The sequence below is a fragment of the Intestinibacter sp. genome (assembly GCF_022780145.1).
GTDB lineage: Bacteria > Bacillota > Clostridia > Peptostreptococcales > Peptostreptococcaceae > Intestinibacter.
Window position 1 is genome coordinate 1 of record NZ_JALEXO010000340.1, and the last position, 44,070, is coordinate 44,070.

44 protein-coding genes, 1 tRNA gene, 1 pseudogene and 1 other annotated feature are annotated in these 44,070 nt (G+C 30.6%); of the genes and pseudogenes, 43 read left to right on the top strand and 3 right to left on the bottom strand.

The annotated features are described in order from the left end of the window. Positions 1-520: pseudogene (locus tag MR593_RS12930) on the top strand (cell division protein FtsH); the annotation flags it as partial. Positions 521-609: 89 nt separating this feature from the next. On the opposite strand, the gene MR593_RS12935 reads toward MR593_RS12930, so the two are convergent. Then, positions 610-692 (bottom strand) — tRNA-Leu (locus tag MR593_RS12935). A gap of 276 nt (positions 693-968) precedes the next feature. Here MR593_RS12935 and polA point away from each other — a divergent pair. The 34 genes from polA (at position 969) to MR593_RS13105 (ending at position 34,053) form a co-directional block, all read left to right on the top strand. Next, positions 969-3,617, top strand: coding sequence for a DNA polymerase I (gene polA / locus MR593_RS12940; protein WP_290693733.1), 2,649 nt, complete (start codon positions 969-971; stop codon positions 3,615-3,617). 8 nt (positions 3,618-3,625) lie between these two features. Further along, entirely contained in the window at positions 3,626-4,219 is a 594-nt protein-coding gene (gene coaE / locus MR593_RS12945; RefSeq protein ID WP_290693736.1) for a dephospho-CoA kinase, read from the top strand. Positions 4,220-4,221: 2 nt separating this feature from the next. After that, positions 4,222-4,761 carry a lytic transglycosylase domain-containing protein gene (locus MR593_RS12950; RefSeq protein WP_290693739.1) on the top strand — a complete coding sequence of 180 codons (540 nt, stop codon included), beginning with the start codon at positions 4,222-4,224 and terminating at the stop codon, positions 4,759-4,761. Positions 4,762-4,775: 14 nt separating this feature from the next. Further along, on the top strand, positions 4,776-6,506 hold the full coding sequence (locus MR593_RS12955) for an ABC transporter substrate-binding protein (protein ID WP_290693742.1): 1,731 nt from the start codon (positions 4,776-4,778) through the stop codon (positions 6,504-6,506). A gap of 87 nt (positions 6,507-6,593) precedes the next feature. Further along, positions 6,594-6,806 carry a heavy-metal-associated domain-containing protein gene (locus MR593_RS12960; protein WP_290693745.1) on the top strand — a complete coding sequence of 71 codons (213 nt, stop codon included), beginning with the start codon at positions 6,594-6,596 and terminating at the stop codon, positions 6,804-6,806. Between the two features lie 276 nt (positions 6,807-7,082). Further along, positions 7,083-7,691 (top strand): hypothetical protein, encoded by a 609-nt coding sequence (locus MR593_RS12965; protein WP_290693748.1) that lies wholly within the window; start codon positions 7,083-7,085, stop codon positions 7,689-7,691. A gap of 50 nt (positions 7,692-7,741) precedes the next feature. Continuing rightward, positions 7,742-8,503 carry an endonuclease/exonuclease/phosphatase family protein gene (locus tag MR593_RS12970; protein WP_290693751.1) on the top strand — a complete coding sequence of 254 codons (762 nt, stop codon included), beginning with the start codon at positions 7,742-7,744 and terminating at the stop codon, positions 8,501-8,503. Positions 8,504-8,551: 48 nt separating this feature from the next. Further along, positions 8,552-8,929 (top strand): VOC family protein, encoded by a 378-nt coding sequence (locus tag MR593_RS12975; RefSeq protein ID WP_290693754.1) that lies wholly within the window; start codon positions 8,552-8,554, stop codon positions 8,927-8,929. Between the two features lie 41 nt (positions 8,930-8,970). Beyond that, entirely contained in the window at positions 8,971-10,101 is a 1,131-nt protein-coding gene (locus MR593_RS12980) for a C40 family peptidase (RefSeq protein WP_290693757.1), read from the top strand. Positions 10,102-10,170: 69 nt separating this feature from the next. Further along, complete coding sequence (locus MR593_RS12985) at positions 10,171-11,106, top strand: SPOR domain-containing protein (protein ID WP_290693760.1); 936 nt, start codon at positions 10,171-10,173, stop codon at positions 11,104-11,106. 235 nt (positions 11,107-11,341) lie between these two features. Beyond that, positions 11,342-12,694, top strand: coding sequence for an electron transport complex subunit RsxC (rsxC, locus tag MR593_RS12990; RefSeq protein ID WP_290693762.1), 1,353 nt, complete (start codon positions 11,342-11,344; stop codon positions 12,692-12,694). A 19-nt stretch (positions 12,695-12,713) separates the two neighbouring features. Continuing rightward, on the top strand, positions 12,714-13,697 hold the full coding sequence (locus MR593_RS12995; RefSeq protein WP_290693765.1) for an RnfABCDGE type electron transport complex subunit D: 984 nt from the start codon (positions 12,714-12,716) through the stop codon (positions 13,695-13,697). After that, the gene (locus MR593_RS13000; RefSeq protein ID WP_290693768.1) at positions 13,697-14,272 is read left to right on the top strand and encodes an RnfABCDGE type electron transport complex subunit G; all 576 of its coding nucleotides are present in this window, start codon (positions 13,697-13,699) and stop codon (positions 14,270-14,272) included. The genes MR593_RS12995 and MR593_RS13000 overlap by 1 nt, the downstream gene beginning before the upstream one ends. Positions 14,273-14,293: 21 nt before the next feature. Continuing rightward, positions 14,294-14,890 carry an electron transport complex subunit RsxE gene (gene rsxE / locus MR593_RS13005; RefSeq protein WP_290693771.1) on the top strand — a complete coding sequence of 199 codons (597 nt, stop codon included), beginning with the start codon at positions 14,294-14,296 and terminating at the stop codon, positions 14,888-14,890. A gap of 19 nt (positions 14,891-14,909) precedes the next feature. Beyond that, positions 14,910-15,485: an electron transport complex subunit RsxA gene (gene rsxA / locus MR593_RS13010; protein ID WP_290693774.1), complete on the top strand. Its 576-nt coding sequence runs from the start codon at positions 14,910-14,912 to the stop codon at positions 15,483-15,485. A 19-nt stretch (positions 15,486-15,504) separates the two neighbouring features. Further along, complete coding sequence (locus tag MR593_RS13015; protein ID WP_290693777.1) at positions 15,505-16,485, top strand: RnfABCDGE type electron transport complex subunit B; 981 nt, start codon at positions 15,505-15,507, stop codon at positions 16,483-16,485. 283 nt (positions 16,486-16,768) lie between these two features. Continuing rightward, entirely contained in the window at positions 16,769-17,353 is a 585-nt protein-coding gene (locus MR593_RS13020) for a Maf family protein (protein WP_290693780.1), read from the top strand. Beyond that, complete coding sequence (gene radC, locus MR593_RS13025) at positions 17,350-18,057, top strand: RadC family protein (RefSeq protein WP_290693783.1); 708 nt, start codon at positions 17,350-17,352, stop codon at positions 18,055-18,057. Before MR593_RS13020 ends, radC begins: the two co-directional genes overlap by 4 nt. Positions 18,058-18,088: 31 nt before the next feature. Continuing rightward, positions 18,089-19,159, top strand: a complete 1,071-nt coding sequence (locus tag MR593_RS13030) for a rod shape-determining protein (RefSeq protein ID WP_290693786.1) — start codon at positions 18,089-18,091, stop codon at positions 19,157-19,159. A 9-nt stretch (positions 19,160-19,168) separates the two neighbouring features. Further along, positions 19,169-20,053: a rod shape-determining protein MreC gene (mreC, locus tag MR593_RS13035; protein ID WP_290693788.1), complete on the top strand. Its 885-nt coding sequence runs from the start codon at positions 19,169-19,171 to the stop codon at positions 20,051-20,053. A 13-nt stretch (positions 20,054-20,066) separates the two neighbouring features. Next, complete coding sequence (gene mreD / locus MR593_RS13040) at positions 20,067-20,549, top strand: rod shape-determining protein MreD (protein WP_290693790.1); 483 nt, start codon at positions 20,067-20,069, stop codon at positions 20,547-20,549. A 10-nt stretch (positions 20,550-20,559) separates the two neighbouring features. Further along, a complete protein-coding gene (locus tag MR593_RS13045; protein ID WP_442908415.1) occupies positions 20,560-23,604 on the top strand; it encodes a penicillin-binding transpeptidase domain-containing protein in 3,045 nt (1,014 codons plus the stop codon). A gap of 63 nt (positions 23,605-23,667) precedes the next feature. After that, the gene (locus tag MR593_RS13050; RefSeq protein WP_290693795.1) at positions 23,668-24,372 is read left to right on the top strand and encodes a septum site-determining protein MinC; all 705 of its coding nucleotides are present in this window, start codon (positions 23,668-23,670) and stop codon (positions 24,370-24,372) included. A gap of 4 nt (positions 24,373-24,376) precedes the next feature. Then, positions 24,377-25,174 (top strand): septum site-determining protein MinD, encoded by a 798-nt coding sequence (gene minD, locus MR593_RS13055; RefSeq protein WP_290693797.1) that lies wholly within the window; start codon positions 24,377-24,379, stop codon positions 25,172-25,174. 14 nt (positions 25,175-25,188) lie between these two features. Further along, on the top strand, positions 25,189-25,473 hold the full coding sequence (gene minE, locus MR593_RS13060; protein ID WP_290693800.1) for a cell division topological specificity factor MinE: 285 nt from the start codon (positions 25,189-25,191) through the stop codon (positions 25,471-25,473). Between the two features lie 110 nt (positions 25,474-25,583). Further along, positions 25,584-26,696 carry a rod shape-determining protein RodA gene (gene rodA, locus MR593_RS13065; RefSeq protein WP_290693803.1) on the top strand — a complete coding sequence of 371 codons (1,113 nt, stop codon included), beginning with the start codon at positions 25,584-25,586 and terminating at the stop codon, positions 26,694-26,696. A 360-nt stretch (positions 26,697-27,056) separates the two neighbouring features. Next, positions 27,057-28,901, top strand: coding sequence for a TIGR03960 family B12-binding radical SAM protein (locus tag MR593_RS13070; RefSeq protein ID WP_290693806.1), 1,845 nt, complete (start codon positions 27,057-27,059; stop codon positions 28,899-28,901). Between the two features lie 2 nt (positions 28,902-28,903). Next, a complete protein-coding gene (locus MR593_RS13075; protein ID WP_290693809.1) occupies positions 28,904-29,602 on the top strand; it encodes a TIGR03936 family radical SAM-associated protein in 699 nt (232 codons plus the stop codon). Positions 29,603-29,631: 29 nt separating this feature from the next. Continuing rightward, on the top strand, positions 29,632-31,032 hold the full coding sequence (locus tag MR593_RS13080) for an Rne/Rng family ribonuclease (protein ID WP_290693811.1): 1,401 nt from the start codon (positions 29,632-29,634) through the stop codon (positions 31,030-31,032). A 120-nt stretch (positions 31,033-31,152) separates the two neighbouring features. Then, positions 31,153-31,467 (top strand): 50S ribosomal protein L21, encoded by a 315-nt coding sequence (rplU, locus tag MR593_RS13085; RefSeq protein ID WP_290693814.1) that lies wholly within the window; start codon positions 31,153-31,155, stop codon positions 31,465-31,467. Positions 31,468-31,482: 15 nt separating this feature from the next. Next, positions 31,483-31,803 carry a ribosomal-processing cysteine protease Prp gene (locus MR593_RS13090; RefSeq protein WP_290693817.1) on the top strand — a complete coding sequence of 107 codons (321 nt, stop codon included), beginning with the start codon at positions 31,483-31,485 and terminating at the stop codon, positions 31,801-31,803. A 13-nt stretch (positions 31,804-31,816) separates the two neighbouring features. Then, a complete protein-coding gene (gene rpmA, locus MR593_RS13095) occupies positions 31,817-32,107 on the top strand; it encodes a 50S ribosomal protein L27 (RefSeq protein ID WP_290693821.1) in 291 nt (96 codons plus the stop codon). 270 nt (positions 32,108-32,377) lie between these two features. Next, positions 32,378-33,658 (top strand): GTPase ObgE, encoded by a 1,281-nt coding sequence (gene obgE, locus MR593_RS13100; RefSeq protein ID WP_290693824.1) that lies wholly within the window; start codon positions 32,378-32,380, stop codon positions 33,656-33,658. 29 nt (positions 33,659-33,687) lie between these two features. Further along, positions 33,688-34,053: a YhbY family RNA-binding protein gene (locus MR593_RS13105; protein ID WP_290693826.1), complete on the top strand. Its 366-nt coding sequence runs from the start codon at positions 33,688-33,690 to the stop codon at positions 34,051-34,053. Positions 34,054-34,231: 178 nt separating this feature from the next. On the opposite strand, the gene MR593_RS13110 is transcribed toward MR593_RS13105, so the two are convergent. After that, positions 34,232-35,149 (bottom strand): ribonuclease Z, encoded by a 918-nt coding sequence (locus MR593_RS13110; RefSeq protein WP_290693829.1) that lies wholly within the window; start codon positions 35,147-35,149, stop codon positions 34,232-34,234. Between the two features lie 104 nt (positions 35,150-35,253). Here MR593_RS13110 and MR593_RS13115 point away from each other — a divergent pair, with 104 nt between their 5' ends. The 3 genes from MR593_RS13115 (at position 35,254) to MR593_RS13125 (ending at position 38,107) form a co-directional block, all read left to right on the top strand. After that, positions 35,254-36,147, top strand: a complete 894-nt coding sequence (locus MR593_RS13115) for a DUF4846 domain-containing protein (protein ID WP_290693831.1) — start codon at positions 35,254-35,256, stop codon at positions 36,145-36,147. Positions 36,148-36,333: 186 nt separating this feature from the next. After that, positions 36,334-37,479 carry a pyridoxal-phosphate-dependent aminotransferase family protein gene (locus MR593_RS13120; RefSeq protein WP_290693845.1) on the top strand — a complete coding sequence of 382 codons (1,146 nt, stop codon included), beginning with the start codon at positions 36,334-36,336 and terminating at the stop codon, positions 37,477-37,479. 100 nt (positions 37,480-37,579) lie between these two features. Continuing rightward, the gene (locus tag MR593_RS13125; protein WP_290693833.1) at positions 37,580-38,107 is read left to right on the top strand and encodes an ECF transporter S component; all 528 of its coding nucleotides are present in this window, start codon (positions 37,580-37,582) and stop codon (positions 38,105-38,107) included. Between the two features lie 152 nt (positions 38,108-38,259). On the opposite strand, the gene recX is transcribed toward MR593_RS13125, so the two are convergent. Then, positions 38,260-38,901 (bottom strand): recombination regulator RecX, encoded by a 642-nt coding sequence (gene recX, locus MR593_RS13130; protein ID WP_290693835.1) that lies wholly within the window; start codon positions 38,899-38,901, stop codon positions 38,260-38,262. Positions 38,902-39,038: 137 nt separating this feature from the next. Here recX and nadD point away from each other — a divergent pair, with 137 nt between their 5' ends. The 5 genes from nadD to MR593_RS13155 form a co-directional block, all read left to right on the top strand. Then, complete coding sequence (nadD, locus tag MR593_RS13135) at positions 39,039-39,728, top strand: nicotinate-nucleotide adenylyltransferase (RefSeq protein WP_290693837.1); 690 nt, start codon at positions 39,039-39,041, stop codon at positions 39,726-39,728. Further along, entirely contained in the window at positions 39,721-40,299 is a 579-nt protein-coding gene (gene yqeK, locus MR593_RS13140; protein WP_331474863.1) for a bis(5'-nucleosyl)-tetraphosphatase (symmetrical) YqeK, read from the top strand. The genes nadD and yqeK overlap by 8 nt, the downstream gene beginning before the upstream one ends. 73 nt (positions 40,300-40,372) lie before the next feature. Further along, positions 40,373-40,723 (top strand): ribosome silencing factor, encoded by a 351-nt coding sequence (gene rsfS / locus MR593_RS13145; RefSeq protein ID WP_290693838.1) that lies wholly within the window; start codon positions 40,373-40,375, stop codon positions 40,721-40,723. A 45-nt stretch (positions 40,724-40,768) separates the two neighbouring features. Further along, positions 40,769-40,960: a binding site (T-box leader), on the top strand. A gap of 143 nt (positions 40,961-41,103) precedes the next feature. Further along, positions 41,104-43,524 (top strand): leucine--tRNA ligase, encoded by a 2,421-nt coding sequence (gene leuS / locus MR593_RS13150; RefSeq protein WP_290693840.1) that lies wholly within the window; start codon positions 41,104-41,106, stop codon positions 43,522-43,524. Positions 43,525-43,705: 181 nt separating this feature from the next. Further along, on the top strand, positions 43,706-44,070 hold a 365-nt coding region (locus MR593_RS13155; RefSeq protein ID WP_290693842.1), incomplete at its 3' end, for a polysaccharide deacetylase family protein.

Sequence of the window (44,070 nt, forward strand, 5' to 3'; positions counted from 1 at the left end):
AACAGCAATACACGAAACAGGACATTTATTAGCAAATATTTTACTAGACAATAATAGTGAGGTTAAAAGTATTTCGATATTGCCAAGAGGTAGTGTTTTAGGATTTGTACATTCTGAGGACAAAAACATCGACAAATATTTAGATACGAAGACAGGTCTTTATAATCAAATAAAAGAGCTTCTAGCAGGTAGGGCCGCTGAAGAACTAATACTTGGTGAAATTACGACAGGTGCAGCTAACGATTTAGAAAAGGCAAATAACATAGCTAGAAACATGGTAATCAAATACGGTATGAGTGATGAGTTTGGATTTGTAACTGATAGCAAATACGATATCATTTCTAAAGAAAAAGCTACTAATGTTATTAGAAAAATGTTAGAGGATTGTTATAAAGAAGTAAAAAGCTTATTAGAACAAAATAAAGAGATGCTAGTTAAAATAAGCCGAGAATTAGAAGATAAAGAAGAATTAAACGAGGATGAGATAAAAGTATTTATAAATCAAATAAAAGCATGTTAATTATTGATATAATTGAATAATTTTTATAATAAAAAAACCTAGGCTATAAAACCTAGGTTTTTCAATGCGTTTAATATGATTTAAAAAAATGGTGCCGCTGATGGGACTCGAACCCATATGGTTTCCCGCACGATTTTGAGTCGTGTGCGTATGCCAGTTCCGCCACAGCGGCTAATTTTTGCTACCTTTATATTATAGCAACATAGTTTAAATTAATCAAGTATATTTTTGAGTAAATTATATTATTTTTAAATAAAAATAAAATATAAATTTAAAAAACTTATGAAAAAATTAAAAAAAGTGAATAATAAAATGTGTATAATATACTATGAAAATTGAGAATTTTTACATTTAAATATTTAATCTTAATAGATTATAATAAGTGTGGTATGATTAAATGATAGGGTAATATACCAATTAATAAGATTAATAATAGGAGTGATAAATTTTGGAAAATACATTGATAATTATAGATGGAAACTCGATAATAAACAGAGCCTTTTACGCGCTACCGAATATGAGTAACGAAGCTGGGCTTAATACGAATGCTATATTTGGATTTACTCGTATGATGTTTAAAATAATAGAAGAATACAAACCGACTCATATGAGTGTTGCTTTCGACAAAAAAGCACCTACCTTTAGACATAGGGAGTACGCTGATTATAAGGCTGGCAGAAAAAAAATGCCTGATGAACTAGCTGAGCAGCTTCAACCTCTAAAGGATCTTTTAGACAAGTTCAATATAAATAGATTAGAGCTTGAAGGATACGAAGCCGATGATATAATCGGTACTATTTCGAAGTTAGGTGAAGAAAATGACTTTAAAGTTTACATAGTTACAGGAGATAAGGATGCTATACAGCTTGCATCACATAAGACTACTACATTGATAACTAAAAAGGGTGTAGCAGATGTAGAAGAATACGACTACGATTCAGTGCTTGAGAGATACGAGATGACACCGACTCAATTTATAGATTTAAAGGGGCTTATGGGAGATAAGTCAGATAATATCCCAGGGGTTCCAGGAGTAGGTGAAAAGACAGGTATAAAGCTTTTAAAACAATATTCAAGTATAGAAAATCTTATAGAGCATACAGATGAATTAAAAGGAAGTATAAAGAAAAAAATCGAAGAAAATAAAGACCTAGCGATAATGAGTAAGAGATTAGCTACAATTATAAGAGATGTACCTATAGATGTGAAGCTGGATGATTTAAAATACGGCGATTACAACAAAGACGAAGTATTAGATAAATTTAAAGAATTTGGATTTACTAGCTTAATATCTAAATTACTAGATTTAGACGGTGGAGAAAGCACTGTAAAACAAGAAATAGATATAAATATAGAACACTTAGATAATGTAGAGGAATTTGCAAAAAAAGCTGAAGAAAACAACAAAGTAATAATAGATGTAATAGGAAGAGAAGGAAACATTTTAGACAAGAGAATATTATATGTATTCTTAAGCTTAGACGGCGAAAACATCTACTATGTAAACGAAGATGAGCTAGATAAAATCTCAAATATTCTTTCGAACTTCGAGATTAAAAAACACGGCTACGATTTAAAGGAAGACTATATACTACTAAAGCCTTATGGTATAGAGTTAAATTCTATGGATTTCGATATAACTATAGCTGAGTATTTAATAGACTCAAAATCATCGACTTCGTACGAATGCAGTGCAATAGCTATGAAATACTTGACTAGACAGATAAAATCAAAAGAGGACTTACTTGGAAAAGGAGCTAAGGCTAAGAAGTTTGAGCAAATAGGCTTTAAAGAGCTTTCAACATATGTAGGAGATATTTTAAATACAGTAGCGTATGTATATCCTAAAATGGAAGAGAGGCTAAAAGAAACCGAAATGGACGGTCTTTTCTACCATGTTGAAATGCCACTTGTAGAGGTTCTAGGTTCTATGGAATACATAGGTATGAAGGTAGACAAGGATCAATTAAACGAATTAAAAGATAAATTTACAAAAATAATATCAGAATTAGAATCTGAAATATACGAAATGGCAGGAGAATCGTTCAACATAAATTCACCAAAGCAATTAGGTGTGATTTTATTTGAAAAATTAGGACTTCCAGTTATTAAAAAGACAAAGACAGGGTACTCTACAAACGCCGAGGTGCTAGAAAAATTAAGAGATAAACACGAAATAATCGATAAAATAACAGAGTATAGACAAATAGTTAAACTTAATTCAACTTATGTAGAGGGATTATTAAATATAATTAATCCAAAAACAGGAAGAATACACTCTTCATTCAACCAAACTATAACTACTACAGGAAGAATTTCGTCTACAGAACCTAATATGCAAAATATTCCAGTTAAAACTGAGATGGGTAGAGACATAAGAAAGGTATTTGTAGCAGCAGAAGGATGTAAGCTAGTAGACGCCGACTATTCTCAAGTAGAGCTTAGAGTTTTAGCGCATATGAGTGGCGATGAAAACATGATAGATGCATTTAAACACGGAGAAGATATCCATGCAAAGACAGCATCGCAAATATTCGACGTAGATATAAACGACGTCACAAGTAAACAGAGAATAGAAGCCAAAGCTATAAACTTCGGTATAATCTATGGAAAAACAGATTTTGGTCTTTCTCAGGACTTAAATATTCCGGTTGCAAAAGCCAAAGCATATATAGAAAGTTATTTTTACAAATATCCTAAAATAAAAGAATTTATGGATGACGCAGTAGAAAAAGCGACTCAAACAGGATATGCAACTACTATATTAAATAGAAGAAGATATATACCAGAGATAAACGCGAGCAATTTCATAGTTAGAAACCAAGGCAAGAGATTCGCGATGAACGCACCTATACAAGGTAGTGCCGCCGATATAATAAAAGTAGCTATGGTAAATGTATACAACAAATTAAAAGAAAACAACATGAAATCAAAGCTTATACTTCAAGTACACGATGAACTTATAGTAGAAGCTACTGAAGATGAATTAGAATTAGCTGAGAAAATAGTAAAAGAAGAAATGGAAAATGCACAAGTGATGGATGTACATTTAGATGTAGATTTGAATACAGGAAATTCTTGGTATGAAACAAAGTAGGTGAAAAAATGATAGTATTGGGACTTACAGGAAATATTGGATGTGGAAAGAGCAGTGTATCTAATATATTTATCCAAAATGGAATAGATGTAGTAGATGCAGATATAGAAGCTAGAAGGATATTTGACGATAAGGATTTACTTAATAAAGTATTTTCGACTTTTGGAGATAGTATAAAAAACGAGGATGGAAGCTTAAATAGAAAGGCTCTAGGAAATATTGTATTCAACGACGATGAAAAGCTAATAGAGTTAAATAATTTAACACATCCTCAAATAAAGAAAAATATACTATCACAAGTTTCAAAATATAAAGAGCAAGGTAAAAAAATAGTTGTAATAGACGCAGCGCTATTGATAGAAGACGACTATCTACCTTATATAGATAAATTGGTTTTGATAACTTGTAGAGAAGATATACAAATCGAGAGAATAAAAAATAGAGATAACTGCACAGAGAAAGAGGCAGTTAGCAGAATAAATTCTCAAATGAGTCAAAGTGAAAAATCGAAGTTTGCAGATTACATTATCGATAATTCAAACTCATTTGAAGAATTACAAAAGAGAGTTTTAGAATTTATAGAGATTTTACAAGGAGAATAAGCGTGAAAAAAAAATTAATCTTAATTCTATTTATCGTAATAGTTTTGGGACTTGCTTTATATATAGAAAGGGACGAAATATATAAATATATATATCCTAAAAAATATTCAGAATACGTTGAGTTTTACGCCGAGGAATACAATTTAGATGAAAATTTAGTTTACAGTGTAATTAAGGCAGAAAGTAAATTTGATAAGGATGCAGTTTCAAGAAAAGGGGCAAAGGGATTGATGCAGATTGGAGATTCCACGAGAGATTGGGCAATTGAAGAGCTTGAGATGACTGAAGCCGATATTTTTGAGCCTGAGGATAATATAAGGATAGGATGCTGGTATTTAAGCAAGCTATATAGAGAATTTGGAAACCTAGATTTAGTTATCACCGCATATAATGGAGGCTCTGGCAATGTCAAAAAATGGTTAGCTAATCAAAAGTACAGCAAAGATGGGGAAAATTTGCATACTATTCCTTTTAAAGAGACATCTAGCTATGTTGATAAAGTAAAGCATAATTACGAGATGTATAAGAAAATTTATAATTAGAAAGGTACAACAAAATGAAAAAAATAGTAAAATTAGTAAGTATAATTTTAGCGTTGATGTTATTTGTTGTGGGATGTAGTGCAAAAACAGAACAGGAAAGTAAATCAGAAAAAACAGTAAAAAATGATTCAGAATATATAAATTTAACTATGATAAGACCAGATACAATTAATCCAGTTTTAAATACTGATAAATCTGTAAGTCATGTTTTAAATTTAGTATATGATAGTTTGTTTGAATTTGATGAAAATTATGATCTTCAACCTAAATTAGTAGATTCTTACAATATTTCATCAGACAATAAAAGTGTCAGTATAAATTTAAAATCTGGGGTAAAATGGCATAATGGAAAGAGCTTAACGTCTAGCGACGTTAAATACACATATGATTTAATAAAATCAAAAAAAGAGAGTGCGTATTATGATTTAGTATCAAATATAAGCAGTATAACTGTAAATGGAAGCAGAAGTCTTACTATCAACTTTAAAGATAATTATGCATTTTCATTGGAAACATTGATTTTTCCTATAGTGTCAAAGGATAAATTGAGTGGGTTAAAAAGCGATGATTTAACACTTCCAAACAAGAATTTAGTGGGATGTGGAGAATATAAAATTAAAACTTATGAAGATAGAGATTTTATGATTTTAGAGCCAAATAAGGATTATTATGATTTTAATGAAAAAGGCAACAATAAAGAAATCTATGTAAAAATGGTGCCAGACAATGAATCACAAGTACAGATGGTACTATCTCTAGATAGTGATATAAGTAATGTTTCACTTGCTAATATAAGTAAGTTTACAGATAACGATAATTTTAAGATAGAAAAATATCAAGGAAGAAAATACGACTATGTTATTTTCAACTATGAAAATGAATACCTACAAAATTTAGATATAAGAAAGGCTATTTCGTTTTCAATAGATAGAAGTTCAATTATAAAGGATGCTTATTCAAATAGAGCTAAATTGACTAATTTTCCTTTGAATTCTGTATCAAAATATTATGATAGTGATTTAAAGCCTCTTTCATATAATACAGATAATGCACAAAACTATCTTAAAAAAGCAGTTTTATCATTAGAAGAAGAAAAAAATGCTAAGAAAACAGACGGAGAGAATTCTCAAACTCCTGACGAAAATGTAGTAGATAATTCTCAAGCCGATAATGTAGATAATAAAACTATTGATGATAAGCAAAATACCAAAGATTCAAACAAATCAACTAAGGAAAAAACTAAATCATTTAAGGACGTGACAACTGCTGAAGTGAAGGCTTTATTAAAAGACATGAAATTTAAAATAATAGTAAATAAAGATAATAGTGAAAGGGTAAAGGCTGCAAATATAATAAGTAATAACTTAGAGGCTATAGGTATAAAAACAGAAATAGAAGATTTAACAGATGATGAAATGACAAAAGCTCTAGATAGTAAGAAATATGATTTAGCTTTAATAGGATGTGAATTACCTGCTGTATCTGATGCAACATATATACTTGAAGAATTGGGATATAAAGACAAGCAATTAGATAAATATTTGAAAAATTTACAAGAAGCCAACTCAGAAGCTCAGATAAAAAATATCTACAAAGAGATACAAAAATATGTTAAAGAAAATGCAGTATTTATAAGCTTTGGCATGTTAGATGATTATGTTGTATTAAACGAAAGACTTGAAGGAGATTTGTATTCTAATGATCTCAATATATACAGGGGAATTGATTCTCTAAAAGTAAAATAATATTTGAGTCAGAATAAGTTTGTAAGTAGAGTTTTTTGAGATAATATGGTATAATATACCCATATAGGGTATATGGAGGTGTAATTAATGCAAAAGAAATTATTAATCGAAGGTATGAGCTGTAATCACTGTGTAAACCATGTAAAAACAGCCTTAACAGAAGATATTGAAGGTGTAGAAGTAAAGGAAGTCAGTTTAGATGGCAAATATGCTTTAGTCGATATAGCTGATGGAGTTACTGAAGATGCTATAAAAGCTGTAATAGAAGATTTAGGATTTGAATTAAAAGGAATCGAATAATATAAAAATGCCTACAGGAATATCGTTCTTGTAGGTTTTTTTATGCCAAATTTTATATAAAAAAAGATCTCTAAATAAATAGAGATCTCTTAAATGGGGGAGATTGAGTATATTTGATTTTACATTTATATTATTAACATTCTTAATAAAAATATACATACTATTTAATATTTTTTTAAAATAATCATATATATTAAAGTAAATATTTTTAAAAATACCGGCAAGCACACATTTTATATTTATATGAATATAATAAAATAAACGAGGTGGGGTATCATGGAGGAGTATAGAACATATAAAGATAATTTTAGAAATTTGATACTTGATATGATACAGGAGGATTTAGCAAATTATGTATCGCAGAGAGGTGCCAAGAAATTTTTTGAAGCAAATGTGGATAAAGCAATAAATGAAAATATACAAAAAATTAAAAGCAGAGATAAAAGAGAGAATATATATTTAAAGGTTTTAACTTATGGTGCATATAAAGAAAACATAGTATCAGTGGGAAGGTTAATAAAAAAAGAGGAAATTTTTAAATCAAAAAAAGAACTTTATAATTTTGCAAGATACCTTAATTTAAATGTAAATAAAAAGTTTTCATATAATCAAATTTTAAGAATAATATCAAAACATATTTATGACAATAGGGATTTATATTCATCTAGACATGTAATCTATAAAAGAACAGGCAAAGAATATATAATAGACCCTCAGAGTGTTAAAAATGAATTAATACAGAGCTATAGGTCAAAAACAAGAGAAGAAATGAAGGCTATAGCTAAGCTTTTAGAAGTAGATATAGACGAGGAAGAAGGGGCAGAAGATATAAGAAAAAAAATAATAAATAGCATAATAAAAGAGAAACTGAGAAAAAATAAATAGACAGATAAATAAAGACGCTAAAAGCGTCTTTAATTTTTAATCAAAAGGGTGTGATTTATATAAATATTAAAAAAGTTACATTTTTAGTAGTCATCATATTAGCTGCGAGTTATTTTATATCTATTCAAGATAACAATTTAAATAAAATAGAAATTAAAATAATAAGTTATAATATACATAGTGGGACTGATAGAAATATGATTCCTACATTATTCGACACAATAAATTTTTTAAAAAAGAGTAAAGCAGATATTATATGCTTACAAGAAGTAAATGAATCCTCAAAGGTGGGATTTCAAGTGAGCAGTCTAAAAGAAGAATTAAATATGTATTCACATTTTGGGGCAAATGTTGTAGAAAATGATGAAAACTACGGATTAGCTACATATTCAAAATATAAAATAATCGATAAAAAGCACGTTTATCTAACTAGCTCAAAGGAACAACGAGGTTTTTTACATACTATTATAAAAGTAAAAAACAAAAAGGTGCATGTAATAAATGTCCATCTTGGATTGGATTATGAGGAGAGAAAAAAGCAAATAGAAGAGCTAAGAGTCTATATAAAGAACTTAAAAAGCGAGTATTTTATAATTTTAGGAGATTTTAATGAAGGAAATATATCGTTAAATGACGAAATTATAGTTGATGTGGCCGAAGAGTTAAATAAATCTAATATACTGACTTTTTCAATGGGAATCGATAGAATAGACTACATGTTTGTCTCTAATAATATAAAAATAGAATCTTATGAAGTATTAATAAAAAATATGTCAGATCATTATCCAATAGTTGCTAAATTTTCTATATAATTATATTATAATAAAGGAGAAAAATAAATAAAGTTTAGGAGGTAATTTATGAATTTTACATTTTGTCACAATAATTTTAATGTAATAAATTTAGAAAAAAGTATAGAGTTTTACGAAAAGGCTTTAGGTCTTAAAGAATCTAGAAGAATAGCTCCAGAGGATGGAAGCTTTATAATAGTTTATTTATCTGATGGGACAACAAGACACAGCCTAGAGCTTACTTGGTTGAGAGATTGGGATAAACCATCATATAATTTAGGAGATAATGAATTCCATCTAGCTCTTGAAGTAGACGATTTCGAAAAAGCTCATGAGCTACATAAAGAAATGGGATGCATTTGCTTTGAAAATAAAGAAATGGGAATATATTTTATCAACGATCCAGATAATTATTGGATAGAAATATTACCAGCTGGTAGAGGCTGATTTAAATAATATTAGGAATATTAATTTGGGGGAATAACGTTATGAAAAAAGTAGTCTTAGCATTAGGGGTAGGTGCTTTAGCTGTATCTTTAAATGCTGGTAAATCATATGCTGATTCTACTGCTATAGTAGATGTAAGCGCATTGAACGTTAGAAGTGGACCTAGTTTAAATTATTCAAAAGTAGGGGTAGTTTATAAAGGAAGCTATTTAAATGTAATAGAAACTCAAGACGAATGGTCTCATGTAAAATCAAATAATGGATTAAATGGATGGGTTTACTCTAGCTATATAAAAAAACAAGCTTCTACATCTAGTGAGGTTGGATATAATACAGGAACTGTTAATGTAAGCTATGTAAACGTAAGAAGTGGCGCAGGCAATCAATATTCTGTAAAAACTGTAGCTTCATATGGTACAAAAGTTACTTTGTTTAACAAGTCAAACGGATGGTATAATGTTCAATTGAGTAATGGAACAACTGGTTGGATTTATAAAAGATATATAGATTTTGGAAATAGTGGAGAAAATGCGAATAATACATCGAATGAATTTACTCCATGTAACGGAAAGGTAACATGCTATGCTAATTTAAATGTCAGAAGTGGACCATCTACTAGTTACAGCATCAAGTCTAAATTAACTCATGGACAAGTAGTAAAATTAATCGACAAATCAAATGGTTGGTATAAAGTAAGCTTGAGCAATAAAACAACTGGATGGGTAAAAGACGATTATATAAAAATAACTACAGAAGATGTAACAAATACAGGTGGAAATTCAAATAATTCAAATAGCTATAGATCATCTGTAGTTAACTTAGCGTATTCGCTTCTTGGAACTCCATATGCTTGGGGTGGAAATGGACCGAATTATTTTGACTGTTCTGGATTTACTAGATATGTATATTTACATGCAGAAAATAAAACTATTCCGAGAGTCTCTTATGAACAGGCTAAAATAGGCACATTTATATCAAGGGGAAATTACTTGCCAGGAGATTTATTGTATTTTGCAACAACTGGTACAGGACAAACAAGCCACGTGGGAATTTACGTCGGTAATAATATGTTTATACATGCTAGTGGAAGTGCATCAAATCCAGATAAAGTCAAATTATCTAGCTTAGAAGGATATTACGGTAGAGTATTACTTGGCGCTAGAAGATTTTAAAAATAAATATTCATAAAATTAAGCCCTCTTAAATATAATATACAAATAATATTTAAGGGGGCTTAACTAATGAGTAATAAAAAGATATACAAAGGATTAAATAAAAGGCGAAGATTTAATTTTAGAAAATTTATAACTGTTGTACTTTGTATGGCTTTAATAGTAGGGTATAGCTATAAAAAAATTGGCGTAGATGGAGTGTTAAAAAATTTTAATTTGCTTGAAAAAATGTCTTTTGTAGTTGATAAGGTATGCTTTTGGAAGGATTTAGATTTTGATGTTTTTAAATTAAACTCTACAGATGCTAAAAAGTCGGACAACTTATATGAACAATCACAAAAAGATACAGAATCTAAAAACTCATCAAACAATAATGCAAAAGTAGCAGTAGTTGATGGTATAGATGTTTATTTAATACAGGTGGGATCTTTTGATAATAATGAAGATTTAAATAAAATCGAAGTTAAATTAGAACAAAATAAAATGCCAAGTTCGACTTTGAAAATGGATGGTGTGAGTAAAACTCAGACTTATATTTCTTTCAATGAGGAGGATATGAGGAAGCAGTTGCCTACTGTAAAAAATTTATTTAATGATGCATTTATCACTAAATTAGAAATTCCAGTATTATCATTAGAATATACTGATGAGTATTCTTATATAAAAAATATATCTGATTATTTAAATTTACTATTAAAAAGCTATGAAGAGGAATCAAATTATTTAAATGAAAATAGAAATAGTTTTGATACTATAAAATATCAAAATATGATGAAAGAAAGAAAAGAAATTTTAAATAAATTAGATAATGAAGTCAAAAAAATAGATTATAAGGGGCTAGATTACTTTAAAAATAATTTATTGTCTTATACTTCACAAATTGAGGACAATATTTTAAACTTAGATAAAATAATTTCTAGTGAGGATATTTATAAATATGAAAGTATTTTAATGTATTCAGTACAAATGTATTATGAATTCATAAACCAAATAAAAACAGCTTAAAGGGTTGAATTATTCAACCTTTTTTGTATTTTTTGAAAAAATAAAAAAATTTAAAACTTAAATAAATATATAAAAAAAATATTATTTGTGTTATATATTTTTTTTATATTCATTTAAAAAAAGCTAATAATTGAGATAAATAATTAACAATTGTTAAATTTTTGTAGTAAATATAGTATACTATATATATAATATCTATGAGTATTAATATAACAAGACAGGGGGTAAATATAAAATGAGACTCTTAACATTCAAAGGAGGTATACATCCTCCATACAATAAAGAGTATACAAACAAAATAGCTCTAGCGAAAGCTGAAGCTCCAAAAACTGTTTACATTCCTCTTCAACAACATATAGGTGCTCCAGCAAAACCTATAGTAGAAGTTGGCGATCTAGTTAAAAAAGGTCAAATGATAGGACAAGCAGGTGGGTTTGTATCAGCAAATGTTCATTCATCAGTTTCAGGGAAAGTCATTGGAATACAAATGCATGAAGTTCCTGGTGGAGTAGGACAATGCATAGTCATTGAAAACGACTTCAAAGAAGAACTTGATGAAAGCGTTAAACCAAAAGGAGATTTAGATAGTCTAGCTCCAAAAGAAATTATTAAAATTATACAAGATGCAGGTATAGTTGGTATGGGTGGTGCAACATTCCCAACTCATGTAAAATTATCACCTCCACCAGATGCAAATATCGATGTAGTCATTTTAAATGGTGCTGAATGTGAACCATATTTAACTGCTGACCATAGATTAATGGTTGAAATGCCAGAACAAATAGTATTTGGTATAAGAGCCGTTATGAAAGCATTAGAAGTTAAACAAGGATATATAGCTATAGAAGTAAATAAACCAGATGCTATAGAAGCTGTTACTAAAGCAGCTGAACCATATCCAGAAATAGAAGTTGTTGGACTTCAAATAAAATACCCACAAGGGGCAGAAAAACAACTTATATATGCATGTACAGGCGGAAGAGAAGTTCCATCAGGTGCATTACCAGCAGCTGCAGGTGCCGTAGTTACAAATGTTAGTACAGCAGCTCAAATATCTAAATCAATACAAACAGGATTACCTCTAATAGAAAGAATCACAACTATTACAGGCGATGCTATAAAAAATCCTAGAAACTTAATAACTAAAGTCGGAACACCAATCTGTGAAATAATAGATCAATGTGGTGGATTTAAAGACGACGTAAAAGTAGGTAAAGTTATATTAGGTGGACCTATGATGGGTAATACTCAATATACTACTCAAGCAGCAAGTACAAAAGGTACTTCAGGTATATTATGCTTATCAGAAGAAAAAGCTAGACTTCCTGAACCTACAGCTTGTTTAAGATGTGGTAGATGTACTCAAGTATGTCCAGCATTCTTACAACCTTTATACATAAGTGCTAATTCACTTAAAGGTGACTTTGATAAAGCTGAAGAACATAGAGCTCTTGACTGTATAGAATGTGGATCATGTTCATTTATATGTCCAGCTAGAAGACCTTTAGTAGAATCTATAAGAAATGCTAAACGTCAAATTCAAGCAAAACGTAGAAAAGCACAAGCTCAAGCAAAGGCAGCAAAATAAATATTGGGGGGAAATAAACATGGAAAATAAGTTTATAGTGTCATCATCACCTCACATTAGAAGTAATGAAGATACTTCTTATATAATGAAACAAGTAGTATTAGCTCTTTTACCAGCAGCAATCGCAGGTTTATGGTATTTTAGAGCAAGCGCATTATATGTTATGTTCTTCTGTATATTAGGAACAGTTGGTTCTGAATTTATATGGGAAAAAATAACTAAACAAAAAAGTACTATTGGAGACTTTTCAGCAGTAGTTACAGGTTTATTATTATCATTTAACGTTCCTGCATCACTTCCATGGTGGATGTGTCTATTAGGTGGCGTATTTGCAATAGTAGTTGTAAAAATGATGTTTGGTGGATTAGGTAATAACTTTGTTAACCCTGCTTTGGCAGCGAGAGCATTCTTATTAGCATCATTCCCAGTTGCAATGACTAAATGGACTCAAACAGGTGTTAATTGGGTTAGTTCTTCAGCAGCTGCTGATGTAGTAACAACTGCAACTCCACTTAGCTTCTTAAAATCAGGAGCAGCAGGACTTCAAGGACTAACTGACAGTGGTATATCTATGACTGATATGTTAATCGGTAATATAGGCGGTTGTGTTGGTGAAACATGTGCTGTATTAATATTACTAGGTGGTATTTACTTAATATATAAAGGAATTATAAGTTATATTATGCCAGTTTGTTATTTAGGAACAATATTTGTATTAACATTCTTACTAGGTGGATTTAATATACAATTTGCTGTAAGTGAAATATTAGCAGGTGGTGTTATGTTAGGTGGTTTCTTCATGTTAACTGACTATACAACATCTCCTATGACTAAGAAGGGACAAATTATATACGCTGTTTTAGCAGGTGTAATATGTTCAGTAATTAGATTATACGGTGGATATCCAGAAGGATGTTCTTATTCAATATTATTAGCTAACGTTATGACTCCACTTATAGACAAATACGTTAACAACAGAGTATTTGGGGAGGTGGCTAAATAATGGGCAAAGATATGTTTAAATTAGGATTAAATTTATTAATAATAAGTGCAGTAGCTGCATTATTGTTAGCACTTACTAACAGTGTAACTGCTGATACTATTGCTCAAAGAAGTGAACAAGCAAATGCAGAAGCTAGAAAATTAGTTTTAGATTCTGCCGAAACTTTCGAAGAAGTAAAAAATATAAAAACTGATAACTCTAAAGGTATAGAAGTTGCAGAAGTATATGAAGCAAAAGATGCATCAGGAAATACAGTTGGATATACTCTTAAAGTTTTACCATCAGGTTATGGTGGAAAAATTGAATTAATGGTAGGTATAGATTCAGCTAATAGTCAAGTATCAGGAATAAATGTTGTAAGTAACTCAGAAACAGCAGGTCTTGGTGCTAGATCAACAGAACCAGAATTCAGTGACCAATATAAAGGAAAACCACTTGAAGAGCTTTCAGTTCTTAAAAATGGTACTCCTGGCGACACAGAAATCAAAGCAATATCTGGGGCTACTATAACTTCTACAGCAGTAACTAATGGTGTCGATGCAGCAATAGAAGTTTATAATAACTCTTTAAAATAATTGATAGGGGGATTTTAAGATATGAGTAGTTTAGGAAAAACATTTAAAAATGGTATTATCGATGAAAATCCAACCTTTGTACAAGTAATAGGTATGTGTCCTACTCTAGCTGTTACAAGTGCAGCTATGAATGGTTTAGGAATGGGTCTTTCAACTACAGTAGTTTTAGCTTGTTCAAATATAGCTATATCACTACTTAGAAAAGTAATACCAGACAAAATAAGAATACCAGCATTTATCGTTGTTATAGCTACTTTCGTTACAATCGTACAAATGCTTTTAAAAGCTTATATACCAGCACTTGATAAAGCGCTTGGATTATATATTCCATTAATAGTTGTTAACTGTATAATACTTGCCCGTGCAGAAAGTTTTGCATCTAAAAATGGACCAGTTGCTTCAGCAGTAGATGGTTTAGGTATGGGTCTTGGATTTACTATAGCTCTTACAATATTAGGAGCAGTTAGAGAATTATTAGGTGCAGGAAGCATATTCGGATTTAGTCTATTTGGAGCTTCTTACCAACCAGCTTTATTATTCATATTACCTCCAGGAGCATTCTTAACATTAGGAATCTTGATGGCGATATTTAATAAAGTTTCAAAGAAAAGCGCTTAATTATTAGGAGGGAAATATTATGAATTATATTCTTTTATTACTAAGTATTGTCCTTGTTAACAATGTTATAACATCACAATTCTTAGGTATATGTCCATTCTTAGGTGTTTCTAAGAAGGTGGATACAGCAGCAGGTATGGGAGCTGCGGTTACATTCGTTTTAGGCCTAGCTTCTTTAATAACATACTTTATACAAATGATCTTAGTAAAAACAGGAACTGAATATTTACAAACTATAGCATTTATACTTGTTATAGCTTCAATAGTTCAATTTGTTGAAATGGCACTTAAGAAAATGAGTCCAGCTTTATATCAAGCATTAGGTGTTTACTTACCTCTTATAACTACAAACTGTGCAGTTTTAGGTATAGCACTTGTTAATGTTCAAAAAAATTACAATATATTAGAAACATTAATAAATGGTGTTGGTGCAGGTTTAGGTTTCACATTAGCAATAGTTTTATTCGCAGGAATCAGAGAAAGATTAGAACTTGCAGATATTCCAGATGCATTTAAGGGATTCCCTATAACATTAGTATCTGCAGCATTAATGTCAATAGCTTTCTTAGGATTTACAGGATTAATAAGACTATAAAACAGGGGGGTGAAGTATTGTGGAAATATTAAAAGCAGTAATATTATTAGGAGCCATGGGGTTAATATTTGGTGCTGTCTTAGCTTTTGCTGCACAAAAATTCGCAGTTGAAGTTGATGAAAGAGAAACTAAAATACTTGAAGTACTTCCTGGAGCAAACTGTGGTGGTTGTGGATTCCCAGGTTGTGGAGGTGTGGCAGCCGCTATAGTAAAAGGTGAAGCACCTGTAAATGCTTGTCCAGTTGGTGGACCTGCAGTAGCAGCAAAAATTGGAGAAATCATGGGTGTTGCAGCTGAATCAGGAGAAAAAATGGTTGCACATGTTATGTGTAAAGGTACTTGTTCAAGTGCAGCAAATAAATATGAATATAATGGTATTCAAGATTGTAGAGCAGCAGTATCTCTAATAGGTGGACCAAAGGATTGTAGCTTTGGTTGTTTAGGACTTGGAACTTGTGCATCTGTTTGTAAATTCGATGCAATAAAAGTAGTCGATGGAGTAGCTGTAGTAGATGAAGATAAATGTGTTCTTTGTGGAAAATGTATGGAAGCTTGTCCAAAAGGAATAATAGCTAAAAAACCAGCTAACAAAGAAGTTGTTGTCAACTGTAGTTCTAAAGATCCAGGTAAAGTTGTTAAAGCTAAATGTTCTGCTGGATGTATAGGATGTAAAGCTTGTGAAAAAGCTTGTCCAGTTGGTGCAATAGTTGTAGAAAATAATAAAGCTACAATAGATTACTCTAAGTGTATAGGATGTAAACAATGTGCAGTTAAATGTCCAAAGAAAGTTATATCTGCAGGAGATATATCAGATAGACGTATAGTAGCTATAGACGAATCAAAATGTATAGGTTGTACAGCTTGTGCTAGAGTTTGTCCATTTGGTGCGATAGAAGGAGACAAAAAACAACCACATAAAGTTGATCCAGAAAAATGTAAAGGATGTCATCTATGCATGCAAAAATGTAAGAAAGACGCAATAAAATGTGTAGAACAATAGATATGAAAAAATAGAATATGGACAAAATAAAGGTATAGATCTCTATACCTTTATTTTATTGCCTTAACAGTGGAATAATCTTAAAATTAAACGTAAATATTATTACAAAATTCTTAACAAAAATAAGAAAATTTTAAATAAAAATAATATTTATTTAAATAAAATAAATTTTTTTAAAAAATATAAGATTTATAAAAGAAAAGAGCTTATATTAAGATTGAAATTTTTATAAGATAGTGATAAACTTAATTAGTACAAAATTTAAGTACGAGAAGGTGAATAAATGGAAATTATATTAGCGTCGGCTTCACCGAGGAGAAGAGAAATTTTAAAAAATACTAAGCTTAAATTTGAGGTTCAAAAAAGCGATATAGAAGAAGTATTTTTGGAAAATGAATCTCCTGAAAGTATGGTAGTTAGGCTTGCATATGAAAAAGCATTTGATGTAGCAGAAAATAACAGAGATAAATTGGTTATAGGTGCTGATACAATTGTTGTTTTAGGAGATGAAGTTTTAGGTAAGCCTAAAGATGAAGAAGAAGCATTTGATATGATACAAAAGCTATCGAATAAAACACACAGAGTTATTACAGGTATCAGTTTAATCCATTTAAAAAAGGGAATAGTTGTAAATGACTATCAGATAAGCTATGTTACGTTTAAAGATTTAAGTGAAGACTCTATTAAAGATTATATAAATACTAAGGAATCATTAGATAAAGCAGGTGGGTATGGAATACAAGGATATGGAGCTCTATTAGTTGACAGTATACAAGGTGATTATTTCAACATAGTGGGACTTCCTATATCTAAACTCAGCGATTTGTTAAGGGATCACTTTGATATAAATCTATTTTATGGAGGATGATTCATCTGCAAGAAACTTTAAACAACAATTTTAACATAAAAAATATGTTAGAATGCGACAGACCTAGAGAAAAAATGCTGACAAAAGGTGTAAAATCATTATCTGATGCTGAATTGTTGGCTATTATTATTAGAACTGGAAACAAAAAATACAATGCTATAGAGCTTTCTAATCAAATATTTAAGGAAAAATTAATAAATATTAGAGATTTATATGATATAAGTATAGAAGAGCTATGTACTATAGATGGTATCGGACTCACTAAAGCTACCCAAATAAAGGCAGCGGTAGAATTAGGAGTCAGGGCTTCCAGTTATATGCCACCTAAATACAAAATAAAAAATCCTTGGGATATATACAAATACTACATGGATACATTGAGATACGAATCAAAGGAAATATTTAAAGTAGTGCTTTTAAATACAAAAAATGAGATAATTACAGATGTAGACATTTCAATTGGTACTTTAAATGCGTCATTAGTTCATCCGAGGGAGGTTTTTAGAGCGGCAATTAGACGAAGTAGCAATAAGATTATATTAATACATAATCATCCATCAGGATGTCCAACACCTTCTTCAGAAGATAAGTCTATTACAAATAGGCTTGTTGAGTGTGGAGAAATAATAGGCATTGAAGTAATAGACCATATAATTATAGGTGACGGATTGTATTTTAGTTTTAAAGAAAATATGTTGATTTGATATAGTGTAAGATTGAAGGGAGCGTTTAAAAATGGCAAGTGAAAAAAAACAAAAAAAACAAAAAGGATCTTTCTTTGGATTCGGAAAAATGACAAAGGACATGGGTATAGACCTTGGTACTGCAAATACTCTAGTATACATTAAAGGTCAAGGTATAGTGCTTAGAGAACCATCAGTTGTCGCAATAAGAGATGACAGCAAGGATGTTTTAGCAGTTGGTGAAGAAGCGAAGAGAATGATAGGTAGAACACCAGGAAACATAAAAGCAATAAGACCTATGAAGGATGGAGTTATAGCTGATTTTGATATAACTCAATCAATGTTAACTTACTTCATACAAAAATCTACTGCTAAAAAAGGTGGAGCTGTAAGTGCGAGAATAGCTATATGTGTACCATATGGTGTTACTGAAGTAGAAAAGAAAGCAATAGAAGAAGCTGCTCAACAAGCAGGAGCTAAAGAAGTGTTTTTAATAGAAGAACCAATGGCTGCAGCTATAGGAGCTGGACTTAGAGTAGAAGAACCAGAAGGTAACATGGTAGTTGATATCGGTGGTGGTACTTCAGAAATAGCTGTAATATCACTAGGTGGTATAGATACTGCTGAATCTATAAGAATAGGTGGTAACAAATTAGACGAAGCAATAGTTAATTACGTTAAAAAAGAATACAACTTATTAATAGGTGAAAGAACTGCTGAAGATGTAAAAATAAACATAGGTTCAGCTTATAAAGATGGAGAAGAAGTAACTGCTCAAATAAGCGGTAGAGATTTAGTAACAGGTCTTCCTAAGAAAATCGATATATCTTCTGCAGAAATAAGAGATGCCTTAAAAGACCCTATTAATACAATAGTAAATGGAATAAAAATAACTCTAGAAAAAACAAAACCAGAGCTTGCTGCCGACTTAATGGAAAACGGAATAATGTTAACAGGAGGAGGAGCATTATTAAAAGGTCTTGATTTATTAGTAAAAGAAGAAACAGGAATGCCAGTTTTCATAGCAGAATATCCACTAGATTGTGTTGCTATAGGAACTGGAAAATCAGTTGAAGACCAAGAAATCTTCGAAAAAGTTTTAGTAGCAAACAAGAGAAGATAGAAGCTGGTGATGAGTTTGAGAAGAGACAAAAACAGACGTAAAATAAATTTTAAAGTGATAGCAACTGGTTTGGTTGCTATCACTTTAATTGGAATTGTAAGTATATCAATAGGAAGAAATTCGGGAAATAGTCCCTTTAACTCAAATATAATACTTAATATAACATCTACTCTTGAACACGGCGTTAGTAAAGGAATTGGTTTTTTTACTGGCGGATTTTCAAATATAGTAAATTTCAAAGCTAATGCTGAGAAAATTGAAAAATTAGAAGAAGAAAATAAAAAATTAGAGGAAGAAATAACAAATTTAAAAGGCGAACTAGAAACTACGAGCTCATTAGAACAATTAAAAAAATCATTGAATTTTGTAGATGAAAAGTACGTTGCAAATCAATTAGCAGCTGAGGTAGTAAGCAAAAATGATGGACTTTGGTATACAAGCATTGTGATAAGTGCAGGTAGCGATGATGGTGTCAAAAAAAATAGCTTAGTTATGAATGGAGACGGCTTAGTAGGTATAGTTACAGAAGTATCTTCAAGCTATTCTAAAGCTATTACATTATTAGACACGACATCATCAGTTAGCTTTAAGTTATCAAAGGATTCTAAATACAAAGGAATTATTACAACTGGTACAGGCATCAAAGAAGAAGAGTCAAATAGAGAAAAAGGTCTTTTACAAGGATATATGATGGATTCTGATTACGATGTACTTCCAGGTGATAGTGTAGTTACGTCAGGTCTTGGTTTATATCCAGAAAACATTGCTATAGGAGAAGTGACAAAGGTTGTTGAAGATAAAAGTAAATCTTTAAAATACGTAGTAATTAAACCTAATGTAAACTTTAAAAATATAGATAATGTAGTTATAGTAGAACCAAGAAATATAAATTAGAGAGGTAATTACAATGAAGAGAATATTACTTTGTATATTAGGGATCTTTATAATAATAATACAAAATAGTATTATTAATTATTTATCTATTTTTGGAATGACTATAAATATAGTTTTAATATATTTAGTTATAATTTCTCTTTACTTAGGAGAATTAGAAAGTGGAATTATAGGTGCGATTTTAGGTATTGTCCTAGATTCTAGTGTTGGAGGCGTTTTTGGAGCTAATGCACTTATATTATTTCTGATTTCATATACAGTAAGTTATTTGAGAAATAAAGTTTACAAAGAAAGTCCTGTAATGATATTTACAATTATTTTAGCTATGACTTTTATATATTGTGGAGTTAGTTTTTTATTTGCTAAATCACTATATAATGTATGTAAATTTGCATCAATTATAAAAATAATTGTAGTTCCTATTGCAAATGCTTTAATAGGAGTATTAATTTACAAGATATTTAAAAATCAAATATTAAAACTAGAAGAAGAATAGTGGTGATTTAATGGAAGACAATAAAGTTAATGAGAGATTTAATATCATAAAGATTTTTTTCTTAGTTGCCTTTACTGTAATCATATTGAAAATGCTATATATGAATATATTTCAATATGATTATTATACAAGTCTTGCAGACAATAAAACATATAAAGAAGTTACTATAAAGGCTGCAAGAGGAGAGATTAGAGACAGATATGGAAGACTTTTAGCCGGAAATACAAATTCTTTTGTAGTTGAAGTATCAAGCGATCAATTGACTGCATCAGGAAATGATGCAAATGGTATTGCCTTAAAAATAATGAATAAATTAATAGAAAATGATGAAGATTATGAAGATGATTTTCCTATTATTATAGATGAAAATGGAAACTTTTCTTATACATATGATCAAAATGTAAGTGAGTACAAAGAAAAGAACAATATCCCAGCCAATTTAAATGCAAAAGAAACATTCTACTATTTAGTAGACAGTCTTATTGACGATGGAACATTAAAAAAATCTGATAGAGATTTAAAACCAGCAGAGCTTCAAAAGAAGCTTAATAGCAAGGGGTATTATCCTCCTATTTTAGTTTCTAACTTTACATTTACAGAAATTAAAGACAAGAACGATTGGTTGGAGAGTTTTGTTAAAAAACTTAAAACAGGCGAAAAAATCGAAGTCAAAAAGACTGATAGTGCAAAGGTCGCATTTCAAAAGATTAGAAAGTACTATGAAATCGATGAAAGCTTAAGTGACCAAGATGCTAGAAAAATACTTGTAGTTAGAAACTTGATAAAATCTCAAGGATATAAAACTTATTATCCTGTTACATTAGCTTCAAATGTATCAGAAAAAACAATATCTTTTGTAGAAGAAAATGCAGCTAATATGTCTGGAATTTCTATATCTAGTAAGCCTATTAGATATTATCCAAATAAAGAATTGGCATCTCATGTATTGGGTTATGTAGGAAAAATTCCATCTCAACAAGTAGATGAATATTTAAACAATAAAGAAAAGGAATATCAGTCAGATGATATTGTCGGCCTTACAGGAATTGAGGCAACACAAGAGGATAATCTAAAAGGTATTGATGGATATAAAAAAGTAAAAGTAAATGCAACTGGTAAAATTACAGATGAGTTAGAGGTTAAAGAGCCTGTGTCAGGTGATACAGTTTATCTAACTCTAGATATGGATTTACAAAAGGTAGCAGAAGAAGGGTTGGAAAAGACTATAAAAGTCGCAAATACTGGAGGAACTTTTAAAAGCGACTATGGAGATGTACCTGTAAGTGGTGGAGCGTTAAATGCAAAAACAGGAGCAGTTATAGCCGTAGATATAAAGACAGGAGAGGTTTTAGCATCAGCAAGTTATCCAGATTACGATCCTAACTTATTTGTAACAGGTATTTCGTCAAAGGATTACAAAAAATTACAACCTAAAAATCCAAATGATACTCTAGCTGCCAGTCCACTTTTAAATTTAGTAACTCAAGGTGTATTCCAACCAGGTTCTACATTTAAGATGGTAACAGGAATGGCTGCTTTAGAAAATGGATTAGATCCAAATTACACAATAGCTGATACAGGTGTTATAAAACTTGAAGGACAGACCTTTGGGGATGCCGTTTGGAATAAATCTAGAGGCAACCACGGTGCTGTAAATCTATATAAAGCTATACAAGAGTCATGTAATATCTACTTTGGTATAGTTGGTACTGGAACAAACTTTTTAAATGAAAGTCATAATCCAGGAATAAAAATGAATTCAAAGAAAATACTTAAATATGCTAAGTTATTTGGTTTAAACGAAAATACTGGTCTAGAAGATGAAATAACTGAGACAGCAGGTAAGGTACCTAGTGAAGAGGATAAAATTAACTCAACTAAAATATCACTTAGATCTTATTTAAATTTAAATATATTAGATAGCTTTACTGATATAGATGAAAATGACGATGAAGAGATGGATAAGAGAATAGATGAAATTGTAAGTTGGGTAGATGAATATCCTTGTCCAGGAAGAGGTGAAGTTATGAATCGCCTTGCAAATTTAAATGTAAAAGAAGATAGAGTAGAAGATTTAGCCGATTCTATATTATTTACATATTTAAAATTTGCTAGATGGACTACTTCTGACAACTTAAACTTATCTATAGGCCAAGGTGAAAATGCATATACTCCATCACAAATTGTAAGATATGTCATGGCAATTGCAAATGGAGGTTATTTGACAGACTTGACTTTAACTAAGAAGGTTGTAAATACTGATTATGAGACAACATTCGAAAGTAAAGTAGTATCTAAAAAAATTGATTTTAAAGACGATGATAATTTAAAAGAGTTAATAAAAGGTATGAAGCTAGTTACAACAGAAGGTACAGCGGCAAAATACTTTGCCAATTTCCCTGTGGCAGTTGCAGCAAAAAGTGGTACTGCCGAAAGAAATGATAAAATACCTACATCAAATGAATATAAATATTTGATGAATCATTTATCTAGTTATGGAGTCAATAAAGACAAAGTACTAAAAGTCTACAATCAATTGAGAAAAGATAGAGAAGCTGAATTAACTAAAAATAGAATAAAAGAAATAAAAGAAGAATTGAAAAAAGATGATTTGGATGATGAAACAAGAGAAGAATTAGAAAAAGAACTAAAAGACGGTGTTGATGAAAAATTAGCTAATACAGACAAAATAAATGCTGCTTATTTGAGAAGAGCTATAAAGAAGGTTAAACCATCTATTACAGATGAAAAGATAGATGCATATAAACAAACTTATGGAGATTTTGGTTGGGCAGTAGCATTTGCTCCAGCAGATGATCCAGAGATAGCAGTAGCGGCAGTTATTCCTCAAGGTACTACAGCTACTTATGCATTCTTGCCAATAAAGGATATAATAGGATATTATGTATCTGGTTCACCTGAAGATACAAAGGACTCTTCTGAAAATAAATCAGATAATGGAGATAATACTTATCAAAATTCTAATTCTAATGACAGCAGTAAAGATACAGGTAGTGACAATAAATTAAATTTTCAAGTTCAAATAAAAAAATAAAAAGGTGATTAATATATTTATGAAGAATATAGTAAATAAATTGATATCACTCTGGAGGTTGTTATGTCTTTAAAAGAAGTTTCTGCCAGTGAACTTGTTGAATTTAAAGGCAATAAAAAAGGTATAGTTGTGAATATAAAAAAGGTAGCTCCTTTTGATGTTGTTAAAGATTCAATAATTAATAGGTTAGAAGAATATGTAGGATTTTTTAATGGAGCCAAAATCTGTGAAATTAATTGTGATTACTTAAGTGATATTCAAATAATGATAATAAAAGAAGAGCTTACGTCTAGATTTGATATAGAATTTACAGAGGATCAAGAGAAAAAGCAATTAGGTTTATTTGATACCAAATATGTTGATAATTTAAGGTCTGGTGAAAATATAGTATATGATGGAGATATAGTCGTTATGCAAGATATGAATCCAGGTTCACAATTGACTTCAATAAGAGATATAGTTATTATGGGTAATATAAGCGCTGGAGCGAGAGCTATTGCAGCAGGAAATATAATTGTTATGGGTAAAATTGAAGGATTTGTGCATGCAGGCGCGGGTGGTAATGACAGAGCCTATATAGTCGGAAACTGTCTATGTCCTAAGGTTTTACAAATTGCCGATAATATAGCTGAGGCGCCCGATGATGATGAAAGTAACCAAGAAATTAAAGAAATCAGCCCAGAGATAGCCTTTGTAAGTGAAGGACGAATAGTAATAGAGAGTTACTTACCTAAAAATATAAAAAACAAGGAAATCTATAGGGGGTAGTGAGATGAGTGAAGTTATCGTTATAACATCAGGTAAGGGTGGAGTTGGTAAAACAACGACAGTTGCGAATTTAGGAACAGCATTAAGTTTTGAAAATAAAAAAACAGTAGTTGTAGATGCTGATATAGGACTTAGAAACTTAGATGTAGTTATGGGTCTTGAAAATAGAATAGTTTACGACATAGTTGACGTTGTTGAAGGTACTTGTAAATTAAAACAAGCATTAATCAAGGATAAAAGATTTGAAAATTTATACTTACTACCAGCAGCTCAAACTAGAGATAAAAATGCAGTATCAGAGGAACAAATGGAAGAATTATGTCAAAGATTAAAGGAATCATTTGACTATATTATAATAGATTGTCCAGCTGGTATTGAACAAGGGTTTAAAAATGCCATAGCAGGAGCAGATAGAGCGTTAGTAGTAACTAATCCAGAAGTTTCTGCTGTAAGAGATGCAGATAGAATAATAGGCTTATTAGAGGCTAATGAAATTAGTAATATTCAGCTTATAATAAATAGAATAAGACAAGACATGGTTAAACGCGGCGATATGATGGATAAACAAGATATAGTAGAAATACTAGCTATAGATCTAATTGGTATGGTTCCAGATGATGAAAGTATAATAATTTCTACGAACAAAGGTGAGCCTGCAATCTTAGACGAAAAATCTCTTGCTGGTAAAGCCTACAAAAACATAGCAAAAAGAATATTGGGTCATGATATTCCTATTATGGAACTTCAAACTCAAGAAGGATTTTTCAGTAAAATTAAAAGAATGTTTGGAACAGCCAAATAGATAGGAGGATAATTATGTTCGATTTTTTTAAGTCATTAAATGGTAGTCCAAAAACGAGCAAAAATGTGGCGAAGGAAAGATTGAAATTAGTATTAGTACACGATAGAATTGATTGTTCTCCACAGCTATTAGAAGCTATAAAAGATGATATATTAAAGGTTATATCAAATTATGCAGAAATCGATGAAACAGGTTTAGAGATAAAAATGTCTAAAACTAGAAGTGAAAATGACGATAAACCAGTGTCAGCCTTAGTTGCAAATATACCACTTAAAAATATAAAAGAGAGAAAAATGTAAGTTTTTTAATGGGGATATACATCTAAGTATATCCCTTTAAACTATAAAATGTTTTTAAGGATTTTGGAAATAAAGATTTTGTTATAAAGTTTTAGAAAGACGGTGAGAAATTGATAGATTATAAAAATACTATAAAACTTATAAAAAAAATCGACTGGAAGTTAATTTTAATTGTATTAGCTATATTTATTTACGGCATAGTAATACTAAGTAGTGCTACTCATGCAAACCAAACAGGTCAATACAAAAGATTAATCGTACAAACTTTTGCATTTTGTCTAGGTTTAGTTCTCGTATTATTTATTTTGATGATTGACTATAATATAATGGGGAAACATTATAAAGAACTTTATGTAGTTAGTATAGCATTACTTGCCTTAGTATTAGTATTTGGAGATAGTAGAGGTGGAGCCAAATCTACATTTGACCTTAAAATATTGGATTTGCAGGTAATAGAAGTCGTTAAAATAACCTTTATATTGAGTTTTGCAAAAATAGTTGAAAATCATAAAGGAAAGTTAAATACTCTAAAAGAAATTTTTGACGTTGTAATCTATGCAATACCTGTCATAGGGCTTATAATAGTACAACCGGATTTAGGTGGAGCTATTATATTCTGCTGTATAGTATTTGGGATGATATTTTCTGCTGGCATAGATAGAAAAATATTGATAAAGGCAGGAGTAATAGTTTTAATATTACTTCCTATTATGTATATGGCTATGGATACCTATCAAAAAAATAGAATCCTAGGATTTATGAATCCAGAAGATACTTCTATAGAGGGTAATTACCAGCTTATGCAATCTATGATAGCAATTGGCTCTGGAGGAATGACTGGTAAGGGGCTATACAATGGTACACAAAATCAAGAAGACTTTTTACCTATACAAGATAGTGACTTTATATTTGCAGTTGTTGTAGAAGAGCTAGGTGTAGTAGGAGGAGCCTTGTTAGTTGGACTATATGCTGCCTTTTTATTTAGAATGATAAAAATTGCTAGAGAGTCGAAGGATATCTACGGTGCCTTTGTCGTAATTGGAGTCGTCTGCATGTTTGGATACCAGATTGTGCAAAACATAGGAATGACGATGGGATTAATTCCAGTAACGGGCGTAACGTTATCGTTTATAAGCTATGGAGGTAGTGCTGTCATGACATCTCTTGCCATTATAGGAATTGTTTTAAATGTCGGTATGAGACGTAAAAAGATTAATTTCTAGAAGTTATAAATACAATATAATAAAAATGAAAAGTGAGTAATGTAATTTATAAAAACAAAAAATCTATGGAATCTAAGAAATTGAATTTAGAGTCCATAGATTTTTTGTTTATAGAGTATAATTAATTGATAAAATTAAGTATAATTTATAAGTTTGCTTGGAAAAATAAGCTATAATATAAGTATAAATATAAAAACTATAGTTATTACTGAATAATGACTTTTGGTTTAACTATAAACAAAGTACTTTGAACATAATATTTTATAGTGTATAATAAAATCCATATTGGTTTTATATCTATTAATATATAAAAATGATTGATTTGTAATTTAAGTAAAAATATGGAGGGTTAAAAAATAGATGGATAATAAAAAATTTAAAAAAATACTTAAAAAAGTAGAAAAACCTGCTAGATATCTTGGAAATGAAATAAATTCTATTCATAAAGATACTACAAATGAAAACTTAATAAGATATGCACATTGTTTCCCAGATTTATACGAAGTAGGGATGAGTCATTTAGGTAGTCAAATACTATACAGAGTAATAAATAGAGATGAAGACGTATTTTGCGAAAGGGTATACGCTCCAGCTCAAGATATGGAAGCTATTATGAGAGAAAACGACATACCTCTATTTGCGTTAGAATCTAGACAATCTATAAGGGATTTTGATTTTGTAGCATTTACTCTTCAATACGAGCTTTCATACTCTAATATACTAAATATGATGGATTTAGCTGGTATTCCTATAATGAGAGAGGACAGAGAGTTAGACGATCCATTTATAATGGTAGGAGGGTCATGTGCGTATAACTGTGAACCACTTGCTGATTTTATAGATATAGCTATATTAGGTGAAGGTGAAGAGGTAAACTTAGAAGTCGTAAACGAATACAAGGAGTGGAAGAAAAACAAGACTACTAGAGAGGATTTTTTAGCTAGAGTTGCAAAAATAGAAGGAGTTTATATCCCAAGCTTCTACGATGTCGAATACAACGAAGACGAAACTATAAAGAGCGTAAAACCAAACAGAGAAGGTGTACCTGAAAAAGTACACAAAAGAATAATGAGAAATATGGATGAGGTTTACTATCCAGAAAAATTAATAGTTCCTTATATAGAAATAGTACACGATAGAGTAGTTTTAGAATTATTCAGAGGATGTACAAGAGGATGTAGATTCTGTCAAGCCGGTATGATTTACAGACCTATAAGAGAAAAGAGCATCGAGAATTTATCTAAATCTGTAAGAGAATTAGTAGACAATACAGGATATGACGAAATATCTCTATCATCACTTAGTACAAGCGACTACTCTAAGTTATCAGAGCTTACTGATTTCTTAGTCGATGAATTTACACCAGAAAACATAGGTATATCTCTACCATCGCTTAGACTTGACAATTTCTCTATGGAAATAGCAGAAAAAATACAACAAGTCAGAAAATCTGGACTTACATTTGCACCAGAAGCCGGTACTCAAAGACTTAGAGATGTAATCAACAAGGGTGTAACAGAAGCAGACTTAAAAAACACAACTAAAAAGGCATTTGAAATGGGCTGGGACAGTGTTAAGCTTTACTTTATGATAGGTCTTCCAACTGAAACATACGAGGATTTAGACGGTATAGGAAAGCTTGCATACGATGTTATAGATACTTATAGAACAGTACACGGTGGAAAGCTTAAGAGAAAATTCTCAGTTACAGTGAGTACATCTACATTTGTACCAAAACCATTTACTCCATTCCAATGGCATGGACAAGATAAGACTGAAGAAGTTATAAATAAACAACATTACTTGATAAAAGCTCTTAAAAATAGAGATATAAAATACAACTACCACGATTCAAGAACTAGTTTAATGGAGGCAGTACTTGCAAGAGGCGACAGAAGACTAGGAAAGGTATTATACGACGCATTTAAAATGGGTGCAAAATTCGATGGATGGAATGAATTTTTCAAATTAGAAATATACGAAGAAGCTATGGCAAAAAATAATTTAAGTATAGATTTTTATGCAAACAGAGAGAGATCTTATGATGAAGTATTCCCTTGGGACCATATAGATGTCGGTGTCAGCAAGAAATTCTTAATCAGAGAAAATGAAAAAGCAAAACAAGAAAAGGTAACAGTTGACTGTAGACATCAATGTAATGGCTGTGGAATAAATGTACATGATATTGGAAAGGGGTTGTGTTAGTTATGAGTAAATTAATAAGAGTTAAGTACAAAAAAGAAGATGAAATGATTTTTATATCTCATCTAGATTTACAAAGACTACTACAAAGAGCTTTTAGAAGAGCTAAGATAACTTTAAGTTATTCTGAAGGATTTAATCCTCATCCTAAGATGAGCTATGGTAATGCACTTGCTTTAGGTGTGGAAAGCCAAGGAGAATATGTCGACATCGAGATTGAAGACGATATAGAAGTAAAGGAATTTTTACAAAGAATTAATGATGAGTTACCAGATGGAATTAAATTTATAAAGGCAAAGGAAATAGATCCTAAAACACCTTCATTATCTTCAATAATAGTTTATGGAGAATATATATTTAGTATAGACTTAGAAAAACCTCTAAGCAAGGAGTTCGTTAAGTCTAGAGTATTAAAATTCATAAAGAGCAAAGAAATAATAGTAACAAAGAAAAACAAAAAAGGAAAAAATGTAGAAGTTGATATTAGACCTTTAATCAAGAATTTCGACTTAGTTAGCTTAGATGACGAGAGAGTTACATTTGTATCTACTATAGCGACAGGTTCAAAGGCTAACTTAAATATAAATATATTGATACCTCAAATTTTAGATATGCTTTGTTTAGAAATGGATCCAAGAGATGTAAATGTTTTAAGACGTGATTTATACGCAGTTGAAGATGGTCAATTAGTAACTCCACTTTAGTATATATTTTAAAATAAGTGAGAGCAGATATGAAACAAATTATAGTGCAGTCTTTAATTTCATCTACTCAAACAGCAGTGATGGAGGACGATAAGCTTGTAGAATTATTAATTGAAGATAATATACATAAAAAAACAAAATCCAATATATACAGGGGCATAGTTAAAAATATAAAGCCGGGAATAGAGGCAGCATTTGTAGATATAGGTTTTGAAAAGATGGCGTATTTACCGATTAAAAATTCTGATGACATCAAAAATGGTATGGAGGTTCTTGTACAAATTAAAAAGGAATCAGTAGGAACTAAAGCCCCTAAGCTAACACAGGAGATAAGTTTGTCTGGTAGGTATTTGGTATTGATTCCATCTAACGATAGAACTACTATATCAAATAAAATACTAGATGAAAAAGAGAGATTTAGGCTTAAAAAGATAGTAAAATCCTTTAATAAAGAAAATATAGGTATAATAATCAGAACAGAGGCTGTTGGATGTGATATAGATAAACTTAAAGAGGATTTTGATTTATTAGTAAATAAATACCAAAATATATTAAAGCAATTTAAGCTTGGAATTGGACCAAAATTAATTTATAGAGAATTGGATTTAGATACAAAATATATTAAAGATAATATCAATGAAAATATAGATAAAATAATATTCAATGATAAAAATAAATATACAGAGATTAAAAGTATATTAAATAAAATAGATAAGAATTATATAAATAAATTAGTTTTAGAGGAAAATAAAGACGTATTTGATTTATACAAGGTTTCAAAAGAAATAGAAAAAGCTCTAAGCAAAAAGGTATGGCTAAAAAGTGGCGGATACTTGATAATAGAGAAAACAGAGGCACTGACAGTTATAGATGTAAATACAGGTAAATTTACAGGAAATATCTCTAGAGAAGAGACTATGTACAAGACAAACATAGAAGCCTGCGAAGAAATTGCAAGACAATTAAAGATAAGAGATATTGGTGGAATAATAATAGTAGATTTTATTGATTTATACAAAAAAAAATCAAAGGAAAATTTAATAAAAATATTAGAAGAAAATTTAAATAAGGATAAAAGAAAATCAGAGGTCTTAGGAATAACTAAGCTAGGACTTGTAGAAATTGCTAGAAGAAGAGAAAAAGACTCTATTGATTCTTATTATTTGAGAGCCTGTGAGCGATGTAGAAGTGATTTTAGTCGAAAATCGATAAATTACATATTAGATGATTTAGAAAAGGAAATTATGAGAATTAAAGAGCACACAGATTATAAAAATATTCTAGTGGAGTTTATACCGTATATTTACGATGAAATTAAAAATAATTATATAGCGGTTTTAAATAAAATCGAAGCTAAATACGATATAAATATTGAAATAGCAAAAGCGCAAAAAATAAATCAAAAAGACACAAAAATTATTTTTAAATAATATTGACTTTTATCCAAAAAAGATGTAATATTAATAACTGTAATGCCGCACAGAAAAGGTTAAAATCTTTCTTATGAAAGTACCTATATGGCGAGTTTGAGACCGAGGAGGTGTATATGAATGTACGCTATAGTTAAAACAGGTGGGAAACAATATAAAGTTTCTCAAGGTGATGTATTATTTGTAGAAAAATTAGAAGCTAACGAAGGTGACGTTGTAACTTTAGATCAAGTATTAGCTGTTGCTGGTGAAGACGGAAAATTAACTGTTGGTGCTCCAGTAGTAGAAGGTGCTACTGTATCTGCTAAAGTTGTAGCTCAAGGTAAAGCTAAAAAAGTAATAGTTTACAAATACAAAGCTAAAAAAGACTACAGAAGAAAACAAGGACATCGTCAACCATATACTAAGTTAGTTATAGAAGCAATAAACGCTTAGTCATTGGAGTGTAAAATGATAAAAGTAAAATATCATTACACAGATGATTTCAAATTAAAAGGATTCACACTAAAGGGACATGCAGATTACGCAGAAAGTGGATACGATATAGTTTGCGCAGCTGTCACATCTAATGCAATTGGTGTGGATAACTCATTGAATTTACTTGCAAAAGTAGAGTTCGAGTCCGAGATAGGACAAGAAGGATTTATAGAGTGTATAGTAAAAGATGAATGTCTAAATGAAAAGACAGATTTATTGCTAGAACACTTTAAGCTTACAATCGAAATGATAAAAGGACAATATCCGAAAAATATAAAAATCTTAAAAAAGTAGGGGGTGACTCCAAATGTTAAACATGAACTTACAATTATTAGCATCTAAGAAAGGGGTAGGGTCTTCTAAAAATGGTAGAGATTCTATATCAAAGAGATTAGGTGTTAAAAAATACGACGGACAAGTAGTTACTGCTGGTAGTATAATAGTAAGACAAAGAGGTACTAAAATACATCCAGGAACTAATGTAGGTAAAGGTGGAGACGATACTTTATTCGCATTAATAGACGGTACTGTTAAGTTCGAAAGATACGACAAAAAAAGAAAAAAAGTAAGTATATATCCAGTAGAAGTTGCTGAATAATTATAAAGGAAAGGAGTGTACATACACTCCTTTTTATAATGCATAGGAAAGGGTAGTGTACTTGCTGCGCCAAGTACTTAAATTATATTCCTTTGAAATTGTGGATAAATATAATTTTCGTCATGCATTTCAAAAAGGTTATCGCACTTACTGCGTCAAGTGCTAAAAAATCAACATTATGGATCTTTAGGATAAAGATTTTCTTATTTTAGATGAATAATATATACCTTAGATTTGGAAATAATAATAATTATTTAGGAGGTGAAGGACTTGTTTATAGATAAAGCTAGAATATTCGTAAAAGCAGGAAACGGCGGAAATGGTGCAGTATCATTTAGAAGAGAAAAATACGTTCCAGCAGGAGGACCAGATGGCGGAGATGGCGGTCGTGGAGCTAGTATAATCTTCAAGGTAGATACAGGACTTAGAACTTTAATGGATTTCAAATACAAAAAGAAATACGTAGGTGAGCCGGGAGCTGACGGAAGCAAAAAAAGACAAGCAGGAAAAAACGGTGAAGACTTAATACTAAAGGTTCCACCAGGGACAATAATAAGAGACGAGGCTACTAATTTAGTAATAGCAGATTTAAAACACGACGGTGATGAAGCTGTAGTTGCAAAAGGTGGTAGAGGCGGAAAAGGAAACCAACATTTTGCAAATGCAGTAAGACAAGCACCTAGCTTTGCAAAATCAGGAACTGATGGAGAAGAGAGATGGGTAATACTAGAGCTTAAGATGATAGCCGATGTAGGGCTTTTAGGGTTCCCTAATGTAGGTAAATCAACTTTCTTATCAGTAGTAACTAAGGCAAGACCTAAGATAGCAAACTATCACTTTACGACATTGACTCCAAATTTAGGAGTTGTGAAGACTAATTTTGGGGATAGCTTTGTGCTTGCAGATATACCAGGTCTTATAGAAGGTGCTGCAGAGGGTGTAGGTCTTGGACATGATTTCTTAAGACATGTCGAAAGAACAAAGGTACTTATTCATATAGTAGATATATCAGGAATCGAAGGTAGAGATCCTATTGAAGATTTCGATAAGATAAACGATGAATTAAAACTATACAACGAAAAATTAGCTACTAGACCTCAAATAGTAGTTGCAAATAAAGCCGATTTATTATTTGATGAATCAATTTATGAAAACTTCAAAAAGACTTTAGAAGATAGAGGGTATAAGGTATTTAAGATGTCTGCTGCTACTAGAGATGGTGTAGACGATGTAATAGCATATACATCACAACTACTTCAAGAGGTAGAGGATGTTGAGCTAGTATCAGAAGAAGAATACTACAGACCAGAGCTTGACAATACGGGTGAAGAGGAATTAGCTATAGAAATCGACGAAAATGGAGTATATGTAGTTACAGGTAAGAAGCTTAGAAGAATCATGTATTCTGTCGATTTTGACGATATGGAATCTATACAATTCTTCCAAAAAACTATGGAAAACGAAGGAGTATTTGATAGACTTAGAGAAATGGGTATAGAAGATGGAGATACTGTTAAAATATACGAAGTAGAATTTGAATTCTACGATTAGAATAGATAATTATAAATTAGGAGGAAAACATGTTAAATAGTAAACAAAGAGCTTATTTAAGATCTCTTGCAAATACTATGAAGCCTATAACTCAAATAGGTAAAGACGGTGTAAATGAGAGATTTTTAGAGCAATTAGATGATATGCTAAACGCTAGAGAATTAGTTAAAATAAATATACTTGAAACTGCTGGACTTGACGCAAAGGAAACTGCAAATTATATATGCAATGCATTAAGAGCAGAATTTGTTCAAGCTATAGGTTTTAAATTTACAATATACAGAAAAAATATAGAAGAACCTAAGATATTATTCCCAGGTCAAAAACCTAAGAAAAAGGTTAATAATGAAGATACAACTAAAAAAGGTAGACCTACAAAGAGATCTAAGAGATAGAAAATAAATCCATATATGATTTTAAAAAAGAAAAGAATTGTCCGAAAATTAAACAGGGCAATTCTTTTTTTGAATTAAATTTTAAAATAGTAAAGGATAATTATAAAATTCGATATGTATATTAAAATTCCTCTACAAATTATTAAAATAAATTAAATTTTTTAATTTATCTAACAAATCAATCTTTATATGATAAATTTAGAGATAATCCATCTTCACCGACTATTGTGTTTTTAAAAAATTTAGTCGCATTTTGGATAAATTCCTTAGGTTCTTCAAGAGAAGGGCTGAAATGAGTTAGAAGTAGCTTATCTACATTTCCGTTATTAGCTAAATTAGCTGCTTCTCTGAAGGTCATGTGCTTGTTTTTAACAGCTTTTGATATATCTAAATCGTCCCCGTACATAGCTTCACACACGAATAGGTCACTTCCATATATAAATTTTGGTATATCAAAGATAGGTCTAGTATCAGTTATAAAGCTTAGTTTTATCCCTCTGCGCTCATCTCCTAGGACCATGTCTGAGTAATAAGTTTTATCTCCGTAGATTACAGTGTCGTTTTCTTGGAGTTTTTTCCAAAGTTTTTGTGGAACTTCATTTGCCATGGCTTTTTCTCTATCGAATTTAGCTTTTCTCTTAAAATACAGGCTATATCCTATGCATTCAGTAGAATGGTCTAAATCTATAGTTGAAATTTCGATATCGCTTATAATTTCTTTGTCGATGATAAATTTATCACGTGGATTTTCGATTACATATACTCTATACGGTAGATATTCAATCAATACTTTAATGGCGTTCATAGCCTCTATTATTCCTGTGGGACCGACTATAGTTAGGTCGTCGGTTTTCCCGCTATTTCCGATAGTCTGAAGTAGACCTATCAATCCTATTATATGGTCGCCGTGTAGATGCGTTATAAGTATTAAATCTATTCCTTTAAAGCCACAGTTGTTTTTTTTCATAGCTACTTGAGTTCCTTCTCCGCAGTCTATCAGTATTTTTCTGCCCTTGTAATTTATAAAAAGAGAGGAAAGAAACCTATTTGGCATAGGTACATTTCCACCACAGCCCAGTAAAATTAAATCTATCATATATACCTCCTTGCAGGTTAATAATTTTTAATATATTGTAACATTTACGTTACTTATATTTTAACCGTTTAATGTAAAATTAGTAAATAAGGGGGTAAAATATTATGAAAAAAATCAAATTTTTAGTCGTTGTTGTATCTTTAGTTTTTAGTATTTTTTTGTTTAGTGGATGTAGTGATTTGAAAAGTCAGGTTCAAAGTTCTAGCGATATTAGTGATTTAAGTCAGAATGAAAAAAGCAATGTGATAACAGTAAAAAAAGATGAAAATATTTTAAGAGATAGATACGATGTTCCAGAGGGCTATGAGAGAGTTCCTGTAGATGAAAATAGCTTTGGTAAATTTTTGAGAAACTCTAAATTAGAGGATTACGGCGATAAAGTAAAATATTATGACGGCCGCGTCAAAGACAAACCAAATGTATACGACAGCGTATTTGATGTAGATATTGGCGATAGAGACTTACACCAATGTGCAGATGCAGTAATGCTTTTGAGGGCTGAGTATTTGTATCAAAATAAAAGATACGATGATATAAGCTTTCACTTCGTAGATGGATTTAATGCCGAATATAGCAAGTGGAGAAGAGGATATAGAATTAGTGTAGGAGATAATTCCTCTTCGTATTATAAGGCTACGAGAGAGAGTAATACTTATGATACATTTAGAAAATACATGGATATAGTGTTTGCCTATAGTTCTACCTTGTCCTTAGATGAAGAGCTAGAAAGTGTCGATGTAGAAGATATGCAAATAGGAGATGTATTTATAAAAGGAGGTTCTCCAGGTCATTGTGCTATAGTTGTGGATATGGCAGAAAATAAAAAAACAGGAGGAAAGGTATTTATGCTCGCTCAAAGCTATATGCCAGCTCAACAGACTCAGCTTCTAATAAACCCAAATGATGAATCTCTAAGTCCTTGGTATAGCTTAGATTTTGGAGAAAATATAAAAACACCGGAGTGGACATTTACAAGGGATCAACTAAAAAGATTTTAATTTAAAATAAAATAAAAAAAGTATCAATATGATACAAATTATACCCATACAATTCCTAATTTATGTCATATTGTATTGCAATAAAATAGAGATAATATATAATATCTTTAAGACGATAGAAATATATTATCTTTTTTTAATTTAAAAATAAGTTGATTTATAGTTAGGAGTGACGACATGAACAAGATGAACGATAAAATTGTATATACACCAGGTCCATCAGAGGTCAGAGAAAATGTAAGATTAAAAAGAGCTGAAAAGACAACTAACCCTGATGTAGACGTAGAATTTTGCGAATTCTATAAAAATACTTGCGATAAAATGGCAAAAATATTGAAGACAACAAACGATGTTTATATATTAAGTGGAGAAGGAATTTTAGGTCTAGAAGCTGCTTGTGCATCTCTTACAGAAAAGGGAGATCGTGTTTTAGTAATAGATAACGGGATATTTGGTAGAGGTTTTGACGACTTCGTAAAAATGTACGGAGGAGAAGTTGTATATTTCTCAGATGATTATAAAAAAGAAATAGATGTGGATAAGTTAGCAAAATTCTTAGAAGACGACCATGATTTCAAATACGCTACAGTAGTACACTGCGATACACCAACAGGAGTTTTAAACGACCTATCAAAAATATGTCCACTTCTTAAAAAATACGGCATACTAACAGTTGTAGATTCAGTTGCTGCGATGGTAGGAGAAAATATAGAAGTAGACAACTGGCAAATAGACATAGTTTGTGGAGGTTCTCAAAAGGCTATTTCAGCTCCAACAGGACTTACTATGGTAGGGGTAAGTGAAGATGCAAAATCTGCAATGAAAAACAGAAAAACTCCTATAGCAGGATTTTACTGCAATTTAACTATATGGGAAAATTACTACAAAGACAAATGGTTCCCATACACAATGCCTATAAGCGATATTATGGGACTTGATGTAGCACTTGACAACATATTAGATGAAGGACTTGAAAACGTACATAAGAGACACGCAAAAATTGCAAATGCTACAAGAAAAGCAGTAGAAGAATATGGATTAAAATTGTTCCTAGAAAATGGATATTCAAATACAGTAACAGTTGTAGATATTCCTGAAGAAATAGGAGCAGGAAATTTAGTTAAACATTTATTAGAAAAATACAACCTAGTAATGACAACATCACTAGCTCAATATACAGGAAAAATACTTAGAATAGGTCATATGGGTGAAAATGCTAAGCATGAAGCTATAGTACCTGTTCTTAATTACTTAGATTTAGGACTTAAAGACTTAGGATTTAAGACTGACAAAAATTTAGTTGAATTATTTAATAAATATTATAATGCTTAAATATTTATGAGATATTTAAAGTTAGATTAAAATTGAATAAATTACTATTGTCCTAAATGTATTAGGACAATAGTAATAATATAAATTAAGGAGGATACAAATGCAAGAAGTTAAACAAAACAGTAGAGTAAATACAAAAGACCTAGTAGAAACAGCGCTTTTAATTGCACTAGTTTATATCGCAACAAGATTTATAAATATAAGATTACCAATAGCTGCATCTGGTGGGTTAGTTCATTTAGGAAATACTATGCTATTTGTAGCAGCAATAGTATTTGGTTCTAAAAAAGGAGCCGCAGCAGGTGCCTTTGGAATGGGATTATTTGATTTATTATCAGAATGGGCTATGTGGGCGCCATTTACATTTGTGATAAGAGGAGTTATGGGATATATAATAGGAAAAATAGCTTGGTCTAATGGAAGAGAAGGCAATAATATGCTTGTAAATATAGCTGCTATAATAATTTCAGGTGTATGGATGATAATAGGATATTATATAACTGAAGGTATTTTATATGGAAACTGGGTATCACCTATGATGTCAATACCTGGAAACATAACTCAAATAGTAGTTGGATTAATACTTGGAGTACCAATTGCTAAAGCATTAAAAAAATGTATGAGATAAAATAAAAATTTTATATTAAAAATGGAGGCGTAATCGGCCTCCATTTTATTATCTCATTCTATCTTGCTTGTATAAATTTCTTATATTGTAGATTCCAAGAATTACGCATACTACTGCGATCGCTATTTTCATGTATATACCTCCAATTACAATTAACAAGAATACTCATCAATGTCGTTAAATAATCTATTTAATACTTTTTTTATTATATCATAATTAAAGCCTTTGTAAGCTAAATGATTGCCTATTTTTTGGTAGGCTTTTCTAGGATCTTCGTTTTTTAGCCTGTCGTATCTTTTTTTGCCTAGATAGAGCGCATTTTCAAATTCTTTATCGGAGTCTATTTCATTCATAGCTTGTTCGATGATAGATTTATCTATACCTTTGTTGTATAGATTTTGCTTGATTTTATTTTTGCCGTATTTGTTTAAATTTACGTTTGTATTTACAATTCTATTAGCAAGATCTTCGTCGTCTACAAACTTATATTTTTGCAAAAACTCGATAACTCTATCTATAGTATGCTCTTCAAAATCTTTAGAAAGCTTTTGTTGTATTTGTTTTTCTGATTGGCTGGATTTTGATAGTATATTTAATGCTTTATTTTTTGCCTTCATGTATATTTCATCATCTAAGATATTTTTTAAATAATCTTTATCTATTTCCTGGCCTTTTTTTAAATTAAAGGAAAAAACCAATTCTTTGTAAATCGCCATAAAGAATTTTTCATCTACATATATATTAACCCTGTCGTCGTTTTTCTTTTGAGCTTCTATTTTTGTTATAATTGCCATGTGTAGCCTCCTCGTTTTTTGTTAATATTTATATTATACTATATAAAAAATTATTGACAAAAAATAATCATTTTTTACTTTACATAATTAAAATGATATAATACTGTATATATTTGTGATAAAAAAGGAGAAAATTGATGAGCATTTATGATTTAGTTATCGAATCTACGTTTTGTAACAATGATAAGATAGCGGATTTTGAAAAAAATTATGATGGATTGAGAGTAGGTGTTTTAGGAGGTACATTTGACCCTATACACTACGCACATTTAGCAACAGTGGAATTTATTAGATGTAAATATAAATTAGATAAAATTATACTTATACCAGCGGGAGATCCGCCACATAAGTTATGGAATATTACTGATAAGTACGATAGATACAATATGGTACTTTTGGCTATTGCCCAAAATAAGGATTTCTTAGCATTTAATACTGAAATTGAAAAAAAAGGAAAGACATATACAGTAGATACACTTAGATACTTAAAAAAGAATTATCCAACTGCTGAAATTTTCTTTATAACAGGTGCAGATGCCATTTGCGATATAGAAGAGTGGAAGGATGTAGAAGAAAATTTCAAGCTAGCTACCTTTATAGCTGCTACTAGACCGGGTATAAGCTTACTTACAGCCCAAGATAAAATTGAAAGTCTTGAGAGAAAATACAATGCCAATATAATAAATGTATATGTTCCATCTTTAGATATATCTTCTACATATATAAGAGATCAACTAAAAAAAGGTAATTCTGTTAGATATTTAATTCCTGAAAGTGTGGAGAGATATATAATGGAAAAAAATCTATATGGAGTTGGAGATGAATAGTTTGGATACAGAAAAGATAATAGAACAATTAAAAAAAATGTTAAAGCCCAAAAGATTAAAGCATTCTATAAATGTAGCAAATTGTGCAGTAAAGTTAAGTGAAATATACGGATGCGATAAAGATAAGGCTTATTTAGCAGGGCTTGTACACGACTGCGCAAAATATTTTACAAAGGATGAAATTGAAGCATATGTCAAAAAATACGATATAGTATTAGATCCTATGGAGGTAGATAATATAGCTTTATCTCACAGCGTTATTGGATCTTATGTTATTCAAGATGTATTTAACATAAAGGATGTGGATATAATAAATGCAGTGAGATATCATACTACTGGAAGGGAAAATATGACAATATTAGAAAAGGTAATACTCATGGCCGATATGATTGAAGAAGGTAGAGATTTTCCTGGAGTAGATTATCTTAGAGAATTATCTTTTGGAGGACAATTAAATAAGGCTCTAATTGATTCATTTAACAACACGATAAAATTTGTTATAGAAAACGACCAATTAATTCATCTAAGAAGTATAAGTGCCAGAAATTATCTTATGCAAGAAAATCGTTAAATTTATTGGTTCAAGTCGAATATTATGATATAATTAATAAATATGTTATTTTTTATGAAAGAGAGGTAAATTGATGACAGTTGAACAAATGGTAAAAGTTGCATACGACGCAATTGATGATAAATTAGGTCAAGATATAGCGATTATTAATATAGGAAAAGTTTCTAGTCTTTGTGATTACTTCGTAATAGCTACAGGTTCTTCAGCTAGACAAGTAAAGGCAATAGCTGATAGCGTACAAGATGCGTTAACTGAACAAGGTATAGAACCAAGAGCTAAAGAAGGATATGAAACACAAAGCTGGATATTACTTGATTATGGAGATATAATAGTCCACATATTTGATGAAGAAAATAGAGGATTTTATAACCTTGAAAAATTATGGAAAGATGCTCCATATGTAGATGTTGACACTTTAAACTAAAAATGATAATATATTGAATTATAGCGAAATTTCAAAATTTTTATCAAATAAACTAAAGTAGTAGGCGACTAGATTATTTATTCAGAGAGCTAATGGTAGGTGTGAATTAGTTAAATAATATTGCTGAACTTGTTAGTATCAAATTATTTGGCCGTGGTTGGCTTATAGACCATCTAAGTGAGTCTTTTTAGGCTAATTAGGGTGGTACCGCGAAGAATATATATCCTCGTCCCTAAACAAATTCTGTTTAGGAACGAGGATTTTTGTATTTTATAAAATATTTTTATAGCCACAAAATTATAAATTAATAGGTATATTTTCTTATGAATAAATTTGATAATAAATGAGAGATTTATTAAGCACAATTAGGAGGTAAGACAATGAGCGTTTACAATTTTAAAAAAGTAGAAGCTAAATGGCAAAAAAAATGGGAAGAAACAAACCAATATAAAACTGATACAAGAGATACTTCAAAACCTTTATATTACACACTAGAAATGTTCCCATACCCATCAGGTAAAATACATATGGGTCACGTTAGAAACTATTCAATAGGTGACGTTGTAGCTAGATTTAAAAAAATGGAAGGATATAATGTATTGCATCCAATGGGATGGGATTCATTTGGACTTCCAGCAGAAAATGCAGCTATAAAACACGGAATACATCCAGCAAAATGGACTTATGAAAACATCGACGATATGAAAAACCAATTAAAATTATTGGGACTTAGCTATGACTGGGAAAGAGAATTAGCTACATCCAATCCTGATTACTACAAATTTACACAAGAAATATTCTTAAAATTCTTAGAAGCAGGACTTGCATATAAGAAAAAATCTTATGTAAACTGGTGTCCATCTTGTGAAACTGTTCTTGCAAATGAACAAGTTGTAGGTGGAAAATGTGAAAGATGTGACTCTACAGTAATCAAAAAAGAACTAGAACAATGGTATTTCAAAACTACTGAATTTGCAGAAGAATTACTACAAGGTTTAGATGAATTAGATGGTTGGCCTGAAAAAGTTAAAACAATGCAAAGAAACTGGATAGGAAAATCTCACGGTGCAGAATTAGTATTCGACATAGAAGGAACAGACGAAAAAATGGTAGTTTATACTACTAGACCTGACACTACTTACGGTGTTACTTTCATGTGTTTAGCTCCAGAAAGTCCACTAGTTAAGGAATTAGTAGCTGGTACTGAATACGAAGAAGCTGTAAATGAATTCGTTCAAAAAATGCATACTAAGACTGAAATAGAAAGAACTGCTGCAGATGCTGAAAAAGAAGGTATGTTCATAGGTAAATATGTAATAAACCCAGTTAATGGTAAGAGAGTACCTCTTTGGATAGCAAACTACATCTTAATGGATTATGGTACTGGTGCGATAATGGCGGTTCCAGCACATGATGATAGAGATAAAGCATTTGCTGAAAAATACAACCTTGACATAATACCAGTTATTGATGAAGATGGTAAATTAATAAATTCAGAAGAATTCAACGGCTTAGATTACAAAACAGCTCAAGATAAAATAACTGAAAAATTAGCTAAAGAAGGAAGAGGTAAAAAGACTGTTAACTACAGACTTAGAGACTGGTTATTATCTAGACAAAGATATTGGGGAGTTCCAATACCAGTAGTTTATTGTGAAGACTGTGGTATAGTTCCAGTAAACAAAGAAGATTTACCAATATTACTTCCAACAGATGTTGAATTCACAGGAAAAGGTGAATCTCCACTTACTACATCTAAGACTTTCGTAAATACTGTTTGTCCAAAATGTGGTAAACCAGCTACTAGAGATGTAGATACAATGGATACATTTGTCGACTCATCTTGGTACTTCTTAAGATATATAGACAACAAAAACGAAGAAAAAATGTTCGATTCAGAATTAGTAAATAAATGGATGCCAGTAGATCAATACATCGGTGGTGTAGAACATGCTATAATGCATTTACTTTACGCTAGATTCTTCACAAAAGCATTGAAGAAAGTTGGAATGGTAGATTTCGACGAACCATTCAAAAACCTACTTACTCAAGGTATGGTATTAATGGATGGTAGCAAAATGAGTAAATCTAAAGGTAACACAGTATCTCCTCTTGAAATAATAGATGAATACGGTGCTGATACTGCTAGATTGTTCGTATTATTCGCTGCTCCACCAGAAAGAGACTTAGACTGGTCTGAACAAGGTGTTGAAGGATGCTTCAGATTCTTAAACAGAGTTTACAGATTAGTGGATGAATTAAAAGACATAGTAAAATCTAACGCAGAAATAAAAGTATCAACTAAAGAAGATAAAGCTATGAGATATACTATACACTCTACACTTAAAAAAGTTACAGGTGAATTGAGTGAAAAATTCGGATTTAATACTGCTATAGCAGCATTAATGGAATTAATAAACGAAATGTACAAATACAAAGAATTAGATACTAGAAATGATGGAATAATCAAAGAAGGTATCGAAACTATAATAACTATACTTGCTCCATTTACACCACATATGGGTGAAGAATTATGGGAAATGATAGGTAAAGAAGGCAGCATATTCGATATAAGCTGGCCAGAATACGATGAAAAAGCTCTAGTTAAGGACGAAATTGAAATAGTAGTTCAAGTTAACGGTAAAGTAAGAGCTAAATTAAGCATAGATGCAGATATGTCTAAAGAAGATATGGAAAAAGCTGCTTTAGAAAATGAAAAAGTAAAAGCTTCTATAGATGGCAAAAATGTAGTTAAAGTTGTCGCTGTACCTAAAAAATTAGTAAATATAGTTGTAAAATAATTATAAAAATCAGCATATACAGAGGATGTTATGATATCGTAGCATCCTTTTTTTGTTAAATTAGGATAAAGATTTTCTCGTAAAAATATAAAAAAAGTATGATGAAAAATAAAATATGGGCAAACTAGAAATGAAATCGATTTTTAATGGATAAAATAATAGACAGAAAAGAGGTTTTAAAATGAAAAAAATCCTTTACACTTTAGCTATTTTCTCATTTATAATAGGATTTTGTGGAGTTTGCATAGCTGATGATAAATCGGAGAAGGACGTCTCTTATGACAGCTATAAATACGATTATGAAGATATAATAATAAAAAAGGGAAATGAAAACGAAAAAGTTATCGCCTTGACTTTTGATGATGGTCCTGATGAAGTATTCACTCCTCAGGTTTTAGATATTTTAAAAAAATACAATGTAAAGGCGACCTTTTTTTTAATCGGAGAAAAAGTTCCATACAATAAAAAAATAGTAAAAAGAGAAAAAGAAGAAGGCCATGAAATCGGAAATCATACATTTACTCATATAAACGCATCTAAAAAAAC

Bases quoted from the DNA above. Each gene is read 5' to 3' on its own strand.
- coaE (WP_290693736.1), top strand. From the start codon at position 3,626: ATGATAGTATTGGGACTTACAGGAAATATTGGATGTGGAAAGAGCAGT.
- MR593_RS12955 (WP_290693742.1), top strand. From the start codon at position 4,776: ATGAAAAAAATAGTAAAATTAGTAAGTATAATTTTAGCGTTGATGTTA.
- MR593_RS12960 (WP_290693745.1), top strand. From the start codon at position 6,594: ATGCAAAAGAAATTATTAATCGAAGGTATGAGCTGTAATCACTGTGTA.
- MR593_RS12965 (WP_290693748.1), top strand. From the start codon at position 7,083: ATGGAGGAGTATAGAACATATAAAGATAATTTTAGAAATTTGATACTT.
- MR593_RS12975 (WP_290693754.1), top strand. From the start codon at position 8,552: ATGAATTTTACATTTTGTCACAATAATTTTAATGTAATAAATTTAGAA.
- MR593_RS12980 (WP_290693757.1), top strand. From the start codon at position 8,971: ATGAAAAAAGTAGTCTTAGCATTAGGGGTAGGTGCTTTAGCTGTATCT.
- MR593_RS12985 (WP_290693760.1), top strand. From the start codon at position 10,171: ATGAGTAATAAAAAGATATACAAAGGATTAAATAAAAGGCGAAGATTT.
- rsxC (WP_290693762.1), top strand. From the start codon at position 11,342: ATGAGACTCTTAACATTCAAAGGAGGTATACATCCTCCATACAATAAA.
- MR593_RS12995 (WP_290693765.1), top strand. From the start codon at position 12,714: ATGGAAAATAAGTTTATAGTGTCATCATCACCTCACATTAGAAGTAAT.
- MR593_RS13000 (WP_290693768.1), top strand. From the start codon at position 13,697: ATGGGCAAAGATATGTTTAAATTAGGATTAAATTTATTAATAATAAGT.
- rsxE (WP_290693771.1), top strand. From the start codon at position 14,294: ATGAGTAGTTTAGGAAAAACATTTAAAAATGGTATTATCGATGAAAAT.
- rsxA (WP_290693774.1), top strand. From the start codon at position 14,910: ATGAATTATATTCTTTTATTACTAAGTATTGTCCTTGTTAACAATGTT.
- MR593_RS13020 (WP_290693780.1), top strand. From the start codon at position 16,769: ATGGAAATTATATTAGCGTCGGCTTCACCGAGGAGAAGAGAAATTTTA.
- radC (WP_290693783.1), top strand. From the start codon at position 17,350: ATGATTCATCTGCAAGAAACTTTAAACAACAATTTTAACATAAAAAAT.
- MR593_RS13030 (WP_290693786.1), top strand. From the start codon at position 18,089: ATGGCAAGTGAAAAAAAACAAAAAAAACAAAAAGGATCTTTCTTTGGA.
- mreC (WP_290693788.1), top strand. From the start codon at position 19,169: ATGAGTTTGAGAAGAGACAAAAACAGACGTAAAATAAATTTTAAAGTG.
- mreD (WP_290693790.1), top strand. From the start codon at position 20,067: ATGAAGAGAATATTACTTTGTATATTAGGGATCTTTATAATAATAATA.
- MR593_RS13045 (WP_442908415.1), top strand. From the start codon at position 20,560: ATGGAAGACAATAAAGTTAATGAGAGATTTAATATCATAAAGATTTTT.
- MR593_RS13050 (WP_290693795.1), top strand. From the start codon at position 23,668: ATGTCTTTAAAAGAAGTTTCTGCCAGTGAACTTGTTGAATTTAAAGGC.
- minD (WP_290693797.1), top strand. From the start codon at position 24,377: ATGAGTGAAGTTATCGTTATAACATCAGGTAAGGGTGGAGTTGGTAAA.
- minE (WP_290693800.1), top strand. From the start codon at position 25,189: ATGTTCGATTTTTTTAAGTCATTAAATGGTAGTCCAAAAACGAGCAAA.
- MR593_RS13070 (WP_290693806.1), top strand. From the start codon at position 27,057: ATGGATAATAAAAAATTTAAAAAAATACTTAAAAAAGTAGAAAAACCT.
- MR593_RS13075 (WP_290693809.1), top strand. From the start codon at position 28,904: ATGAGTAAATTAATAAGAGTTAAGTACAAAAAAGAAGATGAAATGATT.
- MR593_RS13080 (WP_290693811.1), top strand. From the start codon at position 29,632: ATGAAACAAATTATAGTGCAGTCTTTAATTTCATCTACTCAAACAGCA.
- rplU (WP_290693814.1), top strand. From the start codon at position 31,153: ATGTACGCTATAGTTAAAACAGGTGGGAAACAATATAAAGTTTCTCAA.
- MR593_RS13090 (WP_290693817.1), top strand. From the start codon at position 31,483: ATGATAAAAGTAAAATATCATTACACAGATGATTTCAAATTAAAAGGA.
- rpmA (WP_290693821.1), top strand. From the start codon at position 31,817: ATGTTAAACATGAACTTACAATTATTAGCATCTAAGAAAGGGGTAGGG.
- MR593_RS13105 (WP_290693826.1), top strand. From the start codon at position 33,688: ATGTTAAATAGTAAACAAAGAGCTTATTTAAGATCTCTTGCAAATACT.
- MR593_RS13110 (WP_290693829.1), bottom strand. From the start codon at position 35,149: ATGATAGATTTAATTTTACTGGGCTGTGGTGGAAATGTACCTATGCCA.
- MR593_RS13115 (WP_290693831.1), top strand. From the start codon at position 35,254: ATGAAAAAAATCAAATTTTTAGTCGTTGTTGTATCTTTAGTTTTTAGT.
- MR593_RS13120 (WP_290693845.1), top strand. From the start codon at position 36,334: ATGAACGATAAAATTGTATATACACCAGGTCCATCAGAGGTCAGAGAA.
- MR593_RS13125 (WP_290693833.1), top strand. From the start codon at position 37,580: ATGCAAGAAGTTAAACAAAACAGTAGAGTAAATACAAAAGACCTAGTA.
- recX (WP_290693835.1), bottom strand. From the start codon at position 38,901: ATGGCAATTATAACAAAAATAGAAGCTCAAAAGAAAAACGACGACAGG.
- nadD (WP_290693837.1), top strand. From the start codon at position 39,039: ATGAGCATTTATGATTTAGTTATCGAATCTACGTTTTGTAACAATGAT.
- yqeK (WP_331474863.1), top strand. From the start codon at position 39,721: ATGAATAGTTTGGATACAGAAAAGATAATAGAACAATTAAAAAAAATG.
- rsfS (WP_290693838.1), top strand. From the start codon at position 40,373: ATGACAGTTGAACAAATGGTAAAAGTTGCATACGACGCAATTGATGAT.
- leuS (WP_290693840.1), top strand. From the start codon at position 41,104: ATGAGCGTTTACAATTTTAAAAAAGTAGAAGCTAAATGGCAAAAAAAA.